This is a genomic window from Enterobacter sp. CGMCC 5087, from assembly GCF_003144775.1.
In the GTDB taxonomy this organism is placed as follows: domain Bacteria; phylum Pseudomonadota; class Gammaproteobacteria; order Enterobacterales; family Enterobacteriaceae; genus Enterobacter; species Enterobacter cloacae_M.
The window spans coordinates 1-57,671 of record NZ_QFXN01000282.1; the positions used below are offsets into that span (position 1 = coordinate 1).

Here is a 57,671-nt window from a genome sequence, read left to right on the forward strand (position 1 = left end):
CTCTTCAACCCAATCACCCACGTTATCTTCCCATGCAGGTAAATCAGGCGACTGAATCTGTTGACCCAGCTGCTGCAGATGGCGTAAGCCGACCGAGCCGGCCGCACCTTTAATCTTATGTCCTTCTTCGACGATGCCCTTCTGGTCCCGGGCGGTCAGGTTTGATTCCAGCACGCTCAGATAGCCCGGCATCATTTTTTCGAACACCGCCAGACCATCGGTAATCAGTTTAGGGCCGACCAGATCGATGTACTGCTCCAGCATCGCGGTATCGAGTATCGTTTGGGCTTTTGCGCTATCAACAGACGTCATGGTGCTCTCCTCTTCATCACGGGTATCCCAGAACTTCTTAATCATGGCGGTCAGAGCAGGCACCGCCAGCGGCTTGCTGAGTACATCGTCCATACCGGCATCGAGATACTCTTTTTTATCTTTCAGCACGTTCGCCGTCAGCGCCACCAGCGGCGGCAGTTCGTCGGCCGCGTACTGACGCGTCAGCTCTCGCGAAATATCCAGCCCGGTCATATCCGGCAGCTGAATATCCAGCAGAACAAGATCGTATTCGCCCGGTTTAAACATCTCCAGCGCGGCCTTACCGGTCATCGCGACATCCACGCTGTTGCCCAGTTTTTCCAGCACCGAGCGCGCCACAATCACGTTCAGCTCAATATCTTCCACCAGCAGGACGTGCAGCGCGGGCAGCGGCATGTCGTCGTTTTCAAAGGTGTCTTCAACCTCTTCCGCCACCGCTGGCGCATGGACCGTCAGCGTGAAGGTTGACCCTTTACCCGGCTGGCTGGCAACGGTGATATCGCCACCCATACTCTTCGCCAGCCGTTTAGAGACCGCCAGGCCAATGCCCGTTCCGGTAGCCGGTTTCCCGCCGTTGCTGTCCTTCACCTGGTAGTACATCGCGAAAATTTTGTCCTGCTCCTCCTGCGGAATACCTATCCCAGAGTCCTCCACCTCGAAGTGCAGCATGTCGCCTTCGTCATAGCGGATGCGCACCGCCACCTGCCCCTTCTGGGTAAATTTCACCGCGTTGCTGATAAGGTTCCACAGGATCTGGCGCAGACGCGTGCCGTCAGTCACCACTTTATGCGGCAGCGGCAGGGTTGGCTCCATGACAAAGCTCAGCCCCTTCTGCTGCGCCTGCAGGCCGGACAGGTTTTCGAGGTCGGCAAGGAAGCTGGTGAAATCAACAGGCTGATTATCAAGCTGAACTTTACGGCGCTCCATCTTATCCATATCAATAATATCGTTGAAGATATTACCCAGCGTGACCGCTGAGACATGGATAGTCTTGAGGTATTTCTCCTGCTCTGCGGTCAGGTCGGTATCCAGCAGAATACGGCTCAGCCCGACAATGCCATTAAGCGGAGTACGCAGCTCGTGGCTGATAGTGGAGATAAAGGTCGTCTTATCACGGCTGGCGCGCTCCAGAGCGTCCTGGTAGCGCTTACGCTCGGTGATATCGCGGCCAAAGCCCATCAGGCCGTGGCGTTTCCCCACGCGGTCATAGTAGGGCACCTTACGGATCTCAAAACAGGCTTTGCGTCCGTCCGGGTAATCCAGCCACTGTTCATAGGTCAGCGAGACGTTATGGCGGAATACTTTTTCGTCCGTCTCCATGACCTTGGCCGCCGCTTCTTCAGAGTAAACGTCCTGCGGCTTCAGGTTAATCAGCTGTTTCTCGCTTTTCCCGGTGAGCAGCTCCATCGCCCGGTTACAGCCGGAAAACTCTTTATCTTCATTACGGTAAAACACCAGATCCGGCGAAGCATCGAGGAACGACCGCAGGAAAGAGGATTGCTGCTCAAGCTGGATCTGCGTGACCTCGCGCTCTTTCATTTCGATTTTCAGCTGCTCCAGCGTGGTCTGACGCTCGGCTTCCGCCTTCTCACGATCGGCGATCTCCTGATTCAGCTGCGCAATGTTGTCTTTAAGCTGGACGTTGAGCTTCAGGTCGCGTTCGCGCATCTCTTCCAGTTTATCCACCAGTTTTGACAGACGCTGACGGGACTCTTCCAGCTGTTCAACCACCACGGAAAGGAAATAGACCGCCCAGGGAGTAATGAGCAAGCCAAAGAAGATGGAGCGGATAACGTCGATACTCTCGACCTGACCATGCAGAACCATGGTGACGGCCATTTGCACGACAATGGCCAGAACGACCAGCGCCAGCGCAAGCAGCATGGAGAAACGCACCAGCCCAAGCTTCATCATCAGGTCGACGTAATACTGGGCAAGCATTCGAATTTGCTTCATAGAGGATCCCTTCACGACTTTATCGCTCAATAATACTCAAATTCAGGGCGAGGCGTTGAAGGTTGTGAGAAAAAGTGCGGGGTGAAACAGGAGATTAGCCTCGCCCCCGGTTAACCGGAAGCGAGGAGAGGTCGATCAGGAGCGTTTCAACAGCAGCCAGAGGCTGATCAGGAGGAAACTGGCGCTTGGCAGCAGCGCACCAATTATTGGCGGAATGCCATAAACCAGCGTCAGCGGACCGAAGATCTGATCGAGCACGTAGAACACAAAGCCGAAGCTGATACCGGTCACTACTCGCACGCCCATCGGCACGCTGCGTAACGGGCCGAAGATAAACGACAGCGCCATCAGCATCATCACCGCCACGGACATCGGCTGGAAGATCTTGCTCCACATGTTGAGCTGATAACGTCCCGCATCCTGCCCGCTCGACTTCAGGTATTTCACATAGTTGTGCAAACCGCTGATGGAGAGCGCGTCAGGGTCCAGCGCAACAACACCGAGCTTATCGGGCGTCAGGTTGGTCTTCCACGTACCGGTTACCGTCTGAGAACCGGCGATCTGTTTCGGATCGGTCAGGTCAGACTCATCGACCTGCGACAAACGCCACAGTTTATGTTCGGCGTCAAATTTCGCCGAAGAGGCGTGGCGGACTGACTCCAGACGGCGCTGGTCATCGAAAGCATAGATGCTCACCCCACCCAGTTCATCATTCCCCTTCACCCGTTCGATGTAGACGAAATTTTTTCCGTCTTTCGCCCATAAACCTTGTTGAGTCGAGAGCAGCGAGCCGCCGTACATTGCCTGCGCACGGTAGTTACGCGCCATCTGTTCGCCCTGCGGCGCGACCCACTCGCCAATCGCCATGGTCAACAGCACCAGTGGGATCGCGGTTTTCATGACCGACAGCGCAACCTGCATGCGGGTAAAGCCCGAGGCCTGCATAACGACCAGCTCGCTGCGCTGCGCCAGCATTCCCAGCCCCAGCAGCGCGCCCAGCAGGGCCGCCATCGGGAAGAAGATCTGCACATCTTTCGGGACGCTGAGCAGGGTATACATCCCCGCGCCCATCGCGTCATAGCTCCCCTGCCCGGCTTTTTTCAGCTGATCGACAAATTTGATAATGCCGGAGAGCGACACCAGCATGAACAACGTCATCATGATGGTAGTAAAAATGGTTTTACCGATATAGCGATCAAGAACGCCAAACGCCTGCATTAGATGGCTCCTTTACGCGAGAATCGGGCACGTATGCGGCGCACAGGCACCGTATCCCACAGGTTTAATCCCAGCGCCAGTAAGATGTACAGGCTGTTGACGAACCATGTCCAGACCATAGGGTCCAGCTTACCCTTCGCGCCGTTAGAACGAATCGAGGTTTGCAGCAGGAAATAGATCAGGTAAAGCAGCATCGCCGGCAGCATAGAAAGCACGCGTCCCTGGCGCGGGTTCACCACGCTCAGCGGAACGACAATCAGCGCCATCATAAACACGGTGAATACAAGCGTAATACGCCAGTGGAACTCAGCACGCGCTCTGTCGGTATCGGTATTCCACAGGGTACGCATGTCCATTTGCTCGGTATCCGTTGGATCGAGCGCCACCGCCTGATGGCCGATAATGGCCTGATAGTTCTGGAAATCCGTAATACGGAAGTCGCGCAGCATCGCGGTGCCTTCGAAACGGGTGCCTTTGTTCAGCGTCACGATCTGAGAACCATCTTTGCGCTGAGCAAGCTGACCGGAGTCTGCAACCACCACGGAAGGACGCGCGTTACCTTTAGGACGTAACTGCGCCAGGAATACGTCGTTGAATTTACTGCCGTCAACGCTCTCAATAAACAGCACGGAGTTGCCGTCGGTCGCCTGCTGGAACTGACCCTGAGCTAAGGCTGCCATGCCGGGGTTGGCTTTCGCTTCGGCCAGCACTTCGTCCTGATGACGGGAAGACATGGGACCCGCCCACATCACATTCACCGCCGCGACAATACCCGTGAACAGCGCCAGTATCATGGCCGCTTTCACCAGTACCGCTTTGCTCAGGCCACAGGCATGCATCACCGTGATTTCACTCTCGGTGTAGAGTTTCCCAAGCGTCATGAGCAGGCCAAGGAAAAGACTTAGCGGCAGGATGAGCTGCGCCATTTCCGGGATCCCTAAACCAAGCAGGGAAAGCACCAGATTAGTTGGAATTTCGCCGTCAACGGCCGCACCGAGGATCTTAACCAGCTTCTGACAGAAAAAAATCAGCAGCAGGATGAAGAGGATCGCCAGTTGGCTTTTGAGCGTCTCCCGCACCAGATATCTTATGATTATCACTTTAAATACGCCCGTAAAAACCCGTCTCTTTGCTGGAAAATCGCTTGTTTCATGGCTTAAACGTCATTTATTCTCTTGAGTCGTCGAAATCATCGCTAAGATTAAAACATCCGGCGGATTCACGCTTCAGGACTTTTTCTGACGTGTCGAAACCGTAGTAACGTAAGATTAACACGAAGTCACCACAACAGCGGACATGAGTTACGAAAGGTTTCAATTCTATCCGTAGCTGCCGCCGTTGTCTTTAAGATTCAGGAGCGTAGTGCATGGAGTTCAGTGTAAAAAGCGGTAGCCCGGAGAAACAGCGGAGTGCCTGCATCGTTGTGGGCGTCTTTGAACCACGCCGACTCTCCCCGATCGCCGAGCAACTCGATAAAATCAGTGACGGCTATATTAGCGCCCTGCTGCGCCGTGGCGAACTGGAAGGCAAACCTGGGCAGACGCTGTTACTGCACCATGTTCCGAACGTACTGTCAGAACGTATTCTGCTGATTGGCTGCGGCAAAGAACGCGAGCTGGATGAACGTCAGTATAAGCAGGTGATTCAGAAAACAATCAATACGCTGAATGATACCGGCTCAATGGAAGCCGTCTGCTTCCTGACAGAACTGCACGTTAAAGGACGTAACACCTACTGGAAAGTGCGTCAGGCGGTTGAAACGGCAAAAGAGAGCCTGTACAGCTTCGATCAGCTGAAGACCAACAAAAGCGAGCCGCGTCGTCCGCTGCGTAAAATGGTCTTTAACGTGCCAACCCGTCGCGAGCTGACCAGCGGAGAACGCGCGATCCAGCACGGTCTGGCGATCGCAGCCGGCATTAAAGCGGCCAAAGATCTCGGTAACATGCCGCCTAACATCTGTAACGCGGCGTACCTGGCCTCTCAGGCGCGTCAGCTGGCCGACGCCTACAGCAAAAACGTCATTACCCGCGTCATCGGCGAACAGCAGATGAAAGAGCTGGGGATGCACTCTTACCTGGCGGTCGGTAACGGCTCGCAGAACGAATCCCTGATGTCCGTCATCGAGTACAAAGGCAATCCATCCGAAGACGCGCGCCCGATTGTGCTCGTCGGTAAAGGCCTGACCTTCGACTCCGGCGGTATCTCCATCAAGCCTGCCGAAGGCATGGATGAGATGAAGTACGACATGTGCGGTGCGGCAGCGGTTTACGGCGTGATGCGCATGGTTGCGGAACTACAGTTGCCTATCAACGTGATCGGCGTACTGGCGGGCTGCGAAAACATGCCTGGCGGGCGCGCCTATCGTCCGGGTGACGTTCTGACCACCATGTCCGGCCAGACCGTTGAAGTGTTGAACACCGACGCCGAAGGCCGTCTGGTGCTGTGTGACGTGCTGACCTACGTTGAGCGCTTCGAGCCGGAAGCGGTGATTGACGTAGCCACCCTCACCGGTGCCTGCGTGATTGCACTGGGCCACCATATCACCGGCCTGATGTCGAACCACAATCCGCTGGCGCATGAGCTTATTGGTGCCTCAGAGCAGGCGGGAGACCGCGCATGGCGTCTGCCGCTGGGTGACGAGTATCAGGATCAGCTGGAGTCTAACTTTGCGGATATGGCGAACATTGGCGGACGTCCTGGCGGGGCGATCACCGCGGGCTGCTTCCTGGCACGCTTCACCCGCAAGTATAACTGGGCGCACCTGGATATTGCGGGCACCGCATGGCGCTCCGGTAAAGCCAAAGGCGCAACCGGTCGTCCAGTGGCGCTGCTGTCGCAGTTCCTGCTCAATCGTGCGGGTTTTAACGGCGACGAGTAAGTCAAAACGGCAGTAAACCGTAGGCCGGGTAAGGCGAAGCCGCCGCCCGGCTTAAGCATTTAAAGTGAGCACAAGAAGCCCCATATATGAAGAATGCAACGTTCTACCTTCTGGACAACGACACCCATCAGGATGGCCTCAGCGCCGTCGAACAGCTGGTGTGTGAAATTGCCGCAGAACGTTGGCGCGCAGGTAAACGCGTTCTGATTGCCTGTGAAGATGAACAGCAGGCGATTCGCCTGGATGAAGCGCTGTGGGCGCGCCCGCCGGAGAGTTTTGTGCCGCATAACCTGTCGGGCGAAGGCCCGCGCGGCGGTGCACCGGTTGAAATTGCCTGGCCGCAAAAGCGCAACAGCAGCGCGCGCGATATTCTGATTAGCCTGCGGATAGATTTTGCAGATTTTGCCACCGCTTTCACAGAAGTGGTAGACTTTGTCCCTTACGAAGAATCTTTGAAACAACTGGCGCGCGAACGCTATAAAGCGTACCGCCTGGCTGGTTTTAACCTGAATACGGCAACCTGGAAATAATGGAAAAGACATACAACCCACGCGATATCGAACAGCCGCTTTACGAGCACTGGGAACAGCAGGGCTATTTCAAGCCTAACGGCGACGAAAGCAAAGAGTCCTTCTGCATCATGATCCCGCCGCCGAACGTCACCGGCAGTTTGCATATGGGTCATGCTTTCCAGCAGACCATCATGGACACCATGATCCGCTACCAGCGCATGCAGGGTAAAAACACCCTGTGGCAGGCGGGGACTGACCACGCGGGTATCGCGACCCAGATGGTGGTTGAGCGTAAAATTGCCGCTGAAGAAGGTAAAACCCGCCACGACTACGGTCGCGACGCGTTCATCGACAAAATCTGGCAGTGGAAGGCGGAATCCGGCGGCACCATTACCCGTCAGATGCGCCGTCTCGGCAACTCCGTGGACTGGGAGCGCGAGCGCTTCACCATGGACGAAGGCCTGTCCAACGCCGTTAAAGAAGTCTTCGTCCGCCTGTACAAAGAAGACCTGATTTACCGCGGCAAACGCCTGGTAAACTGGGATCCAAAACTGCGCACCGCCATCTCTGACCTGGAAGTGGAAAACCGCGAGTCTAAAGGCTCCATGTGGCACATCCGCTATCCGCTGGCCGATGGCGCAAAAACCGCCGACGGTAAAGATTACCTGGTAGTCGCGACCACCCGTCCGGAAACCCTGCTGGGCGATACCGGCGTGGCCGTTAACCCGGAAGATCCGCGTTATAAAGATCTGATCGGCAAATTCGTGGTGCTGCCGCTGGTAAACCGCCGTATTCCGATTGTGGGCGACGAACACGCCGACATGGAAAAAGGCACCGGCTGCGTAAAAATCACCCCTGCACACGACTTCAACGACTATGAAGTCGGCCGTCGTCACGCCCTGCCGATGATCAACATTCTGACCTTCGACGGTGATATCCGCGAAAGCGCAGAAGTGTACGACACCAAAGGCAACGAATCCGACGTTTATTCCAGTGACATCCCGGCTGAGTTCCAGAAGCTGGAGCGTTTTGCCGCGCGTAAAGCCATCGTGGCAGCCGTTGACGCGCTCGGCCTGCTGGAAGAGATCAAACCTCACGATCTGACCGTGCCGTACGGCGACCGTGGCGGCGTGGTTATCGAGCCAATGCTGACCGACCAGTGGTACGTGCGTGCCGACGTGCTGGCGAAACCGGCTGTGGAAGCGGTTGAGAACGGCAGCATTCAGTTCGTGCCGAAGCAGTACGAAAACATGTACTTCTCCTGGATGCGCGACATTCAGGACTGGTGTATCTCCCGTCAGCTGTGGTGGGGTCACCGTATTCCGGCGTGGTACGACAACGAAGGCAACGTTTACGTTGGCCGTAGCGAAGACGAAGTGCGTCAGGAAAACAACCTGAGCGCGGACGTTGCGCTGCGTCAGGACGAAGACGTTCTGGACACCTGGTTCTCCTCCGCGCTGTGGACCTTCTCCACCCTCGGCTGGCCAGAAAACACCGACGCGCTGCGTCAGTTCCACCCAACCAGCGTGATGGTGTCCGGCTTCGACATTATCTTCTTCTGGATTGCCCGCATGATCATGATGACCATGCACTTCATCAAAGACGAAGACGGCAAGCCGCAGGTTCCGTTCCATACCGTCTACATGACCGGTCTGATCCGCGACGATGAAGGCCAGAAGATGTCCAAGTCCAAGGGGAACGTTATCGACCCGCTGGACATGGTTGACGGTATCTCTCTGGAAGATCTGCTGGAAAAACGTACCGGCAACATGATGCAGCCGCAGCTGGCTGAGAAAATCCGCAAGCGTACCGAGAAGCAGTTCCCGAACGGGATCGAGTCTCACGGTACCGATGCCCTGCGCTTCACCCTGGCGGCACTGGCTTCTACCGGCCGTGACATCAACTGGGACATGAAGCGTCTGGAAGGTTACCGTAACTTCTGTAACAAGCTGTGGAACGCCAGCCGCTTCGTGCTGATGAACACCGAAGATCAGGATTGCGGCTTCAACGGCGGCGAGATGATGCTGTCTCTGGCAGACCGCTGGATCCTGGCGGAATTCAACCAGACGGTGAAAGCGTTCCGCGAGGCGCTGGACAGCTACCGCTTCGATATCGCGGCGGGCATCCTGTATGAATTCACCTGGAACCAGTTCTGCGACTGGTATCTGGAGCTGGCGAAGCCGGTGATGAACGGCGGCACTGAGGCGGAACTGCGCGGCACGCGCAACACGCTGATTACCGTTCTGGAAGGCCTGCTGCGCCTGGCGCATCCGGTCATTCCATTCATCACCGAAACCATCTGGCAGCGCGTGAAGGTGATTGCGGGCATCAACGCCGATACCATCATGCTGCAGCCGTTCCCGGAATTCGATGCGGCCAAGGTTGATGAAGCGGCGTCCGCGGATACCGAGTGGCTGAAACAGGCGATCGTTGCGGTACGTAACATCCGCGCTGAAATGAACATCGCCCCTGGCAAACCGCTGGAGCTGCTGCTTCGTGGCTGCAGCGAGGCTGCCGTTCGTCGCGTCACCGAGAACAACACTTTCCTGAAGACCATGGCGCGTCTGGAAAGCATCACCGTGCTGCCTGCGGATGACAAAGGTCCGGTTTCCGTGACCAAAATCATCGACGGTGCCGAGCTGCTGATCCCGATGGCGGGCCTGATCGACAAAGACGCCGAGCTGGCTCGTCTGGCGAAAGAAGTGGCAAAAGTCGACGTGGAAATTGGCAAAATCGAAAGCAAGCTGGCGAACGAAGGCTTTGTGGCCCGCGCGCCGGAAGCGGTCATCGCGAAAGAGCGTGAGCGTCTGGTTGCCTTCGCCGATGCGAAGACCAAGCTGATCGAGCAGCAGGCGGTTATCGCAGCCCTGTAATGCTTTTACCCCTTACGCTTCAGGGCGTAAGGGGTATCCTTCCTGAAAACTCCTCGCTTGCACTCCCCTTTCTGTGGTGCTATTAACAGCAGTTATGTGTCAATTTTTGTTATGAGTAATGCTATGAGCGTGATTACCCCCGTCGCGACGACGATGCGCCGGATCGCTGAGCAGGATAATTCGGCTATCGCCGCCGTTATCCGCACCGTTTCTGCCGAATATGGCCTGACGGCTGACAAAGGCTACACGGTTGCTGACCCAAACCTGGACGAGCTTTACCAGCTCTACAGCCAGCCAGGGCATGCCTACTGGGTAATCGAGCAGAACGGCCTGGTGGTGGGCGGCGGCGGCGTGGCCCCCCTCAGCTGCAGCGAGCCGGATATCTGTGAACTACAGAAAATGTATTTCCTGCCAACGGCGCGCGGGCAAGGACTGGCAAAAAAGCTGGCGCTGATTGCGCTGGACCACGCGCGCAAGCAGGGTTTTACACGCTGCTACCTTGAAACAACCGCTTTCCTCAAAGAGGCCATCGGCCTGTATGAACATCTGGGCTTTGAGCATATCGATGCACCGCTGGGCTGTACCGGCCACGTTGATTGCGAAGTCAGGATGCTGAAAAGTCTGTAAGTTTCGTTCCTGCCCTCTTCTGTTAAGCGGCTGTAAACTGAATGCTCTACACTCTCAGTTCACACCACAACGGGGGAAACACGATGTCGAAGATAAAAAGCTACGCCGCACCGCAGGCGGGTGCAGAACTTGAGCTGTACGAGTACGATGCGGGCGAACTAAAAGCTGAAGACGTCGAAGTACAGGTTGATTACTGCGGGATCTGCCACTCGGATCTCTCGATGATCGATAACGAATGGGGCTTCTCGAGCTATCCGCTGGTTGCCGGGCACGAAGTCATTGGTAGGGTCGTGGCGCTCGGTAGCGCCGCACAGGACAAAGGGCTGAAGGTAGGCCAACGCGTGGGCATTGGCTGGACGGCACGCAGCTGTGGTCACTGTGACGCCTGTATCAGCGGCAATCAGATCAACTGCCTCGAAGGCGCCGTTCCCACCATTCTGAACAAGGGCGGTTTTGCCGACAAGCTGCGCGCCGACTGGCAATGGGTGATCCCGCTGCCGGACAGCATTGATATCGAATCCGCCGGGCCGCTGCTGTGCGGCGGTATCACCGTCTTCAAACCCCTGCTGATGCACCATATCACCGCCACCAGCCGCGTGGGCGTCATTGGTATTGGCGGTCTGGGCCATATCGCCATCAAGCTGCTGCATGCGATGGGCTGTGAAGTCACGGCGTTCAGCTCGAACCCGGCGAAAGAGAAAGAAGTGCTGGCGATGGGTGCGGATAAAGTCGTGAACAGCCGCGATCCTGACGCGCTGAACGCGCTGGCTGGGCAGTTTGACCTGATCATCAACACCGTTAACGTGGATCTCAACTGGCAGCCGTACTTTGAGGCACTGGCCTACGGCGGTAACTTCCATACCGTAGGTGCTGTGATGAAGCCGCTGCCGGTTCCGGCGTTTACCCTGATCGGCGGGGATCGCAGCGTGTCAGGCTCCGCGACCGGTACGCCGTTTGAGTTGCGCAAGCTGATGAAGTTTGCCGGACGCACCAAAGTGGCCCCGACCACCGAACTGTATCCGATGTCGAAAATCAACGAAGCGATCCAGCACGTGCGTGACGGCAAAGCCCGCTACCGCGTGGTGTTGAAAGCGGATTTTTGATGTGATATTGCTAGGGAATGTGCGGCCTGATGCCCTCACCCCAACCCTCTCCCACAGGGAGAGGGCGCACACACTAAAAACGGTAACGGTCGTTACCGTTTTGCATCTACCATGGCCTTAAACACCTCAGCCACCGCGACCGCACCGGGATCCATTACCCCATCCAGATTCTCTTTATTCACATACGATGAACGTCCCGCGCCGGCTTTCGCCATTTTCGCCGTTGCTTCGGCACCGTGCTGTGCGGCCTGCGCCGCTGCCTGAAGATCGCCATTCTTCAATGCTTCAAGCGCCGGTTGCAGCGCGTCGATCAGGGTACGATCGCCGAGATCTGCCCCACCATACTGCTTCATCTGCGCCAGCCCGCTGAGCAATGCCTCGGGCAGCGGCTGACCATCGTGAAGCTTTTGCCCGGCCGCGGTAAAGAAGATCGACATCAGTACCCCGCTCGATCCGCCCATCACCGTCGCCAGCCGCTCGCCCACCAGCAACAGCAGCGTCGATACGTTATCAAGCGGGAGCTTGCGATCCTCCAGACGCTGCGCAATATCCCGCGCGCCTTGCGCAAAAGTGGAGCCGGTATCGCCGTCGCCCACTTTGGCATCCAGCGCGTTCAGTCGGTTTTCCAGCTGGAGCAGCGTTTTCGTCACCGAGGAAACATATTCAGCCACCCGCAGATTGTCCGAAGGAGTGTATTCCACACGATCGTGAATGGCGGTATGCGCCACGGTGCGCAGTGGCGCAAACGCCACGGGCTTCTGCCAGCCCAGCGTTTCGACCTCGGCATGAATCGCCTTTTCGAAGAAGTCATTGAGCTTCAGCAGCGTGAGCGAAAAGCCCTTCATGTCCAGCGCGCTCACCAGCGGCGCGGGGCCTATCAGGTACGCGATATCCTCTTTCAGCGCCGAATGCGCCAGCTCTTTGGTCAGCAGCGCCATCTCCAGCGCCGATACGCCGCCGAGATTGTTAATCAATACCGCAAACCGCCCTTCTCCCGCCTGCGAGCGTAACGGCGTCACCAGCGTGTCGATAATGGCTTTGCTGTTCTGCGTATCCACGACGGAAGCACCGGGCTCGCCGTGAATGCCCAGCCCCAGCTCGACATGGCCCTGCTTGATGCGCCCCTCCTCCTCGTCGCTGCCCGGCAGGTTGCACGTTTGCATCGCAACGCCCAGGCTCCAGAGGTTATCGCAGGCCTGTTGCGCAATATCCCGCACCTCGCTCAGCGATTTCCCCTGCTCCGCCGCATAGCCCGCAATCTTGTGCACCAGTGCCGTACCGGCAATACCGCGCGGCTGCTTGTTATCCGGCAGCGCGACATCGTCTGCCACAATCACCATCTCCACCTTCAGGCCGTAACGCTTGGCCTTTTCGGCCGCCAGGCCAAAGTTCAGGCGGTCGCCGGTGTAGTTTTTGACGATCAGCAGACAGCCGCGATCGCCCGTGACCGCCACAATGGCATTCAGCACTGCATCCACGCTCGGCGAGGCAAACAGATCGCCACACACTGCCGCCGTCAGCATCCCTTTGCCGACAAACCCGGCGTGCGCGGGTTCGTGGCCTGAGCCGCCGCCGGAGATCACCGCCACGCGGCTTTTGTCCCAGTCTCCACGTGCGACGATCCTGATGGCCGGATCGATATCAAGTTTGACGAGATTTGCGTGTGGCGCAGAAAGCAGTATGCCTTCAATGGCATCGTTGACCAGCTGTTTGCGATCGTTAAAGAAGAATCTGGACATCGTTTCCCACTATTTTTGTGAACCGTATGCAAAAGCATAGTCCGCGCTGGATAATGCGCCGCAAAGTCAGGAATTTACTCAACCAAATTGCGGTCAGGTTGCCTATAATCCACCCAGGACTAAGAGAGGAAGCGCATCATGAGTACACCATTGTTAATTGCCCGGACGCTGGAAAAAGAGCTGTATTTACTGCCCGCGATGGCGAACCGCCACGGTCTGATCACCGGAGCGACCGGGACAGGCAAAACCGTCACCCTGCAAAAGCTGGCTGAGTCGCTTTCGGAGATTGGCGTACCGGTCTTTATGGCTGACGTGAAAGGCGATTTAACCGGTGTGGCTCAGGAAGGTACGGCCTCTGAGAAACTGCTTGAACGGCTGAAGAATATTGGCATCACGGACTGGACGCCGCATAACAATCCGGTGGTAGTGTGGGATATCTTTGGTGAGAAAGGCCACCCGGTGCGCGCTACCGTCTCCGATCTCGGCCCGCTGCTGCTGGCACGTCTGCTTAACCTCAACGACGTGCAGTCCGGCGTGCTGAATATTATCTTCCGTATTGCCGACGATCAGGGGCTGCTGCTGCTTGATTTCAAAGATCTGCGCGCCATTACGCAGTACATAGGCGATAACGCCAAATCCTTCCAGAACCAGTACGGCAATATCAGCAGCGCCTCGGTGGGAGCCATTCAGCGCGGGTTACTGGCGCTGGAGCAACAGGGCGCCGAGCATTTCTTCGGAGAGCCGATGCTGGATATCAAAGACTGGATGCGCACGGACAGCAGCGGCAAAGGCATCATCAACATTCTGAGCTCCGAGAAGCTCTACCAGATGCCAAAGCTCTACGCCGCCAGCCTGCTGTGGATGCTCTCTGAGCTATACGAACAGTTACCCGAAGCGGGCGATCTGGAAAAACCGAAGCTGGTCTTCTTCTTCGACGAAGCGCACTTGCTGTTTAACGACGCGCCGCAGGTATTGCTGGATAAGATTGAACAGGTCATTCGCCTGATCCGCTCCAAAGGCGTTGGCGTCTGGTTTGTTTCACAAAACCCGTCGGATATCCCGGATAACGTGCTCGGTCAGCTCGGTAACCGCGTGCAGCACGCCCTGCGCGCCTTTACGCCGAAGGATCAGAAAGCGGTGAAAGCCGCCGCGCAGACCATGCGCGCTAATCCTGCCTTTGATACCGAAGCGGCGATTCAGGCGTTAGGCACCGGTGAAGCGCTGATCTCATTCCTGGATGCGAAGGGCAGCCCGTCCGTGGTAGAACGCGCCATGGTGATCGCGCCCTGCTCGCGCATGGGGCCCGTTACCGACGATGAACGTAACGGCCTGATTAACCACTCTCCGGTTTACGGGAAGTACGAAGACGAGGTTGATCGCGAGTCTGCGTTCGAGATGCTGCAAAAAGGGGTGCAGGCGACCACCGAATCCCAGGATGCACCTGCCGCTAAAGGGCAGTCTGTCGCCGTGGATGACGGTATTCTCGGGGGTCTCAAAGACATCCTGTTCGGCAGCACCGGGCCGCGCGGCGGCAAGCGCGACGGCGTGGTACAAACCATGGCGAAAAGCGCGGCGCGACAGGTCACCAATCAGATAGTGCGCGGCATGCTGGGAAGTCTGTTAGGCGGCCGTCGCCGGTAGACGGGGAACCCACAGGCGGCCAAGCGCCGAGCCCTGAACACCGTTCTCCTGCAGGTAGCGGTCGATTTCCAACATCCCCGTCCAGCGGTTCTCACACCATAGCGGTGCCAGAAGCGTTGGACGGCGGGCGCTGGCCGAGATGCGGTGGTAGACAATTTCCGGCGGGGTGTGGCGAATCATCTCCCCCGCCGTCACCGTATAGTCCTCAAGCTCAATACCGCTTAACCGCCCGGCTTCCCAGGCTTTCGCCATAATGCTTCCCGTAACGATATGCAGCGGGTGCAGCTTAATGCCGTCCACGCCGGTCTCAACCACCTTTTCCAGCGTCTCCAGGCCGTGCTGCTGCCCTTCACCCGGCAAGCCGACAATCAGATGCGAGCAGACCTTCAGCCCGCGCTCGCGGGCCAGGCGCGTGGTGCGCTGGTAGCAGGCGAAATCATGACCACGGTTAATACGGTGCAGGGTTTTGTCGTGCGCGGTTTGCAGGCCCAGCTCCAGCCAGATCTCGTAGCCTTGTTCTTTGTACTCGCTGAGCAGGTCCAGCACCGCGTCCGGTACGCAGTCCGGGCGCGTGCCCACGCATAGCCCAACGATGTTAGCCTGGCTGACGGCCTGCTGATACATAGAGCGCAGCACCTGTACTTCCGCCCACGTGCTGGTGTAGGCCTGAAAATAGGCCAGATACTGCTTCGCGCGGTTCACCAGGCTCGCCTGATGGGCAAGCTGTTCAGCGATAGATTTATGCTGCTGGGCTTCGTCAGCAAAGGACGCAACGTTACAGAAGGTGCAGCCGCCGCGCCCGATTGTGCCATCGCGATTCGGGCAGCTAAACCCGCCGTGCAGCGTCAGCTTATGAACCTTTTGCCCGTACCGCTGCAAAAGATCCCCACCAAACATATTGACTAATTTCTGTAACTGCATAATCTGATAGACCGTCCCGGAGAAAGGGGACAAGCCTGCCACTTTTAGCCTCTGTCGGCGATGACCTGGATCAATCGCCCTGGACGGCTTTTATCTATATGAATAAATACTCAGGATTACTGCAATTTCATTCACGCTACCCGTGATTACTTTTCCTTATGTTCTGATTGTTTTTTTCATTTATAGCGCCACCACTGAAAAACAGTGGGTTTATGCGGGTTTGCAGCCATTGCCAGATTATTATTCTGCTATAAAACGGCTATTCAGCACGCTACATTGATAATACCGCTTTCATATAGTGAGTCAGATCACACTCCGCTGCGTCCTGCCAGGGCATACAATCAATGTAAAAATAGTTAAATTCCATTTAATTTCAATGAGATAAACTCTCTTTAGCACATTTTTGTATAAATAAGATTGCCATTTGACCTGTGTACCAATTCCCGATAAGTTGGAAATCCGCTGGAAGCTTTCTGGATGAGCGGCCTGCTCATCATATTTATGCAGTAATTGAGATTCCCTCTGAAGCAAGTCCTCAAACTTGTTTACCTGCGCGAAAGGATGAAAAAGAGGGCGAATGCGAGGTCCGCGTATGAAACGCAAACCCCGTCGCCATGCTCTTTCTGTGCCTGTGCGCCACGGTAAAGTTCAGTGGGAAGCCCGACGAGCCTGGGGAGGTTCACTGATATGTTGTACGATAAATCCCTTGAGAAGGATAACTGTGGTTTCGGCCTGATCGCCCACATAGAAGGCGAACCTAGCCACAAGGTAGTGCGTACTGCTATTCACGCACTGGCCCGAATGCAGCACCGTGGCGCGATTCTTGCCGATGGTAAAACGGGCGACGGTTGCGGCCTGCTGCTGCAAAAACCGGATCGTTTCTTCCGCATCGTGGCGGAAGAGCGCGGCTGGCGTTTAGCCAAAAACTACGCTGTCGGCATGCTGTTCCTGAACCAGGATCCTGAAAAGGCTGCCGCCTCACGCCGCATCGTCGAAGAAGAACTTCAGCGTGAAACCCTGTCGATTGTCGGCTGGCGCAATGTGCCAACTAACGAAGGGGTGCTCGGTGAAATCGCCCTCTCCTCGCTGCCTCGTATTGAACAGATTTTCGTCAACGCGCCTGCGGGCTGGCGTCCGCGTGATATGGAACGCCGTCTGTTTATTGCCCGCCGCCGCATTGAAAAACGTCTCCAGGACGATAAAGAGTTCTACGTTTGTAGCCTCTCTAACCTGGTGAACATCTATAAGGGTCTGTGTATGCCGGCTGACCTGCCGCGCTTCTACCTGGACCTGGCGGACCTGCGTCTCGAATCGGCCATTTGTCTGTTCCACCAGCGCTTCTCCACCAACACCGTTCCACGCTGGCCGCTGGCTCAGCCGTTCCGCTACCTGGCGCACAACGGCGAGATCAACACCATCACCGGTAACCGCCAGTGGGCCCGCGCCCGTACCTATAAGTTCCAGACGCCGCTGATCCCTGACCTGCACGATGCCGCGCCGTTCGTGAACGAAACCGGCTCTGACTCCAGCTCAATGGATAACATGCTGGAACTGCTGCTGGCGGGCGGGATGGACATCGTGCGCGCCATGCGTCTGCTTGTACCACCGGCCTGGCAGAACAACCCGGATATGGACCCCGAGCTGCGCGCGTTCTTCGACTTTAACTCCATGCACATGGAGCCGTGGGACGGCCCGGCGGGCATCGTCATGTCCGACGGCCGCTTCGCCGCCTGTAACCTGGACCGTAACGGTCTGCGTCCGGCGCGCTACGTCATCACCAAAGACAAGCTCATCACCTGCGCCTCTGAAGTCGGTATCTGGGATTACCAGCCTGATGAAGTGGTCGAAAAAGGCCGCGTCGGTCCGGGCGAGCTGATGGTGATCGACACCCGCGGTGGGCGCATTCTGCACTCTGCCGAAACCGATCACGATCTAAAAAGCCGCCATCCGTACAAAGAGTGGATGGAGAAGAACGTCCGTCGCCTCGTGCCGTTCGAAGATTTATCGGATGAAGAAGTGGGTCGTCGCGAACTGGACGACGACACGCTTGCGAGCTTCCAGAAACAGTTTAACTACAGCGCGGAAGAGCTGGACTCTGTTATTCGCGTACTGGGTGAAAACGGCCAGGAAGCGGTCGGCTCTATGGGGGACGATACCCCGTTTGCCGTGCTCTCCAGCCAGCCGCGCATCATTTACGATTACTTCCGCCAGCAGTTCGCGCAGGTGACTAACCCGCCAATCGATCCGCTGCGTGAAGCACACGTGATGTCCCTGGCGACCAGCATCGGCCGCGAGATGAACGTCTTCTGCGAGGCCGAAGGCCAGGCGCACCGTCTGACCTTTAAATCGCCGATCCTGCTGTACTCCGATTTCAAACAGCTCACCACCATGAAAGAGGAGCACTACCGCGCCGACACGCTCGATATTACCTTCGACATGACCGAAGCGAGCCTCGAAGAGACGGTGAATGCGCTGTGTGACAAAGCCGAACAGATGGTGCGTAACGGTACCGTTCTGCTGGTGCTGTCCGACCGCAATATTGCGAAAAACCGTCTGCCGGTGCCTGCCCCGATGGCGGTCGGCGCTATCCAGACGCGTCTGGTCGACAAGAGCCTGCGCTGCGACGCCAACATCATTGTGGAAACCGCCAGCGCCCGCGATCCGCACCACTTTGCCGTGCTGTTAGGCTTTGGCGCGACGGCGATCTACCCGTACCTGGCCTACGAAACGCTGGCCCGTCTGGTGGATACCCGCGCGATCGACAAAGATTACCGCGCGGTGATGCTGAACTACCGTAACGGCATCAACAAAGGCCTGTACAAGATCATGTCTAAAATGGGCATCTCGACCATTGCCTCCTACCGCTGTTCGAAGCTGTTTGAAGCGGTCGGCCTGCATGACGAGGTCGCCAACCTCTGCTTCCAGGGCGTGGTCAGCCGCATCGGCGGCGCCGGTTTTGCTGACTTCCAGCAGGATCTGGTGAACCTGTCCAAACGCGCCTGGCTGGCACGTAAGCCGCTGGATCAGGGCGGTCTGCTGAAATACGTTCACGGCGGCGAGTATCATGCCTACAACCCGGACGTGGTGCGCACGCTGCAGCAGGCGGTTCAGAGCGGTGAATACAGCGATTACCAGCAGTACGCTGAGCTGGTAAACAACCGCCCGGCGGCAACGCTCCGCGACCTCATTGCCCTGAACCCGGGTGATGAAGCGGTCAGCATTGACGAGGTTGAGCCTGCATCCGAGCTGTTCAAACGCTTCGATACCGCGGCGATGTCCATCGGCGCGCTGAGCCCGGAAGCCCACGAAGCGCTGGCGGAAGCCATGAACAGCATCGGCGGCAACTCCAACTCCGGCGAAGGCGGTGAAGATCCGGCGCGTTACGGCACCAACAAAGTGTCCCGTATCAAGCAGGTGGCATCCGGTCGCTTTGGCGTGACGCCTGCGTACTTGGTGAACGCCGACGTGATTCAGATTAAAGTCGCTCAGGGTGCTAAACCGGGCGAAGGCGGCCAGCTGCCGGGTGATAAAGTTACCCCGTACATCGCCAAACTGCGCTATTCCGTGCCGGGCGTGACGCTGATCTCCCCGCCGCCGCACCACGATATCTACTCTATCGAGGACTTAGCCCAGCTAATTTTCGACCTGAAGCAGGTCAACCCGAAGGCGATGATCTCCGTGAAGCTGGTTTCCGAACCGGGCGTCGGCACCATCGCTACCGGCGTGGCGAAAGCCTATGCGGATCTCATCACCATCGCCGGCTACGACGGCGGTACCGGCGCAAGCCCGCTCTCCTCCGTGAAATACGCGGGCTGCCCGTGGGAGCTTGGCCTGGTAGAAACCCAGCAGGCGCTGGTGGCGAACGGTCTGCGTCACAAGATCCGTCTGCAGGTGGACGGCGGCCTGAAAACGGGCCTCGACATCATTAAAGCGGCGATCCTCGGCGCGGAAAGCTTCGGCTTCGGTACCGGCCCAATGGTTGCGCTCGGCTGTAAATACCTGCGTATTTGCCACCTGAACAACTGCGCAACCGGCGTTGCTACCCAGGACGAGAAGCTGCGTAAGAACCACTATCACGGTCTGCCGTTCAAAGTGACCAACTACTTTGAGTTCATCGCCCGCGAAACCCGCGAGCTGATGGCGCAGCTGGGCGTGAAGCGTCTGGTGGACCTGATTGGCCGTACCGACCTGCTGAAAGAGCTGGAAGGCTTCACGGCGAAGCAGCAGAAGCTGGAGCTGAGCAAGCTGCTGGAAACCGCGCAGCCGCACCCTGGCAAAGCGGTCTACTGCACCGAGAACAACCCGCCGTTCGATAACGGCGTGCTGAACGCGCAGCTGCTGCAGCAGGCGAAACCGTACGTGGACGACAAGCAGAGCAAAACGTTCTGGTTTGATATCCGCAACACCGACCGCTCCGTGGGCGCCTCCCTCTCCGGCTACATCGCGCAAACGCACGGTGACCAGGGGCTGGCAGCGGATCCCATTACCGCGCACTTCAGCGGTACCGCGGGTCAGAGCTTCGGCGTATGGAACGCAGGCGGCGTTGAGCTGTACCTGACCGGCGATGCCAACGACTACGTCGGTAAAGGCATGGCAGGCGGTCTGCTGGCGGTGCGTCCTCCGGTCGGCTCAGCCTTCCGCAGCCATGAAGCCAGCATCATCGGTAACACCTGCCTGTACGGCGCGACCGGCGGTCGTCTCTTTGCAGCAGGCCGTGCGGGCGAGCGTTTTGCGGTGCGTAACTCCGGTGCTATCACCGTGGTGGAAGGCATTGGCGATAACGGTTGTGAATACATGACGGGCGGGATTGTTTGCGTTCTGGGTAAAACCGGCGTGAACTTCGGCGCGGGCATGACGGGCGGTTTTGCGTACGTCCTGGACGAAGACGGCGAGTTCCGCAAACGCGTGAACCCGGAGCTGGTGGAAGTGCTGGACGTTGATACGCTGGCTATCCATGAAGAACACCTGCGCGGCTTGATTACCGAACACGTGCAGCATACCGGTTCTTCGCGCGGCGAAGAGATCCTGGCGAACTGGCCAGCGTTCTCTGCGAAATTCGCGCTGGTTAAGCCGAAGTCCAGCGATGTTAAAGCCCTGTTGGGTCACCGTAGTCGTAGCGCAGCAGAGCTGCGCGTGCAGGCGCAGTAAGGAATTCAGATGAGCCAGAACGTATACCAGTTTATCGACCTGCAGCGTGTTGATCCGCCAAAGAAACCGCTGAAGATCCGCAAAATTGAATTTGTTGAAATCTACGAGCCGTTTTCAGAAGGCCAGGCCAAGGCACAGGCAGACCGCTGCCTGTCCTGCGGTAACCCTTACTGCGAATGGAAATGTCCGGTACACAACTACATCCCGAACTGGCTGAAGCTGGCCAACGAAGGGCGTATTTTTGAAGCCGCCGAGCTGTCTCACCAGACCAACACCCTGCCGGAAGTGTGCGGCCGCGTGTGCCCTCAGGACCGTCTGTGCGAAGGTTCCTGTACGCTGAACGACGAGTTCGGCGCGGTGACCATCGGCAACATCGAGCGCTATATTAACGATAAAGCGTTCGAGATGGGCTGGCGTCCGGATATGACCGGCGTGAAGCAAACCGACAAGCGCGTGGCAATCATCGGCGCAGGCCCGGCGGGCCTGGCCTGTGCGGACGTGCTGACCCGCAACGGCGTGAAGGCGGTGGTCTTTGACCGCCATCCGGAAATCGGCGGCCTGCTGACCTTCGGTATCCCTGCCTTCAAGCTGGAAAAAGAGGTCATGACCCGTCGCCGTGAAATCTTCACCGGCATGGGCATTGAGTTCAAACTGAACGTGGAAGTGGGCCGCGACGTGCAGCTCGACGACCTGCTGAAGGATTACGACGCCGTGTTCCTCGGCGTGGGCACCTATCAGTCCATGCGCGGCGGTCTGGAGAACGAAGATGCGCCGGGCGTGTACGACGCGCTGCCGTTCCTGATTGCCAACACCAAGCAGATCATGGGCTACGGCGAAACCGCCGATGAGCCGTTCGTCAGCATGGAAGGCAAACGCGTGGTGGTGCTGGGCGGCGGTGATACCGCGATGGACTGCGTGCGTACCTCCATTCGTCAGAATGCGGCACACGTGATCTGCGCCTATCGTCGTGACGAAGAGAACATGCCGGGCTCTAAACGCGAAGTGAAAAACGCGCGTGAAGAGGGCGTGGAGTTCCAGTTCAACATCCAGCCTCTGGGTATTGAAGTGAATGCCAACGGTAAAGTGAGCGGAGTGAAGATGGCGCGCACTGAGATGGGCGCACCGGATGCGAAAGGCCGTCGTCGCGCCGAGATCGTAGCCGGTTCGGAGCACGTGATCCCGGCCGATGCCGTAGTGATGGCGTTCGGTTTCCGTCCTCACAGCATGGAATGGCTGGCGAAGCACAGCGTCGAGCTGGATTCGCAGGGCCGCGTGATTGCGCCAGAAGGCAGCGACAACGCATTCCAGACCAGCAACCCGAAAATCTTCGCCGGTGGTGATATCGTTCGCGGTTCTGACCTGGTGGTAACGGCGATTGCCGAAGGCCGTAAAGCGGCTGACGGGATCCTGAACTACCTGGAAGTGTAAAAAAAAACAGGCCCGATTGGGCCTGTTTTTATTTCACGACGCGAAGAGCCGGACGACCACCGCGCGGAGGCGGATCGTCATCAGGGTCATTGTCGTCGTGATGATCGGGTTTATCACCATCGATAAGTGACATCACCGTGTCGCTTTCGCGCTCATCGGATGCGTTGTCATCATTCAGGCTGGCAACATCTTCATCATACGCCGCTTCCGGCTCGAACATGGTACCCGCACCGTTTTCACGCGCGTAGATAGCCAGCACAGCTGCCAGAGGTACGGAAACCTGACGCGGCACGCCGCCGAAACGCGCGTTGAAGCGCACTTCATCGTTTGCCAGCTCCAGGTTACCCACCGCACGCGGCGCAATGTTCAGTACGATCTGCCCGTCACGCGCGTATTCCATTGGAACCAGCACGCCCGGCAACGTCACATCCACAACCAGGTGCGGCGTGAGCTGGTTATCCAGCAGCCATTCATAGAAGGCGCGCAGCAGATAAGGACGGCGTGGGGTAAGTTGTGACATTTCCACAGTCATTAGCCTCGGCCGAGACGCATTTCACGTTCCGGTTCAGTTAAAGATGCCAGGAAAGAGTCGCGTTCAAATACGCGAGTCATATAGCCCTTCAGCTCTTTCGCGCCAGGGCCGCTGAACTCTACGCCCAGGGTCGGCAGACGCCACAGCAGCGGTGCCAGGTAGCAATCCACCAGGCTGAACTCATCGCTCAGGAAGAATGGTTTCTGACCAAACACAGGGGCGATTGCCAGCAGCTCTTCACGCAGTTGCTTACGTGCAGCGTCAGCTTCAGAAGCGGAACCGCTGGTAATCACGTTCATCAGCGAGTACCAGTCTTTTTCGATACGCTGCATGTACAGGCGGCTTTCACCACGCGCGACAGGGTAAACAGGCATCAGTGGCGGATGCGGGAAACGTTCATCCAGATATTCCATAATGATACGGGATTCCCACAGGGTCAGCTCGCGATCCACCAGCGTCGGTACGCTTTGGCTCGGGTTGAGATCGATCAGATCCTGAGGCGGGTTATCCTTTTCCACATGCTCGATCTCAAAACTGACACCCTTCTCGGCCAGCACGATACGAACCTGATGGCTATAAATGTCAGTAGGACCAGAAAACAGCGTCATTACCGAACGTTTGTTGGCAGCGACAGCCATGAAAACCTCCAGGTATATTCAGAATTTTTACTGCTACCAGCCCAACAGGGGCTAGCCAGATGTTGTATCGCCCATCCCAGAGAAAACACATTGTTCAAGAAACGAACAAAAATCGAGTATTCACCGATATTTGGGCAGAAAATTGGATGATAGTTTACCAGATTTTGATGGCTTTGTGGTGAGGGGATTCTGGAAATGTGGAAAAAGAGAAGATATATGCATGGATATTGTGGATAACCTGCGCATTATCCATAAAAAAACCCGCCGAAGCGGGTTTTTCGCCAATCGTTCTGCGTAAGCAGAATGGATTAACGTTTGGAGAACTGTGGACGACGACGTGCTTTACGCAGACCCACTTTCTTACGTTCAACCTGACGAGCGTCACGAGTAACGAAGCCAGCTTTACGCAGTTCAGAACGCAGGGATTCGTCGTACTCCATCAGAGCGCGGGTGATACCGTGACGGATCGCACCAGCCTGACCGGAGATACCACCACCTTTAACGGTGATGTACAGATCCAGTTTTTCTACCATGTCAACCAGTTCCAGCGGCTGGCGAACTACCATGCGGGCAGTTTCGCGACCGAAGTATTGTTCCAGAGAACGCTGGTTGATTACGATTTTACCACTGCCCGGTTTGATGAAAACGCGAGCTGCGGAACTTTTGCGGCGACCAGTGCCGTAGTATTGATTTTCAGCCATTGCCTATAATCCCGATTAGATGTCAAGAACTTGCGGTTGCTGTGCCGCGTGGTTGTGCTCGTTGCCTGCGTAAACTTTCAGTTTACGGAACATAGCACGACCCAGCGGGCCTTTTGGCAGCATGCCTTTAACCGCGATTTCAATCACACGCTCAGGACGGCGGGCAATCATCTCTTCAAAGGTCGCTTCTTTGATACCACCGATGTGGCCAGTGTGGTGATAGTACACTTTGTCAGTACGCTTGTTGCCGGTTACAGCAACTTTATCAGCGTTCAGAACGATGATGTAATCACCGGTATCAACGTGCGGAGTGTATTCCGCTTTATGCTTACCGCGCAGGCGACGAGCCAGTTCAGTAGCCAGACGGCCCAGAGTTTTACCGGTCGCGTCAACAACATACCAGTCGCGCTGTACGGTTTCTGGTTTAGCTGTAAAAGTTTTCATTAAAAGCTTACCCAAATAATAAGTTACACGTTGGTGAACACCCAAACGTTTAGTCAGTTGAGGTTCACACGACAAAGTCCGGCAAACCTACCCCTTCGAATAGCACATGCCGACACATAGAAAGTTTCGGGAAAAAAACCTTCTCGTAACGTGGGGTCGCAAGATTATAGAGAAGTTGAGGTCAAAGATCGACCCTTAAATGTGATTTGGAATGGGTTTTTCGGGGGTGAGTGATGTGCGGTCTGGAGCCCTCACCCCCAGCCCCTCTCCCAGGGAGAGGGTGGCATTTATGGCATATGCTCCAGCTTCAGGTATTCCTCACTCTGCATCTCCTGCAGACGCGACAGGCAGCGCTGGAACTCAAATTTCAGCCGCTCTCCCTGGTAAATCTCATATAAAGGTACCTCGGCGCTGACCACCAGCTTGACGTGGCGCTCATAAAACTCGTCCACCAGCGCAATGAAGCGCCGTGCTTCGCTCTCCATCAGCCGCGTCATCACCGGCACGTCCAGCACCATCACGGTGTGGAAAAGACGCGAAAGCGCAATGTAGTCATGCTGGCTGCGGGCATCCACGCAGAGCGTCGTAAAGGAGACCGCCAGCGTTTGGTTTTCGACGCCGAGCGTGGGCAGCGGTCGATGGTTAATCTCGAGTTCCGGGGCGTGCTCGCGTTTTTCTCCCGCCAGCGCCAGCCAGAGTGTATCCATCTCGCGGGTGGTCTCTGCATTTAACGGCGAGAGCCACAGGTGCGCCTGGGTCAGCGTGCGCAGACGATAATCGACACCGGCATCGACGTTCATGATATCGCAGTGCTGCTTGATGGCATCGATGGCGGGCAGGAAGCGTGCCCGCTGCAGGCCGTTACGATAAAGCTCATCCGGCGGGATATTCGACGTGGCCACCAGCGTGATCCCGCGGGCAAATAGCGCTTTCATCAGGCCGCCTAGCAGCATTGCATCGGTGATGTCAGACACAAAAAACTCGTCGAAGCAGAGCACGTCCGTTTCAGCTTTGAACCTGTCGGCCACAATCTCCAGCGGATCGCTCTTGCCCTGCAGTGCGGTCAGTTCTTCATGCACCCGCAGCATAAAACGATGGAAGTGCAGACGCTGCTTACGTGCGCCAGGCAGGCTCATATAAAACAGGTCCATCAGCCAGGTTTTTCCGCGACCGACCCCGCCCCACATATATAAACCGCGCACCGGCGCGTGAGCCTGTTGCGTTTTTTTACCGAGCAACCGCCCAAACGCCGCCTTTAGCCCACCGTTCTGTTCAACGTCAGCGGGTTTTTCCGTGAGCTCCTGATAAATCATCTCCAGACGGTTTACCGCCTCACGTTGAACGTCATCAGGCTGATGAGTGCCCTCGTTAAGGGCCAGTTGATATCGCGATGCAGGGGACAGGTTTTGCATAATCTTATTGTTATTCCTTCAATTAACGCTCACCAGCAGACGTGACTGATGAAAAAAAGGCCGTTCTACACTACGCGATGATACGTCAGGATTCCACTTCTGCAGAAATAGCGGTTATAGTGGCATTATCAGGCACAGGCAGGAGCCGAGCCAACACCCTACGGAACAACAAGACAACGGGAGAAGTTCATGACCTGGGAATATGCGCTAATCGGTTTAGTCGTCGGCATCGTCATCGGTGCTGTGGCCATGCGTTTCGGTAATCGCAAATTGCGTCAGCAGCAGTCACTGCAGTACGAACTGGAAAAGAACAAAGCCGAGCTGGAAGAGTATCGTGAAGAGCTGGTCAGCCATTTTGCCCGTAGCGCCGAGCTGCTGGACAACATGGCAACCGACTATCGTCAGCTGTATCAACATATGGCAAAAAGCTCCAGCAGCCTGCTGCCGGAAATGACCGCGGAAACCAACCCGTTTCGCAACCGTCTGGCTGACTCTGAAGCCGGTAACGATCAGGCGCCCGTTCAGATGCCTCGCGACTATTCCGATGTCGCGTCCGGCCTGCTGCGCGGCGGTGTAAAACGCGATTAATCGCACAACCTGAATTTATTTTACGGGCGCAGCGATTGCGCCCGTCCTTTCCTGATGACCCCAGCTATCATTTAGTTAAACACCTCATTGTTCAGCGGTTTAAAATTCAATAACATCAACGTGTTTTTAGGGCCGTTTTTCCTTTATTCCAGGTTACGAGAGTCAACATCGATGAAGAAAAAAAACCAGCTGTTGAGCGCTATCGCGTTAAGTGTCGGGTTATCTCTCTCGGCGTCCGTCCCTGTATTTGCCGCTATTCCTTCCCAGGTGCCTGGCCAGGCGGCCATTCCAAGCCTCGCGCCAATGCTGGAAAAAGTGTTGCCTGCGGTCGTCAGCGTTCAGGTTGAGGGCACCGCAGTACAAAGCCAACGCGTCCCTGAAGAACTGAAAAAATATTTTGGCGATGAGTCTCCCGACCAGCAGGCTCAGCCTTTTGAAGGCCTGGGCTCTGGCGTCATTATTGATGCGGCAAAAGGCTATATCCTGACCAACAATCACGTCATCAGCCAGGCCGATAAGATCAGCGTCCAGCTGAACGATGGCCGTGAATTTGATGCCAAACTGATCGGCGGCGATGACCAGAGCGACATCGCGCTGCTGCAGGTACAAAACCCAAGCAACCTGACCCAGATTGCCATAGCGGATTCCGACAAACTGCGCGTCGGCGATTTTGCCGTCGCTGTAGGCAACCCCTTTGGTTTAGGGCAGACCGCTACTTCCGGGATCGTCTCGGCGCTGGGACGCAGCGGCCTCAACCTGGAAGGGCTGGAAAACTTCATCCAGACCGATGCATCAATCAACCGTGGTAACTCCGGCGGAGCATTGCTTAACCTTAACGGCGAGCTGATTGGGATTAACACGGCTATTCTGGCCCCGGGCGGTGGCAGCATCGGGATCGGTTTTGCTATCCCCAGCAATATGGCCAAAACCCTGGCGCAGCAGCTGATCCAGTTCGGTGAAATCAAACGCGGGCTGCTGGGTATTAAAGGTATGGAGATGAGCGCGGATATCGCAAAAGCGTTCAATATCAACGTACAGCGCGGGGCGTTTGTCAGTGAAGTGCTGCCAAACTCCGGCTCGGCAAAAGCGGGCGTGAAATCAGGGGATGTGATCGTCAGCCTGAACGACAAACCGTTGAACAGCTTTGCAGAACTGCGTTCACGGATTGCCACGACGGAACCTGGCGCCAAAGTGAAGCTGGGCCTGATACGTGACGGTAAGCCGCTTGACGTTGAGGTGACGCTGGATAAGAGCACCTCATCCTCGGCCAGTGCGGAGCTTATCGCCCCGGCGCTACAGGGGGCTACGTTAAGCGACGGGCAGCTGAAGGACGGCACGAAAGGCATTAGCATCGATACCGTTGAGAAGAGCAGCCCTGCCGCACAGGCCGGATTGCATCAGGATGACGTGATTATCGGTGTCAACCGCAACCGCGTGCAGTCTATTGCCGAACTGCGCAAGGTGCTGGAAAGCAAACCGGCGGTTATTGCCCTGCAGGTCATGCGTGGCAATGAGTCCATCTATATTCTGTTGCGCTAAGCATTTGCGACCCGGACATCACCGCTGCGTGTGATGTCCGGATAACTCATGTTATGCTGCAAATCGTTCCTTTTTTAACGACACGCGCATCATGCTTTTAAAGCTCTTACGTTCTACTGTCATCGGTTTGATTGTCGCTGGCCTGCTGCTGCTGGCGCTGCCGTCTTTACGTCAGTTCAATAAACTGTCGGCTCCCCAGTTCGATAGCACGGATGAAACGCCGGCCACCTATAACCAGGCCGTCCGCCGTGCCGCACCTGCCGTGGTTAACGTCTATAACCGAGGCCTGAATACCTCAGCCCATAACCAGCTGGAGATCCGCACCCTCGGCTCCGGCGTGATCATGGACGAGCGCGGCTACATTATTACCAACAAGCACGTGATTAACGATGCCGACCAGATCATCGTCGCTCTGCAGGATGGCCGCGTGTTTGAGGCGTTACTCGTTGGTTCTGACAGCCTGACCGACCTGGCCGTGCTGAAAATTAATGCCACGGGCGGTTTGCCGGTCATCCCGATCAACCGTAAACGTACCCCGCATATTGGTGACGTCGTACTGGCTATCGGTAACCCTTACAACCTGGGCCAGACCATCACCCAGGGGATAATTAGCGCGACCGGTCGTATCGGTCTGAACCCCTCCGGGCGGCAGAACTTCCTGCAAACCGATGCCTCCATCAACCACGGTAACTCCGGCGGGGCGCTGGTGAACTCGCTGGGCGAGCTGATGGGTATCAATACCCTCTCGTTCGATAAAAGTAACGACGGTGAGACGCCGGAAGGGATCGGCTTTGCCATTCCGTTCCAGCTGGCGACCAAAATTATGGATAAACTGATCCGCGACGGACGCGTGATCCGCGGCTATATCGGTATCGGCGGGCGCGAAATTGCACCGATGCATACCCAGGGCGGCGGTATCGATCAGATTCAGGGCATCGTGGTTAACGAGGTGGCACCGGGTGGTCCGGCGGCTAACGCGGGGATTCAGGTAAACGATGTGATTGTTTCGGTCAACGGCACGCCAGCGGTCTCTGCGCTGGAGACGATGGATCAGGTGGCAGAAATTCGCCCGGGTTCTATCATCCCTGTTGAGGTCATGCGCAACGATAAGAAACTGACGCTGCACGTGACGATTCAGGAATACCCGGCCACTAACTGACAGGCATAAAAAAACGGAGCGATAAGCTCCGTTTTTTTTACCGGGAGACGGTTCGTTTTACTTGTTAACGAACTCTTCGCCCAGGGTGATATCTTTCTTCAGCGTATCCAGCATGCCTTCCATCGCGTGTTGTTCAAACGCGCTCAGCGTACCAATGGATTTACGCTCTTCGATACCGTTTTTACCCAGCAGCAGCGGTTGGGAGAAGAAGCGAGCGTGTTCGCCATCGCCTTCAACGTAAGCGCATTCAACAACGCCTTTCTCGCCCTGCAGAGCGCGAACCAGTGACAGACCAAAACGCGCAGCCGCCTGGCCCATAGACAGGGTTGCAGAACCGCCACCCGCCTTCGCTTCCACCACTTCGGTGCCCGCGTTCTGGATACGTTTAGTCAGGTCAGCCACTTCCTGCTCGGTGAAGCTCACGCCTGGGATCTGCGACAGCAGAGGCAGGATGGTGACGCCAGAGTGACCGCCAATTACCGGTACTTCCACTTCTGTTGGCTGCTTGCCTTTCAGCTCAGCAACAAAGGTGTTGGAACGGATGATATCCAGCGTGGTTACGCCGAACAGTTTGTTTTTGTCGTAAACACCCGCTTTCTTCAGCACTTCTGCCGCGATAGCCACGGTGGTGTTCACCGGGTTAGTGATGATGCCGATGCATGCTTTCGGGCAGATTTCTGCAATCTGCTGCACCAGGTTTTTCACGATGCCCGCGTTGACGTTGAACAGGTCTGAACGATCCATGCCTGGCTTACGCGCCACGCCTGCAGAAATCAGCACCACGTCGGCACCCTGCAGCGCAGGACGTGCATCTTCACCGGAGAAGCCTTTGATTTTTACAGCAGTCGGGATGTGGCTCAGGTCAACCGCCACACCTGGGGTTACCGGAGCAATATCGTACAGGGAGAGTTCTGAGCCTGAAGGCAGTTGGGTTTTCAGTAGTAGGGCAAGCGCCTGGCCGATACCACCAGCAGCGCCGAGGACTGCGACTTTCATCCTAAACTCCTTATTATGGTTAACTTAAGTATCTGTAAATCCGTTGCGGCGACCATAATTCAGCAAGTAAATAATTACAATTTTCGTAGCTAAAGAATTTGAGGTCACGCGACTTTATCTCTCACCAGAAGACTATCTGACGACAGAGGGCAACGCATTAAGAGGTGGTTACAATACACCCTGCCCCGCCACCAAAACAACATCATTTTGATAACATTTAATTTACTTTTAAGCTTATTTGCGCGGCGTGACCCAGGCATGTTTTCTGATAACGAAATCTGATAAAATCACTCCCTTTCATAACATTATTTCAGCCTGGCGCTGAGTAGATAATTTGCATAAAAATTCATCCACATGCATAATAATGTTGTTTCTATCGTCATATTCCGGGTGACTTATGCGAAGCTCGTCTAAGCAAGAAGAATTAGTAAAGGCCTTTAAGGCGCTACTCAAAGAAGAGAAATTCAGTTCTCAGGGAGAAATTGTTCAGGCGCTGCAGGAACAAGGCTTCGATAACATCAACCAGTCGAAAGTCTCCCGCATGTTAACGAAATTTGGCGCGGTGCGTACGCGTAACGCCAAGATGGAGATGGTCTATTGCCTGCCGGCAGAACTTGGCGTGCCGACCACCTCCAGCCCGCTCAAAAACCTGGTTCTGGATATCGATCATAACGACGCCGTCGTGGTGATCCACACAAGCCCTGGTGCAGCACAGCTGATTGCCCGCATGCTGGACTCGTTGGGTAAAACGGAAGGTATCCTCGGGACTATCGCCGGTGATGACACCATCTTTACCACACCGGCTAGCGGTTTCTCCGTGAAAGATCTCCACGAAGCCATTCTGGTACTGTTCGAACAGGAACTCTAATCCCCTCTCCCCGTAGCGCCGCTGCGGGGATCGTTCTGCTTCCGCTGCGTTTCTCCCTCGTTTCCACTGCCCTTTACTTTGACAAATAGTGCTTTTTACCACCTATTAAGATTCATCTGGTGAATGCTAAATCAAAAAATCGCACAAAAAATCAAAAGCTGATATCCATATGATTTTATTAGATATAACCAACAAAAACGAACAAAAAACGCCCAATATTATGCAATTTGGTTATAAAAAAAAGACTGGTTAACACATAATAACAAGAGAAATCATTAGCCTGGTATTAATTTTTGCCGTTATTAGTGTATACTTGATTTTGTGATGAGGGTCACGAAACAAGACCCCACTAAAAAATTCGACGAGGTAAAAATCATGAAAATCAAATCAACTGTAGCGGCGCTCAGCGTCCTGTCCGTCCTGTCATTCGGTGCTTTCGCAGCAGACTCTATCAATGCTGACCAGGCGCAATCCCGTCAGGCCATCGGTACGGTTTCTGTCGGCGCGGTCGGCACATCGCCAATGGACATGCATGAGATGCTGAACAAAAAAGCGGAAGAACAGGGTGCGTCATCCTATCGCATCATCGAAGCGCGTTCTGGTGACCAATGGCACGCCACCGCTGAGCTGTACAAATAAGTTTTAGTAATAACTGAAGACGAAAATCTCCACTCAACGGCACCAGGCATAAAAATAGCTGTTCAACCCTTCTCGCCGTTGAGTAAAAAACCCTATTCAGGAGTAAAGACTATGAAAACCAAATTGATCATCGCAACCCTCGGTCTGGCATCCGTTCTCTCTTTCGGCGCAAGCGCAGCCGTACAGCAGGTAAATGCCGACCAGGCACAAAATCTACAGCGTATGGGCAGCATCTCCGTAACGTCTGTCACCGGTTCACCTATGGATATTCGTCACGAACTTGCCGCCAAAGCTGAAAAAGCAGGCGCCAGCAGCTATCGCGTCACCGAACTGAATCAGGGTGACCACTGGCATGCAACGGCAGAGCTGTATAAATAAACCCTCGTCGTATCTCATCATACGACTTGCCCCTGGCCTCATGGTCAGGGGCTTTTTTCATTCAATGCCGCGCGTTAAAGCGCAGCTGCCCTTCAAGCTCTTCTTCCGCTTCATCGAACAGCAATATCAGCGCGCCAAAACGTCTTCGCAGCTTATCAGGCAAATGGATGAACTCAATTTCCAGCGGTAGCGGCAACTGACTGCCGGTGACCACGTCCCACAGCGTATCCAGATTCGTCACGCTTTCTCGTTCAAGATCAAACGCCCGGATAAATTCACGGTAGAAGTCTTCCTGACTGTCGATCTCGTCAAAATCAAACGTATAGGTTTTCATTGCCAGCCACCCAGTCCAGGCGAGCGGCAGATGCCGCCCTGTCTATTATAATCCCCCAATATGCAGGGTTTTAACTTCCAGATACTCTTCCAGCCCCAGCACGGAGCCCTCTCGTCCAAGGCCTGACTCTTTTACGCCGCCAAAGGGCCCAAGCTCCGTGGAGACAGCGCACTCGTTGATGCCGATCATCCCGCTCTCGATGGCCTGTGAAACGCGGAAGACCCGAGAAAGATTCTGGGTGTAGAAGTAAGCCGCCAGTCCATAGGGGGTGTTGTTGGCGCGCTGGATAACTTCATCTTCCGAGGTGAAACGGAAGCACGCCGCCACCGGGCCAAACGTCTCTTCTTCTGCGAGCTTCATGCCTTCATGGCAGTCGCCCAATACGGTTGGCATCCAGAAATTCCCGCCAAGTGGATGAGGCTTACCTCCTGCCAGTACGGTTGCGCCCCGGGCAACGGCGTCGTCGACATGCTCACGCACCTTGTTGACCGCAGAAGGTTCAATCAGCGGCCCGACCATGACCCCCTCCTCAAGACCATTACCCACCTTCAGCGCATTCACCGCATCGGCGAGTTTATTCACAAATTTGTCGTAGACGGTTTCCTGAATATAAAAACGGTTCACGCTGACGCAGACCTGCCCGGCATTGCGGAACTTGTTGGCGATCGCACCCTTAACCGCGGCGTCGATATCCGCATCCTCAAAAACGATATACGGGGCATTTCCCCCCAGCTCCATCGAGACTTTTTTCATGGTTTCTGCGGCGTTACGCACCAGCGTTTTGCCGACGGAGGTTGAGCCGGTAAAGGAGATTTTACGTACGTCGCGGCTTGCCATAATCGCATCGCTGATTTCATGCGTATTCCCGGCTACGGCGTTGAGAACACCGTCGGGCACTCCGGCCTGTTTCGCCAGCGTAAGCAGCGCAAAGGCGCTGAGCGGCGTGTTATTGGCCGGTTTAATGACCCCGGTGCATCCTGCTGCCAGCGCCGGGCCTAACTTGCGGGTGAGCATGGCCATCGGGAAGTTCCACGGCGTAATCGCCGCGACCACACCAATGGGTTCACGGGTCGCCAGAATGCGTGAGCCGGGTTTTATCGGCGGAATAATTTCACCGTTCGCGCGTTTGGCCTCTTCGGCAAACCACTGGATAAAGCTGGCGGCGTACTCGACTTCTCCCTCCGCTTCTTTCAGGGGTTTGCCCTGTTCGGTGGTCATCAACCGCCCGAGCCAGCTTTTATTCTCAATAATCAGTTCGTACCAGCGGTAGAGAATCGCCGAGCGTTCTTTCGCGGTTTTGGCACGCCATGCCGGGAAGGCCTGGGTAGCCGCTGCAATAGCGTCTTCGGTCTGTGCTTTACCCGCTTTTGCGACTTTAGCAATGACCTCGCCGGTCGCGGGATTCAGCACATCAAAGGTTGTATCCAGCGTTTTCCAGATTCCGTTGACCAGATAACCGGTCTGAAAAAGGATGTGGTCCTGAAGCGCCTGGGTCGTCATGTGTTCTCCCTTTCTGAAATGTAAGAACGTGCTGGAATAAGTATAGCCACAAAAAAACCGACACTTTTGGCGTCGGTTTTTTACTTCAGTCAGTTATCCGTGAGGGCATTCTGGTAGCGATGCAGCATAAACACCAGCCGTCCTACCGGCTCGGTCACCTGAGGCGGCGCCTCCCAGTGCTTGAGTTTTTCCTGATAGGTATCGAGCTCTTCAAGCAGCTGCGTAAAGTAGCGGCGCCGTTTGTCATCGCTGCTGGCAGAAAGCACGTGATCGGCGGTACGACGCAGCTGTCGGTGGTATGCCGACAGATCGTCGTTGATCGGCACGGGCGCGTTACGCAAACGCTGGTGCGCAATGATCATGGTTAACGCCAGGCGGAACTTCGCGATATCGCCCGGGAACTTGTTCAGCAGCAAAAACAGCTGCTGGTACAGCGCGGGGAGGTGGTTCTCTTTACGGCGCGCGGTATTGGTTGTCAAAGATGACACGGCAGCCGACACGAACTGGTTCAGCAGCACGCGGCCCGTTCTTGCCTGCGAGTTATCCCGCACCAGCAGTATCACCATCATGGCCAGGAAGCAGCCCACCAGCTGGCCTAACGCGCTGTCGAGGAACTGGCTGAAATGGAAGGTCATCGGGTTATCGAGCACGATGATGTTAATCGTACTCGCCAGCGCCCCCAGCGATCCCAGACGCCGCTTTTGCACTTCAATGCCTATAAAGAACGCCATTACCGCCAGGCTAATACAGAGCAGCAGCATGCTCTGTTGCGTCGAGGGGATGATGACCAGGAAATAGAGCGCGCCTATCGGCAACGCGGCAATCGTGCCGTAAAGGAAATCAATGGCGACCATACGCGGATTAGGCAGACGCATCGCCAGTGCGGTCACAACGGCAATCATCACCATCGCGCCGCTGCCGGACGTCCAGCCCGTCCACAGCCAGAACAGCGTGCCGAGCATGCAGGCAAGCGTCGTACGCCAGAAATTGACCATGGCGTGATGGCGCTCGGCGGATTCCGCCTTGATCACCACTTCCCCCTGCAGCACCTCTTCTTCCGCCGCGCTGATTTTGGTGTTACCAATCACGCCGCGCTTCAGCAGCAGATAGCGCGTCGCGGCGCCGACCCAGGTGTAGATGGTCACCGGCGTGTCCCGCTCCCCGGTCCAGGCAATCACCCGGCGCATGCGCTTAAGCTGCTTATGCACGTCCTGTACGGTTTCCACCGGCTCGGCAAACAGTTCGCGGAACGTATCGGTGACCGCTTCCGGCCGGGTGTTCTGAATCAGATAGGTTTCACAGGCCTGGGTAATCAGCGTCAGAGAGACGGTGTTGAGGGCTTTAAGACGTCGATTCGCGCGGGCCCAGCGCGAGGACTCCATGTTAAGGTTGCTGCGCATACCTTCCAGCGCCTGCGTACGGCGTACCAGCCCGCTCCAGGCTTTATCCACCTCTTCGCTGTCGCCGTGCTTAATGCACAGCTGCATCAGCTGATACTGGGCAACAATCAGCGCGTCGAGCTCACGGTCGACCTCCTGCTTGATGGAGCGCGGGGAGAAAAGCAGATCAGCGACGATCGCGCTGACAATACCAATCACAATTTCGCTGCAGCGCTCCACCGCAAACTGCGGGGCCAGCAGCGGTTCGCTTTGGATAGTGATGATAATAATCAGCGCGGTATAGCCCGCCAGCCCCCAGGCGTAGGAGTTCTCCACTTTCACCAGAGACGAGATCCAGGTGCAGAAACCCGCCCAGATGCAGCAGACCATCAGCATCAGCAGCGGGGTGCGGATCATGAGAATAATAATGGTCAGCGCCGCGAAACAGCCGATAAACGTCCCGATAATACGCAGCATCCCGCGATAGCGGATCGCGCCTGAATAGGGTTCCCCACCCGCGGCAAAGGCCGGGCCCGCCGCGACAATCGCGGCCGTCAGCACTGCCCAGCGAGGGGTTTCAAGCTGGAAGTGAAAGCCAACAAACAGCGCCAGCACGATGGCGCACGCCAGCTTCACGGCGAAGCGAATGTGCTGGCTGGCGATGGAAAAGATACCCATGGCGATTAACCAAACTCGCGCAGGCGGTGGGCAATTTTACGGAAGAACGAGTCCTGGCTGGCATCCCGGTCCTTTTCACCGGTGATCACCACCGTCGCCGTGGTACCCGCAGGCCACAGATTTCCCTGCTGTTCATCCAGATGAATACGTACCGGCACGCGCTGGGCCAGACGCACCCACTCCAGGTTGGAATCGACCGTCGCCATCCCTTTGGCATCGTTAGAGCTGCTGGAGTTAGTCACCCCTGCGGCAACGCTGTCGACGGTGCCTTTAAAGACGCGGTTGCTGCCGAGCGGCGTGATTTCAGCCCGGTAACCTGGGCGCACGCCTTCCAGCTTGGTTTCTTCCATGTAGGCGAGAACGTAGAAGGAGTTCTGTTTAACCAGCGCCACGGCGGTAGAGCCACGGGTAATGAATTCCCCGGCATAGACGTTGAGGTTGGTCACCCAGCCATCGGACGGCGCGCGGATCACGGTGCGCTCGAGATCGAGTTTCGCCAGATCGCGCGTTGCCTGCGCTTTCGCCAGCTGGTGCAGCACGGTTTGCAGCACGTTATTGGACTGGTCAATCTCTTCACGGGACATTGCCTGAACGCCCAGCTGATTACGGCGGCCTGCCTCGCGGCGTTTCTCCGCAGCGAGCGCCTGATAATAGGCCACGTCCGCTTCCGCCTCTTCCAGCGCTTTCTGGTAACGAGGCTGGTCGATGGTGAACAGGACCTGATCTTTTTTCACCAGCTGGTTATCGTGGACGTTGACCGCCGTGATAAGACCGGCCACGTCAGGGGCTATTGCCACCACATCGGCGCTGAAGCGTGCATCACGCGTCCACGGTGATTCGGTGTAATAAACCCAGGCGCGGAAAATAGCGATGAAGGCGAGGATAACCAGCGCCATTGTGATGGCAGTGCGGGAGATTTTTCTTGTTAGCGTTTTCACATCAACCTCAGACAAACATGCGCGATATCAGATAAAACAGGCAGCAATACAGCGCGGTATTGAACAATGCAGGGTGCCAGACGAAATCGTAGATCCCGGTAGGGACCAGCACCTTGCGCACCAGCCAGAAGATCGCCAGTGATAAAAGAAGCTCGAAAAATATCGGTGGGAACGACAGACCGAACACCACGATAACGGGAAACAGACTCATGTTGACCTTGATAAGAGAGAGTGCAGGCTTCAGAATTTTTTAGCGCACGCCACCGCAGGAGAGCAAGAAACGCCGGGCGAGAATGGCGCAGCCGTTATGTAATTAATAATATATTAACGTAACTGTTATGCTGTTATCTATAATATGTGATCTAAATCACTTTTAAGCCAGAGTGAACAATGGAACGTTTAAAACGCATGTCGGTCTTCGCCAAAGTGGTTGAGCTGGGCTCTTTTACCGCTGCTGCACGCCAGCTTCAGATGAGCGTCTCATCCATCAGCCAGACGGTGTCCAAACTGGAAGATGAGCTTCAGGTCAAGCTGCTCAACCGCAGCACCCGCAGCATTGGGCTGACGGAAGCGGGTAAAATTTACTATCAGGGCTGCCGCCGTATGCTGCTTGAAGTGCAGGATGTTCACGAACAGCTCTATGCCTTCAACAACACCCCCATCGGCACGCTGCGCATCGGGTGTTCTTCAACTATGGCACAAAATGTTCTCGCTGCCATGACGGCGGATATGCTGAAAGAGTACCCCGGTCTTACGGTCAATCTGGTGACGGGTATCCCGGCGCCGGATCTGATTGCCGACGGGCTGGACGTGGTGATCCGCGTCGGCGCGTTGCAGGATTCCAGCCTGTTCTCGCGTAGGCTGGGCAGCATGCCGATGGTCGTCTGCGCTTCGAAGAGCTATCTGGCGCAGTACGGTGTTCCGGAGAAACCCGCCGATCTCACCAACCACTCGTGGCTGGAGTACAGCGTGCGGCCCGATAATGAATTTGAGCTGATCGCTCCGGAAGGGATCTCCACCAGGCTGCTGCCGGAAGGACGGTTTGTCACTAACGATCCGATGACCATTTCGCGCTGGCTGGTGGCCGGCGCCGGGATCGCCTACGTGCCGTTAATGTGGGTGATCAACGAGATCAACAGCGGCGTGCTGGAGATCCTCTTCCCGCGCTACCAGTCCGATCCGCGACCGGTGTACGCCCTGTATACCGAAAAAGACAAACTCCCGCTCAAGGTACAGGTGTGTATTAACTATCTGACCGAGTATTTTGTGGACGTGGCGGAGCTATTTCAGGGGATGCGGGGGAGAAGGAAAGAGTAAGCCTTTCCCCAGAAGGGCGAGGGAGAAAAGACAGCGTAGAGCAATCCCCTCTCCCCTTTGGGGAGAGGGGTAGGGTGAAGGGAAAAAAATTACGCCGTGCCGCCTACCGTCAGGTTGTCCACTTTCAGCGTCGGCTGGCCCACGCCAACCGGCAGGCTCTGACCCTCTTTACCGCAGACGCCCACGCCGTTATCCAGCTTCAGATCGTTGCCGACCATGGAGATCTGCTGCATGGCTTCAATACCGGAGCCAATCAGCGTCGCACCCTTCACCGCTTTGGTCACTTTGCCTTTCTCGATCAGATACGCTTCTGACGTGGAGAAAACAAACTTACCGGAGGTAATGTCCACCTGGCCGCCGCCAAAGTTTGGCGCAAAGATACCGTAATCAACGGATTCGATAATCTCCTGCGGCGTGGATTTGCCCGGCAGCATGTACGTGTTGGTCATGCGCGGCATCGGCAGGTGCGCGTAAGATTCACGGCGTCCGTTGCCCGTTGGCGCCACGCCCATCAGACGCGCGTTGAGTTTGTCCTGCATGTAGCCTTTCAGCACGCCGTTTTCGATCAGCACATTGTACTGCCCTGGCGTACCTTCATCGTCGATAGCCACCGAGCCGCGACGATCGCGCATGGTGCCGTCATCCACCACGGTGCACAGCTCAGAGGAGACAAGCTGCCCGATTTGACCGCTGAACACGGACGTCCCGCGACGGTTAAAGTCGCCTTCCAGCCCGTGGCCTACGGCCTCGTGCAACAGCACGCCCGGCCAGCCAGCGCCCAGCACCACCGGGAATGAGCCCGCCGGCGCCGCGACGGCATTCAGATTCACCAGCGCCATACGCACGGCTTCTTTCGCCCACACGTCGGCGCGAGCTTCACCGTCAACGTCGCCCAGGAACCAGTCATAGCCGAAACGACCGCCGCCGCCGCTTGAGCCGCGTTCGCGTTTGCCGTCGTCGTCGACCTGCACGCTGATGGAGAGACGTACCAGCGGGCGAACGTCTGCCGCCAGAGTGCCGTCCGTTGCCGCCACCAGAATCAGTTCATAGACACCGCTCAGGCTGGCTGAAACTTCCTGCACGCGTTTATCAGCAGCACGCGCCACTTTGTCCACGCGACGCAGGATATCCAGCTTCTCTTCACGGCTCATGCTCTGCAGAGGATCGATGCTGGTATAGAGCGCAGAGTGCTGCACTTCTCCCAGGGTTTTCACGCGACCATCGCCGGTATCACGCACAATGGTACGTGCGGCCTGCGCGCTCTGCTCAAGTGCAGCCAGGCTAATCTGATCGGCATAGGCAAAACCGGTTTTCTCGCCGCTAACGGCGCGGACGCCGACGCCCTGGTCGATGTTGTAAGAGCCATCTTTAATGATGCTGTCTTCTAAAACCCAGGATTCGTGATAGCTCGACTGGAAATAAAGGTCGCCGTAGTCGAGACGGCGTTCGGTCAGTTGACCAAGAATGGAGAACAGGTCCTGATGATTCAGGCCGTTCGCTGCGAGCAAATGTTCACTTACCAGGTTCAGACTCATCGTATTGCTACTCGTTCGTTGCCGCCCGTGGCGGTATAAAGATCGTATTTATTGAGAGTGAGGCAATTATCTGCCCACGTCAAATCATTGCTGTGCATCTTTGCGCGGCTGGCGCAGCACCTCGTTAATCTGCGGTTTATCTACCGGACCGGTAATGCGGTAGCGCAGAATGGAGACTTTGCTCCACAGCGGACCCAGCACTTTGCTGGCGGCAAACACCGCCGCACCGACAATCGGGTTCACCACAAAGGCCGCCGCCACGCCCACGCTCGCGGAAATTTCCGGTGCCACCACGGCTTCCATATCCAGCTCGCGTCGCACGAGGTTAACGGAGCCTTTCATGGCGATATCCGCTTCCAGGCCATCCACCAGCGTGTCGTCCGTATGCAGAACGCCGTCCTTGATCCACGCCGTGCTGCGGATGGAATCGTAGTAGAAACCTTCGCTGAAGGTATCGCTGAAATCGAAGCGCAGCTTGCGCAGCAGAGCATCAAAACTCAGCAGGCGCAGGATCTGCCCGGCGCGCCCCGTGCTCACGTCGGCAATTTCACCTTTGCCGAAGCGGGTTTTCAGAATGCCGTTCAGCGAGGCCTCATCCGGCTTCCACGGTGCGTCACGCCAGTGAAGATCGTAATCGACGTCAAATGACGAGCCGCGCAGCGGCGTGCTGATACCAAAGAAATTGGCTGCCGCATCCAGCTTGTTGCCTTTAATGTCACCCTTCAGGGACGTTCGCTGCTCGCCCGGGTTATTCACCCATTCCCCTGCGGCCGTCATGCGGCCAAAACCGGTATCAACCAGGCCACCGGAGAGCGTAAGCGTATTTGCCTGGATGGTGAAATCGCCGTCGATACGGCCATATTTCTGCCCCCACAGCCAGCACTCCGCGCAGCGCAGCTGGAGATCGGGCCAGCCGCTAAAATCGACGCGGGAGACATTACTCAGCGGCGACGTCTCTGCCGGTTTATCTTTCCCGCTCGCGGCGCTTGCCGGGTTGTAGTAGAGGTAGCGGATCGCCGCCTGCCAAGGCGCGTGATTGCGCATGGTCAGCGTGCCGTTGATCTCCCTTCCCTGGGCCTCCACCTTCGTGCCGTTAGCGCCAGGCCGCGAGACAATGCTCAGGTTGTTCCACTGCTGCCCGCCCAGCATCAGCGACGGCGTACGTACGGTAATGGCTTGCGGGAACTGGGCGGTTTCATCAACGTTTTGCCCAACGCCTTTCTGGAACAGCGCCAGCCACTCTGCGCCGTCCATCGGCGGGAGATTCAGCTCAATGCCAGCCTGCTCCGGCAGAGGCGGCGTGGAGCGGCTATCCGTTGTCCAGATGGCTTTGTCGAGGGTGAGCTTGCGGTTAAGTAGCCATCGGCTGTTGAAGTGGTTTGTCCCGCCCGCGCTTCCGGTCAGCGCGAAGCTGTTCAGGTTGCCATCGACGTTCAGCTTTACCGGCAGGGGCTGTCCGGCCTGTTTATCCAGCGGCGCAGGCAACTGGCTCTGAAGGTTTTTCAGATCGCCCGTGATGTCGACCTTATACTGGGCGCCCACGTGATAAGGCAGGTCAATTGCCACTTTCCCCTGCCAGGCGACTGCGCCCTGCACTGACGCCTCAATGGGCTTCGGCAGGACGTCCATGCGCGCTGGCTGCCAGTTACCGTCCAGATTGACGGCCACCTGATAAGCCTTTTCACCCTCGGTGGTCGTGAAGTCGATATTAACGGGCTGATTAAACCAGTTGGCCGTCAGCGGCTCGCTCTTAAGGTTTCCGTTGTCAAAGCTGAACTGCCCGCTGAGATTTTTCAGCGTGCTCTCAAGGGGTTTGATGAACAGACTGTTGTTCTTCAGGCGGACGTCACCTTTGGCTGTGGTCATCTCTCCGTCCAGCGGGATATCAAGATGTAAGCGAGCATTCACATCGCCATCAAGCTGAAGCTGCTGGAGCGTCGCCGCCAGCGAATCTTTCAGCGGCGTCTCCTCAAAGTACGGTCCCACCGCTTTGCCCGGACCGTTAATATCGGCATCAATCAGCAGCTTCTCTTTGGAGTAATCCGGGATGTTGGCCGTCAGGTTGCTGGCCGTCACGCCGCCCAGCGCCACGCTGTCGGACTTCATCCATAGCCCGTCATTGAGGAAGTTGAGCTCGATATCCAGGTCTTTCAGCGCAGGCCAGCCGGGCTGGAACGCAAAGGTCGCGTTATGCAGCGGCACCAGCACCTGGAACTGGCCTTCATTATGTTTGTACGGGAAAAGATGCGGATTACCGCCGTACACCAGCGTGGCATTGTCCGCCTGACCGCCCTGAATCGCGCCGCTGAGATAGTCCACCAGGGCTTTTCCCATCAGGTTTTCCGGGAAGTAACGCCAGGCCTGAGAGCCGTCATCGGTGCTGATCCCGGCCAGAATGCCCAGCCACGGCTCATCGCCTTCAGGCTGTATATAGCGGAAATCGCCGCGCGCGTGAACGGCTTTGGCTTTCACATCGATATGGCGGCCATCAAGCTGGAAGCCCTTGTCGTTACGGAGCCAGTTAAGCACCGCGCTGCCCTGTTCGATTTCCAGCGGCGCGCGGAAGACCGTCTCATAAGGCATTTTGGCGTCGTGCATATCTACCGTCAGCCTGCCGTTTTCCACGCTGCCTTCCAGCTTGCCGCTAAAGTGCTCCGCCCCCGGCAGCAGCTTCCACTGCTTCCAGGCGAGATCTTTCCACGTTGCCTGGAAGCGCGTTTTTTCCGTCGCCTGGAGCGGGATATCCAGCCCCAGAGCGTCGATCGTCCCGCTCGGCTGCGTTGCCAGCCAGATCTCGCCCAGGTCCGGAGAGAGCTTTGCCGCCATCGAGCGCAGGCCTTCAATGGCCGCCAAATCCAGGTTGCTGGCGCGGATGCGCAGCTCGTCGCTGCGTTTACTGGCCGTGCCGCCGACGTCCTGCTCCGGCATCCAGGCCAGCGTCAGCGCACCGCGCGGCCACGGCTTGCCGTCCATGGTGATGCGCGTATCCGGAATGGCAAACTGCCAGCCCTCTTTTTCCTGCGTCACGTGCGCGGTGAGGTTATCGACGGAAAGCTGATGCTGCTGCTTTTCGCCTTTCCAGCTGGCGCCCCCCTGCTTGAGCCAGATATCGCCGCTGGCAAATTCGCCTTTGGTCAGGGTCAGCCAGCCTTCAAGGCTGAAACGGGCAGTCTCCAGCTGCATATTTTGCTGGAGCCAGTCGCCCAGCCATGGCTTCACGTCCACATCGTCGGCCTGCAGCCAGACTTTGCCGTTGTTTAACAGGCCGTCATCGTCCCGCAGATCCATGCGCACCTGCATCACGCCGTGCTGGCCGTTCAGGCTTGAGAGATTGACCTGCCCCTCGGCGCGGTGACGTTCTTTACCGTTGAGCCAGGTCAGCTGAGGGATCGCCAGTTCGGCGCGCTGGCCGGAAAGGGTAATGAAGCTCACTTCACTGTCGCGCAGATCGAAGTGATCGAACTGACGGAGGAAAAGATCGCTGAAGCGGTTGGCTTCCAGGCCCTGACCGCTATCGCCGCCAGACAGCGGCGTATTGGTCAGGAACTGGAGTTGATAAAAGGTGAGATCGCGAAACTGCCAGCGCAGATGCAGCAGGCTTTGCCAGACGTCCAGCGCCAGGGTCACGCGTTTGATTTTCAGGTGGCCGCCATCTTTCAGGCTGGCGTTGATATCCCGGACATCAAGCGTCGGGCCAAAATTCTGCCAGTTAGCGCTTAGCTGGCTTACGTTCACCGGCACGCCGGTAGTGGATTCGATTTTAGCCAGCAGCTGCGGACGCCAGCTGTCCAGATGCGGTAATACGAGGCGTAGCCCGCTCACGAGCAACGCGACAATCACGACCAGCGTTGCCCCTGTAAGCAATAAAATCCCCGGCAATCGCCTCACGCATCTCTCCTTGTCAGCATTCGTCACGCAGCGTACTGCGTCTTACATCATCACGACGTCAAACTGCTCCTGGTTATAGAGCGGTTCAATTTGTACTTTTACCTGTTTGCCGACAAAGATTTCCACTTCCGCCAGCGCGTGTGACTCTTCGCCTTTCAGCGCTTCAGCCACCGCAGGGGAAGCATAGACCAGAAAACGATCGGAGTCGTAGGCATGATGAACACGGACGATTTCACGCATAATTTCGTAGCAGACGGTCTCAACCGTCTTTACCGTTCCGCGTCCATGGCAGGTTGGGCATTCATTACATAGCACATGCTCCACGCTCTCACGGGTACGCTTACGCGTCATTTCCACCAGCCCCAGCTGTGAGAAGCCGTTGATGCTGGTTTTCACGCGATCTTTACTCAGAGCCTGCTCAAGCGAGTGCAGCACGCGGCGACGATGGTCTTCATTACTCATATCGATAAAGTCGATGATGATAATGCCGCCCAGATTGCGCAGACGAAGCTGGCGCGCAATCGCCTGCGTGGCTTCGATGTTGGTGTTGAAGATGGTGTCATCAAGGTTGCGATGGCCGACAAACGCGCCGGTGTTGATATCGACGGTGGTCATCGCTTCGGTCTGATCGATGATCAGATAGCCGCCGGACTTCAGCTCGACCTTACGCTCCAGCGCGCGCTGGATCTCGTTTTCGACATCATAGAGATCGAAGATCGGCTGACGCCCTGAATAATGCTCCAGCAGGCCTGGCATCTCCGGGATGTACTCAGCGGTAAATTCCAGCAGCGCTTCATAGGTCAGGCGCGAGTCCACGCGAATGCGGTCGAGCTGCGCGTCAGCAAAGTCACGCAGAACGCGCTGAGCAAGCGCCAGTTCACCGTAGAGCTGGTAGCGGGTCTGGTTGCGTTTTTTACGCTCCATCACTTTTGTCCAGACGCGCTTCAGGTATGCCGCATCCGATGCCAGGTCTTCTTCGCTGATCCCTTCCGCAGCGGTACGGATGATAAACCCGCCCTGTTCATCGCAGTAGGCGCTGACCACTTTCTTCAGACGCTCGCGCTCGGTTTCGCTCTCAATACGTTGCGAAACGCCCACGTGCGACGCGCCGGGCATAAAGACCAGATAGCGGGAAGGTAAGGTGATGTCTGTGGTCAGACGGGCGCCTTTGGTACCGAGGGGATCTTTCACCACCTGCACCATCAGATCCTGCCCCTGACGCACCAGTTCAGAAATATCGCGCACGGCAAACTGCTTTTGCTCTTCGCCCGCGACGCACTCGGTGTGCGGCATGATATCGGAGGCATGTAAAAACGCCGCCTTATCCAGTCCAATATCTACAAAAGCCGCCTGCATACCCGGTAGTACACGACTGACACGACCTTTGTAGATATTGCCTACTATTCCGCGCCGCGCTTCACGCTCAATATGAATTTCCTGAAGAATGCCACCATCAATATAGGCCACACGGGTTTCCGATGGCGTTACGTTTACCAACAATTCAGCCGTCATAATTATCCCTTCCCTCACGCAGTGAGTTAAAATTGCTCAGCAACTCATACGTTTCCACCAGCGGTAAGCCGACTACGGCGTGATAGCTGCCATTAATCTTCCTGACAAAACAGCCACCCAGCCCCTGAATACCGTATGCACCTGCTTTATCCATCGGTTCACCGCTGGCAATATAAGCGGCGATGTCGTCGTCGGTAAGTACTCTGAACGTCACTTCGGTCACCACCAGGCAATCCAGCACGTGCTGGCGGTCAGCCAGCGCGACGGCCGTCATCACCTGATGCGTTTGTCCGGACATTTTGTGCAGCATGCGCGCCGCATGATCGGCGTTGCGCGGTTTCTCAAGCACTTCACCGTTCAGAATAACGATGGTATCTGCTCCCAGCACGGGAAGATCGTGTGGCACACTGGCCACGCCCGCCTGCGCTTTCTCGCGCGCCAGGCGAGACACGTACTGTTGAGCGCTTTCGCCCTCAGCACGTTTTTCTTCAATGCCGGTAACGATGCGTTCAAAAGAGACCCCTAGCTGCGTCAGGAGTTCCTGACGGCGCGGGGAGCCGGAAGCGAGATACAAAGACGTCATAGAAACCTTTTATTGCACAGCAAACTGCTGGCGAACCTTACGCATCAGCAGGAATAACCATGGCCAGAGCACACCGTTTACTACACTACTCCAGAACACTTCCGGTCGGAAAGAGACGTTGATCACTAAAAACTCTGCCCAGAAAACAACGATATCCGCAGCGAGCGACAATAACATCACCACCAGGGCCTGTTGCCAGAGCGCAAGGTTACGAAAGAGCTGGAATTTGAGTGCGACGAGGTACGCAATAATGCTCATGGACAAGGCGCGCACGCCAAGCGTAGAGCCGCTAATGAGATCCAGTATGGCACCCATCACGAAACCTGTGCCGACATTTACGCGATGCGGCAGGGCAAGGATCCAGTAGAGCAAAATGAGCAATACCCAGTTTGGCCGGAAAACGAGAATGTCATCCGGCCAAGGCATCACTTGCAGCAACAGTGCAATGAGAAACGAGAGCCAGATGACCCAGCGTCCCTGGCTACGATAGCTTGCCACTACTGCCCTCCCGAAGAGAGTTTAGGCGGTGGCGGCGCATCCGGCAGCGGCTGCGTTAACCCGGTTGCCGGCGCCGGAACTGGCGCAGGCGGCCCCATGGAATCCGCAGGCGGGAGAACCTGCGGCATCATCTGCATCAGGCGCTCGTTCGCCACGCGATGCACCTCTTCAGGCGTCATCGGATTAGCACCGTTACGATCGGCACCCCACAGCAGCAGCAGATAGCGCAGACGCTGCAAACCGGCGGTTGGGCGGGCCTGAATCACGGTATAGGCACGCTGGGTATCCAGCTTGACCGAAGAGACCACCGCAACCGGATAGCCTTCAGGGAAGCGTCCACCCAGGCCGGACGTGACCAGCACGTCGCCCACGCGAATATCCGTGTTAGCCGGGAGGTGTTCCAGCTGCAGATCGTCCGTACAGCCGTTACCGGCCGCAATCACGCGGATGTCGTTACGCAGGACCTGGATCGGCAGCGCATGCGTGGCATCGCAAATCAGCAGCACGCGGCTGGTCAGTTTGGCCACGGCAACAACCTGGCCCACAACGCCTTTATCGCTGATAACAGGCTGACCTTCATACACCCCATTCACGCTCCCTTTGTCGATCACAACCTGATCGCTGTAGGGGTCGTTCACGGTGGAGATCACCTGCGTGACCATTTTCTGCTCATCCTGACGCAGCGGCGAGCCGAGCAGTTCACGCAGACGCGCGTTCTCCTGCTTGTATTGCCCCAGCATCAGCAGTTCGCTATTTTTCAGCAGCAGTTCCTGACGTAATGCCCGGTTTTCAAGTTCGAGTTGGTCGCGCGAAGACAGCGTTTGAGAAACGGAGTCGAGCAGTTCACGGGGACCATTTGAAACAAAGTAGAAAGGACTGACGGCGGTATCCATGTACGTTCTGATCTGGCTGAACGTACCGAGGCGGCTATCGGCAATAATGACCCCAAGCGCAACCAGAACCGCCAGAATAAGGCGAAACTGTAGCGATGGGCCACGGCTAAAAATTGGCTTCATAGGCTATGCGTATTCTCGCGTCAGAGAGAAAGGGTAGCAAATTGCTACCCTCTCAAACTCGACTACTCTTCGCTGAACAAATCGCCGCCGTGCATGTCGATCATTTCCAGCGCCTTGCCACCACCACGGGCGACGCAAGTCAGTGGATCTTCTGCAACTACGACAGGAATACCTGTCTCTTCCATTAACAGGCGGTCGAGGTTACGCAGCAGCGCACCACCACCGGTCAGAACCATACCGCGCTCGGAGATATCGGACGCCAGCTCTGGTGGGCACTGTTCCAGCGCAACCATTACCGCGCTCACGATGCCCGTCAGTGGTTCCTGCAGAGCTTCCAGAATTTCGTTGGAGTTCAGGGTGAAACCGCGTGGAACACCTTCAGCCAGGTTACGGCCACGCACTTCGATCTCACGCACTTCATCGCCCGGATACGCAGAGCCGATTTCGTGTTTGATACGCTCTGCGGTGGCTTCACCGATCAGAGAGCCGTAGTTACGGCGCACATAATTAATGATGGCTTCATCGAAGCGGTCACCACCGATACGTACGGAAGAGGAGTACACCACGCCGTTCAGAGAGATAACGGCCACTTCAGTGGTACCACCACCGATATCCACCACCATAGAACCGGTAGCTTCGGAAACAGGCAGGCCCGCACCGATGGCCGCAGCCATTGGCTCTTCAATCAGGAACACTTCACGTGCACCTGCACCCTGGGCAGATTCACGGATTGCGCGACGCTCTACCTGGGTTGCGCCAACCGGCACACACACCAGAACACGCGGGCTTGGACGCATGAAGCTGTTGCTGTGAACCTGCTTGATGAAGTGCTGAAGCATTTTTTCAGTCACGAAGAAGTCGGCGATAACGCCGTCTTTCATTGGGCGAATGGCGGCGATGTTGCCAGGGGTACGACCCAGCATCTGCTTCGCGTCATGACCCACTGCAGCCACGCTTTTCGGCGAGCCTGCACGATCCTGACGAATGGCCACAACGGAAGGCTCATTCAATACGATGCCTTGTCCTTTTACATAAATAAGGGTATTCGCGGTACCCAGGTCAATGGACAGGTCATTGGAAAACATGCCACGAAATTTTTTCAACATACTAAGGGATAATCCTGAAAGCTGGGGCGGAAAACAAAATCCGCTTACTTTACCAACCACACGCAGCAGCGACAAGGCGCAAAAATCATCTGCAACGGTGAAAATTTGTGCAGTACGTTTCCTGATGTTACAAAATCATCCCCTGACTCCCTCAGGGCTGAGTAAACAGTAGCGTTCCCCACTGACGTTTGTAACCCGTTACAGGTCGTTCACTGGCTTTTTGCTCGACATACTCAAAGCTACAGGCGCGATATTCTACGTGAAAACAGCGTAAACGGCAGGTCAAACAGAGTATCTTTGCAAATATTTTTTCACGTTGGTGTCAAGCGGTTGAGAGGCAGCAAAAAAATCCCCCTGACCGCCCATCACGCCGCGCGCTGTTAACATCTGCCATTCGCTTCTGGAGCGCACGCCCGTGGCAAATACTTGTGTTCGCGTACCCTTGCACGCTTCTACCAGACTCTGTACCAGCAGCTGGTTTTCCGTACGCTTCTCAATATTCCTTACCAGCCCAGGATGTAGCTTTAATAACTCCACATCCAGTTCCTTGATCCAGTTGGTGCTGACCAGCGTTAAACCTGCCTGCGTCACAGCGATACGTGCACCGAGCGCATTGATCAAACGTACCACCGGACGTAACCGGCTGATGTGTTGACCTACATCGGCCTCAGCAAGTTCAAAAATAATGTGTTTACGCTGCGATTTTTCGCATTGCATTAGCGTATCACGTAGCCAGCGCTGAAAACGTGGGCGTATTAACGACTCCACGGTGACCTGTAACGCCAGGTTTTCTTCAGGCCAGAAGGATAAAAACGGAATCAGTCGGGTAATTTGCTGGCGGTCATACTCTTCAGACAGGCCAAATTGCAGCACCATCGGCAGATATTCAGCAGAGATGACCTCTTCTGTACCGTCAAAAATACGACACATCAGTTCCCGGTGATGAACGTTGCCGTTTTTCATGACCGCGGGTTTTTGATAAATACGTGGACCGCCGCGGCTGAGCATTTGCTCAATCAGCGTGCGCCAGCGCACGTTGCCGCGCCCTTTTTCCGGCAGCGAGTCATCGTAAACCGCCCATCCGTTGGCCCCCTGCAACACGGCGTTGCGGGTAGCGGCTTCCGCATGTTCCATCACCTGCTCTGTGGATTGTCCGCCACGCCAGGCGCAGATCCCCATGTGGACCATATCGTCCCTGTCGAGCATTTTGCTCTGCGGCAGCGCATCTACTGCCTTCAGCAGCTGGCTGGCGATGCTTTCGGATTCCTTCAGCGTACGATGAGGCAACAGCACGGCAAAGTCGCTGCGGTGATAGCGGGCCAGCAGCGCGCCCGGGTAGCGCATAATAAAGGTGGAGAGCAGGTTGATCAGCGTAAAGAGATTTTCTTCCGCAGCCCGCTGTCCCCAGGTATCGCGCAGGAGATCGAAATCGGGCAGGCGAATCATCATCACCACCCCGTGTGTCCCCACTTTTTCTGAATCGTCGAGCAGCGTGGCGAGCTGATTATCAAAGAAAAGACGGTTGTTAAGGCCAGTTTTATTATCCTGCGCCGCATAAGAGCGAATCAGCGTATCCATTCGGCTGCGCTGGTCGCTGGCAAACTGGATTTCCGAGAGCAGCGTATCCAGCGCGCTGCTGGCGCGTGACGGCCACTCGTGAACGGAGCCACGCACCTGCGGGCCGCGTTCACCGTTCAGGATCCGCACGGAGCGCATCTCCAGCAGCTCCTGGCCGGAGAGCTGGCGGCGCAGCCAGCGGACCGCGAGAAAGATCAGCAGGACGATAAACGCAACGGCGACGGTGAGCGGCGCGGTGGTCATCATGGAACGAAAATAGCTGGCCATCGGATCGAGATAGACCATGCGTATGGTCATCCCCGGATTTTTGAGGGAATGCACCGTCACTTCCCGATACTGGCTCACCACGCCCGCAGGCCGATAGCTCCCCGGCCGTTCATGGCTTAAAACACGATGCTTTCCCTGCTGAATGTCGATCTGAACAATGTCAACAGGTACCATCAACTCATCAAGCTCACTGGTGAGCGCCGGTAGCGGCGTCGTTAGCAGACGCGTATCAATTACCGACGCGACAGACTGTACCCGGTTGACCAGTTTGTCCTGAATGGCGTTGTAAAAGCTCAGAGAGCAGCCCAGAAGGGTGACAAAAATGGTAAGCCCCGTCAGCAAGGTGATAAAAGCTGAGAACTTCGTCGTTAATCGCATCCTTGAGATTACTCCGTGGGTTGATGGGGGTAGCGAGTAAGCGCTAACTTGCATTTCAAATGCGGCATACTACCAAATCGGGTGTATCTGGCAATTTATTGCGTTAAATCGGCACCGCGTTTCCCTGAGCGAGTATAGTCTTCAGAAATTATTTTCCAATCATATGAGTCGAGAGGACCCCTTATGCAGGCTTTGATCTTAGAACAGCAGGACGGCAAAACGCTTGCCTCAGTGCAGCCGGTAGAAGAGAGCCGCCTGCCGGAAGGCGAAGTAACCGTCGACATCGACTGGTCCAGTTTAAATTATAAAGATGCGCTGGCTATTACCGGTAAGGGTAAAATCATCCGAAATTTCCCTATGGTGCCTGGTATTGATTTCGCGGGCCGGGTTCATACCAGCGAGGATCCGCGCTTCCATCCGGGCCAGCAGGTGCTGCTCACCGGCTGGGGTGTGGGTGAAAATCACTGGGGCGGGCTGGCCACGCAGGCGCGCGTGAAGGGCGACTGGCTGGTGCAGATGCCGAAAGGCATGGATGGCCGCAAGGCGATGATCGTCGGCACGGCAGGCTTTACCGCCATGCTGTGCGTGATGGCGCTGGAAGATGCGGGTATCCGCCCTGAGTCGGGTGACATTGTCGTCACCGGCGCCAGCGGCGGCGTGGGCAGCACGGCAGTCACGCTGCTCCACAAGCTGGGCTATCAGGTCGCTGCGGTTTCCGGCCGTGAAAGCACCCATGACTATCTGCGCCAGCTCGGTGCCAGCCGCATTCTCAGCCGCGACGAATTTGCCGAAACCCGTCCGCTGGAAAAACAGGTTTGGGCAGGGGCGGTGGATACCGTCGGCGATAAGGTGCTGGCAAAAGTCCTGGCGCAGATGAACTACGGCGGATGCGTGGCAGCCTGCGGTCTGGCCGGCGGATTTGCCCTGCCAACCACCGTGATGCCATTTATTCTGCGTAACGTACGCCTGCAGGGTGTGGATTCCGTGATGACCCCTGTGGCCCGTCGTCATGAAGCCTGGGAACGGCTGGTGCGCGATCTGCCGGAATCTTTCTATACCCAGAGCGCAACGGAGATAACCCTCAGCCAGGCGCCGGAATACGCCAGTAAGATCATGGACAACCAGTTCCACGGCCGCGCTCTGGTGAAAATCGCCTAATCTTCAAATTTTCGTGACATATTCGCGCGAATCCCTCTCCTCCGTCATGCTTAGAAAAACGCATGACGGAGGATGCCATGAAAAACCGAAAACTGACGGAAGCCGACGTAACGTCTGAGTCTGTCTTTATGTTACAGCGCCGCCAGATCCTGAAAATGCTTGGCATCAGCGCCACAGCCCTGACGCTCTCTCCGGCGGCACACGCCGACCTGCTCGACTGGTTTAAAGGCAACGATCGGCCAAAGGCCCCATCCGGCGCCCCGCTCACCTTTACGAAACCAGCCGAATGGCAAAACAAGCTGACGCTCACGCCGGAAGATAAAGTTACCGGCTACAACAACTTCTACGAATTTGGTCTCGATAAGGCCGATCCTGCCGCCAACGCGGGGAGCCTCAAAACCGATCCGTGGACGCTGAAAATTGATGGCGAAGTGGCAAAACCCCTGACGCTGGACCATCACGATCTCACCACCCGTTTCCCGCTCGAAGAGCGTATCTACCGCATGCGCTGCGTGGAAGCCTGGTCGATGGTGGTGCCCTGGATCGGCTTCCCGCTGCATAAGCTGCTGGCGATGGTTGAACCCACCAGCAATGCGAAATATGTCGCTTTCCAGACGCGCTATGCGCCGGACGAGATGCCCGGGCAGAAAGATCGGTTTATCGGCGGCGGGCTTGAGTATCCGTATGTGGAGGGGCTACGTCTTGACGAAGCGATGCACCCCCTCACCCTGCTGACCGTTGGCGTTTATGGCAAAGCGCTTCCGCCGCAGAACGGCGCCCCCATCCGTTTAACCGTACCGTGGAAATATGGCTTCAAAGGGATTAAATCTATCGTCAGCATTAAGCTTACCCGCGAACGTCCGCCAACCACCTGGAATCTGGCGGCCCCGGACGAATACGGTTTCTTCGCCAACGTGAACCCGCACGTGGATCATCCGCGCTGGTCGCAGGCAACCGAGCGGTTTATTGGTTCCGGCGGTGCGCTGGACGTAAAGCGCCAGCCGACGCTGCTGTTTAACGGCTATGCGGATGAAGTGGCTTCGCTTTACCGTGGTCTCAACTTACGGGAGAACTTCTGAGTGCGTTTAACGGCAAAACAGATTACCTGGCTGAAAGTGCTACTGCACCTGGCCGGGCTGCTTCCTTTTATATGGCTGTTCTGGGCCGCCAGCCAGGGGCTCTTTAGCGCAGACCCGGCAAAGGATATCCAGCATTTTACCGGTCGGATGGCTCTGAAATTTTTGCTGGCCACCTTGCTCGTCTCGCCGCTGGCGCGCTACGCTAAACAGCCCTTATTGATACGCACCCGTCGGCTATTAGGGCTATGGTGTTTTGCCTGGGCGACGCTGCACCTCACCAGCTACGCCCTGCTGGAACTGGGAATTAACAATCTGGCGCTGCTTGGCCGCGAACTGGTGACTCGTCCTTATCTGACGCTGGGTATCGTGAGCTGGGTGGTTTTACTGGCGTTAGCGCTGACATCCACGCAATATGCGCAGCGAAAACTGGGCAGGCGCTGGCAGCTGTTGCACAACTTCGTCTATCTTGTCGCGATCCTCGCTCCGATTCATTACCTGTGGTCGGTGAAGATCCTCTCGCCGCAGCCAATCCTGTATGCACTGGCGGCCGTGGCGCTTTTAGCATGGCGTTACAAGAAGTTCCGCCAGTGGTTGCGATAGTTCGCGAAACTGTGCGTTTTCCCGCAGATTACCCGTCAACCGCAAATCTTTTTCGGATAGCGGTTGATAATCTTCCCTGATAAGACCAGTATTTAGCTGCTAAATGCTACGAAATCGTTATAATGTGCGACCTTGGTTCGCCTGACAGCGGTTTTAAGCCTCTGAAAAGGTGACATTTGCGTTTCGAAGGTATATTTTGTTTTTTACCCGAAAATCGCAGGAGATAGCGGCATAATGACTGATAAATTCCATATCTTAGTTTTGAACGGACCGAACCTGAACATGCTCGGCACCCGTGAGCCAGAGAAGTACGGCACGCTAACATTGAGTGAAATTGTTAACCGTCTGGGAACGGAAGCAGCGTCACTGAATGTGGATTTGGATCATTTTCAGTCGAATGCGGAGTACGCACTCATCGACCGTATTCATCAGGCTAAAGACAATGTGGACTATATCCTGATCAATCCGGCCGCGTTTACGCACACCAGTGTTGCTATCCGCGACGCACTGCTTGCGGTGAGTATCCCGTTTATCGAGATCCACCTGAGTAATGTGCACGCCCGAGAGCCGTTCCGTCACCATTCGTATCTGTCGGATATCGCTGCTGGCGTTATCTGTGGACTGGGCGCAGACGGCTATTCATACGCTTTACAGACAGCGGTAAAACGCTTGTCACAATCACACTAAACAAGAGTACGGAACCCACTCATGGATATTCGTAAGATTAAAAAACTGATCGAGCTGGTTGAAGAATCAGGCATCTCCGAACTGGAAATTTCTGAAGGCGAAGAGTCTGTACGCATCAGCCGTGCAGCCCCAGCCGCTAGCTTCCCGGTAATGCAGCAGGCTTATGCTGCGCCAGTGCAGCAGCCTGCGCTCTCCGCAGCCGTTGCGCCAGCAGCTGAAGCCGCACCTGCCGCTGCAGCAGAAATCAGTGGTCACATCGTACGTTCCCCAATGGTTGGTACTTTCTACCGCACCCCGAGCCCGGACGCGAAGGCGTTCATCGAAGTGGGTCAGAAAGTCAACGTAGGCGATACCCTGTGCATCGTTGAAGCGATGAAAATGATGAACCAGATCGAAGCAGACAAATCAGGTACTGTGAAAGCGATTCTGGTCGAAAGTGGTCAGCCGGTTGAATTTGACGAGCCGCTGGTCGTCATCGAGTAACGAGGCGTACATGCTGGATAAAATTGTTATCGCCAACCGTGGCGAGATCGCACTGCGTATTCTTCGTGCCTGTAAAGAACTGGGCATCAAGACCGTCGCTGTGCACTCAAGCGCGGATCGCGATTTAAAACACGTATTGCTGGCGGATGAGACGGTCTGTATTGGCCCGGCTCCGTCCGTAAAAAGCTATCTGAACATCCCGGCTATCATCAGCGCCGCTGAAATCACCGGCGCGGTGGCAATTCATCCGGGTTACGGCTTCCTCTCTGAGAACGCCAACTTTGCTGAGCAGGTTGAACGCTCTGGCTTCATCTTCATCGGCCCGAAAGCCGACACCATCCGCCTGATGGGCGACAAAGTGTCTGCAATCACCGCGATGAAAAAAGCCGGTGTTCCAACCGTACCAGGCTCTGACGGCCCTCTGACCGACGACATGGATGCTAACCGTGCTCATGCTAAACGCATTGGCTACCCGGTTATCATCAAGGCGTCCGGCGGCGGCGGCGGTCGCGGTATGCGCGTTGTGCGTAGCGATGCTGAACTGGCGCAGTCCATCTCCATGACCAAAGCAGAAGCGAAAGCCGCTTTCAGCAATGACATGGTGTACATGGAAAAATACCTGGAAAACCCACGCCACATCGAAATTCAGGTGCTGGCTGACGGTCAGGGTAACGCGATCTATCTGGCAGAACGTGACTGCTCCATGCAGCGTCGTCACCAGAAAGTGGTCGAAGAAGCGCCAGCACCGGGCATTACTCCGGAACTGCGTCGCTACATCGGCGAGCGTTGCGCCAAAGCGTGTGTCGATATCGGCTATCGCGGGGCAGGTACCTTTGAGTTCCTGTTCGAAAACGGCGAGTTCTATTTCATCGAAATGAACACCCGTATTCAGGTTGAACACCCGGTTACCGAGATGATCACCGGCGTTGACCTGATCAAAGAACAGCTGCGTATCGCTGCGGGCCAGCCGCTGTCCATCAAGCAGGAAGAAGTTGTGGTGAAAGGTCATGCGGTAGAGTGCCGTATTAACGCCGAAGACCCGAACACCTTCCTGCCAAGCCCGGGTAAAATCACGCGTTTCCACGCGCCGGGTGGCTTTGGTGTGCGCTGGGAGTCTCATATCTACGCCGGTTACACCGTACCGCCGTACTATGACTCAATGATCGGCAAGCTTATCTGCTACGGCGAAAACCGTGACGTGGCGATTGCCCGCATGAAAAACGCCCTGCAGGAACTGATCATCGACGGTATCAAAACCAACGTTGATCTGCAGATGCGTATTATGAGCGACGAGCACTTCCAGAATGGTGGAACCAACATCCACTATCTGGAGAAAAAACTCGGCCTGAACGAGAAGTAAGAGACCTGTGTTGCTAAAAGGCCGGATTATCCGGCCTTTTTTATTTCTGGGGCCTGGAAAGCCTCATCATGTACAATCCCCGCTTTCTTCATCCACAAGGGACAAAAAATGGACAAACGTTTTGTTCAGGCCCATAAAGAAGCGCGCTGGGCGCTGTGGCTGACCCTTCTCTATCTCGCAGCATGGTTAGTAACTGCTTACTTACCTGACTCCGCTATTGGCATCACCGGCCTGCCGCACTGGTTCGAAATGGCGTGTCTGCTGGTACCGCTGGTCTTCATCCTGCTGTGCTGGGCAATGGTGAAATTCATCTATCGCGATATTCCGCTGGAGGACGATGATGCAGCTTGAAGTCATTCTGCCGCTTATCGCTTACTTGTTAGTGGTGTTTGGTTTATCCGTTTACGCCATGCGTAAAAGAACGACGGGCACCTTCCTGAACGAGTATTTTCTTGGCAGCCGCTCGATGGGCGGCGTCGTGCTGGCCATGACGCTGACCGCGACCTACATCAGCGCCAGTTCGTTTATCGGCGGACCCGGTGCAGCCTATAAATACGGGTTAGGCTGGGTGCTGCTGGCGATGATCCAGCTTCCAGCCGTCTGGCTCTCGCTGGGCATACTGGGTAAAAAATTTGCCATTCTGGCGCGCCGTTATAATGCCGTGACGCTCAACGATATGCTGTTTGCCCGCTATCAGAGCCGTTTACTGGTGTGGCTGGCCAGCTTAAGCCTGCTGGTGGCCTTTATTGGCGCAATGACGGTGCAGTTTATCGGCGGGGCACGCCTGCTGGAAACGGCGGCGGGTATTCCCTACGAGACAGGCTTGATCATCTTCGGAGTCAGCATTGCGCTGTATACCGCGTTTGGCGGATTCCGCGCCAGCGTGCTGAACGATACGATGCAGGGTTTGGTGATGCTTATTGGCACCCTTGTTCTGCTGGTCGGCATTGTGCATGCCGCGGGTGGCCTGAGCCACGCCGTCGAAACGCTGGAAGCCATCGACCCGAAACTGGTCTCACCGCAGGGCGCGGATGACATTCTTTCGCCAACCTTTATGACCTCGTTCTGGGTGTTGGTGTGCTTTGGGGTGATTGGCCTGCCGCATACCGCCGTGCGCTGTATCTCTTACAAAGACAGCAAAGCCGTGCACAGAGGTATCATTATCGGCACTATCGTTGTCGCAATCCTGATGTTTGGTATGCACCTGGCAGGCGCGTTAGGTCGGGCAGTTATTCCTGACCTTACCGTACCCGATCTGGTTATCCCAACCCTGATGGTTAAAGTACTGCCGCCATTTGCCGCCGGGATCTTCCTCGCCGCACCGATGGCCGCCATTATGTCGACCATCAACGCTCAGCTGCTGCAAAGTTCCGCTACGATCATTAAAGATCTCTATCTGAACCTGCGTCCTGAGCAGGCAGAGAATGAACGGCGCCTGAAGCGCATGTCGGCCGTTATTACTCTGGCATTAGGGGCATTGCTGCTGTTAGCCGCGTGGCGCCCGCCGGAGATGATCATCTGGCTGAACCTGCTGGCATTTGGTGGGC

At 56.2% G+C, this 57,671-nt stretch carries 47 protein-coding genes (1 of these 47 running past the window's edge); 23 read left to right on the forward strand and 24 right to left on the reverse strand.

Annotated elements, in window-relative coordinates:
• The 3 genes from arcB to lptF form a co-directional block, all read right to left on the reverse strand.
• A partial coding sequence (gene arcB / locus DEO48_RS24045) for an aerobic respiration two-component sensor histidine kinase ArcB (protein WP_109846505.1) occupies positions 1 to 2,268 on the reverse strand: 2,268 nt, incomplete at its 3' end.
• Between the two features lie 135 nt (positions 2,269 to 2,403).
• Positions 2,404 to 3,486, reverse strand: coding sequence for an LPS export ABC transporter permease LptG (gene lptG / locus DEO48_RS24050; RefSeq protein WP_023309364.1), 1,083 nt, complete (start codon positions 3,484 to 3,486; stop codon positions 2,404 to 2,406).
• A complete protein-coding gene (lptF, locus tag DEO48_RS24055; RefSeq protein WP_024906345.1) occupies positions 3,486 to 4,586 on the reverse strand; it encodes an LPS export ABC transporter permease LptF in 1,101 nt (366 codons plus the stop codon). Before lptF ends, lptG begins: the two co-directional genes overlap by 1 nt.
• 266 nt (positions 4,587 to 4,852) lie before the next feature.
• Here lptF and pepA point away from each other — a divergent pair, with 266 nt between their 5' ends.
• The 5 genes from pepA to DEO48_RS24085 all read left to right on the forward strand — a co-directional run bounded on the left by pepA (position 4,853) and on the right by DEO48_RS24085 (position 11,479).
• Entirely contained in the window at positions 4,853 to 6,364 is a 1,512-nt protein-coding gene (gene pepA / locus DEO48_RS24065) for a leucyl aminopeptidase (protein WP_023309366.1), read from the forward strand.
• Between the two features lie 86 nt (positions 6,365 to 6,450).
• Positions 6,451 to 6,894, forward strand: a complete 444-nt coding sequence (gene holC / locus DEO48_RS24070) for a DNA polymerase III subunit chi (RefSeq protein ID WP_008502815.1) — start codon at positions 6,451 to 6,453, stop codon at positions 6,892 to 6,894.
• Complete coding sequence (locus tag DEO48_RS24075; RefSeq protein ID WP_109846506.1) at positions 6,894 to 9,749, forward strand: valine--tRNA ligase; 2,856 nt, start codon at positions 6,894 to 6,896, stop codon at positions 9,747 to 9,749. Before holC ends, DEO48_RS24075 begins: the two co-directional genes overlap by 1 nt.
• A gap of 123 nt (positions 9,750 to 9,872) precedes the next feature.
• Entirely contained in the window at positions 9,873 to 10,376 is a 504-nt protein-coding gene (locus DEO48_RS24080; RefSeq protein WP_063442161.1) for a GNAT family N-acetyltransferase, read from the forward strand.
• Positions 10,377 to 10,459: 83 nt separating this feature from the next.
• A complete protein-coding gene (locus tag DEO48_RS24085; RefSeq protein WP_033146757.1) occupies positions 10,460 to 11,479 on the forward strand; it encodes an NAD(P)-dependent alcohol dehydrogenase in 1,020 nt (339 codons plus the stop codon).
• Between the two features lie 92 nt (positions 11,480 to 11,571).
• Here DEO48_RS24085 and DEO48_RS24090 read toward each other — a convergent pair whose 3' ends face one another.
• Positions 11,572 to 13,218 (reverse strand): dihydroxyacetone kinase subunit DhaK, encoded by a 1,647-nt coding sequence (locus DEO48_RS24090; RefSeq protein WP_109846507.1) that lies wholly within the window; start codon positions 13,216 to 13,218, stop codon positions 11,572 to 11,574.
• A 138-nt stretch (positions 13,219 to 13,356) separates the two neighbouring features.
• On the opposite strand from DEO48_RS24090, the gene DEO48_RS24095 reads away from it, so the two are divergent.
• On the forward strand, positions 13,357 to 14,859 hold the full coding sequence (locus tag DEO48_RS24095; protein WP_109846508.1) for a helicase HerA-like C-terminal domain-containing protein: 1,503 nt from the start codon (positions 13,357 to 13,359) through the stop codon (positions 14,857 to 14,859).
• Here DEO48_RS24095 and DEO48_RS24100 read toward each other — a convergent pair.
• Entirely contained in the window at positions 14,839 to 15,780 is a 942-nt protein-coding gene (locus DEO48_RS24100; RefSeq protein WP_109846509.1) for a TIGR01212 family radical SAM protein, read from the reverse strand. The genes DEO48_RS24095 and DEO48_RS24100 overlap by 21 nt on opposite strands.
• A gap of 687 nt (positions 15,781 to 16,467) precedes the next feature.
• Between DEO48_RS24100 and gltB the strand changes: the two genes are divergently transcribed.
• A complete protein-coding gene (gene gltB, locus DEO48_RS24110; protein ID WP_109846510.1) occupies positions 16,468 to 20,928 on the forward strand; it encodes a glutamate synthase large subunit in 4,461 nt (1,486 codons plus the stop codon).
• Between the two features lie 9 nt (positions 20,929 to 20,937).
• Entirely contained in the window at positions 20,938 to 22,356 is a 1,419-nt protein-coding gene (gltD, locus tag DEO48_RS24115; protein ID WP_023309377.1) for a glutamate synthase subunit GltD, read from the forward strand.
• A gap of 28 nt (positions 22,357 to 22,384) precedes the next feature.
• Here the strand turns inward: gltD and sspB are convergent, their stop codons facing one another.
• The 5 genes from sspB to zapE form a co-directional block, all read right to left on the reverse strand.
• Positions 22,385 to 22,882, reverse strand: a complete 498-nt coding sequence (gene sspB, locus DEO48_RS24120) for a ClpXP protease specificity-enhancing factor (protein ID WP_024906337.1) — start codon at positions 22,880 to 22,882, stop codon at positions 22,385 to 22,387.
• Between the two features lie 5 nt (positions 22,883 to 22,887).
• A complete protein-coding gene (gene sspA, locus DEO48_RS24125; RefSeq protein WP_014885418.1) occupies positions 22,888 to 23,526 on the reverse strand; it encodes a stringent starvation protein SspA in 639 nt (212 codons plus the stop codon).
• A 308-nt stretch (positions 23,527 to 23,834) separates the two neighbouring features.
• Positions 23,835 to 24,227: a 30S ribosomal protein S9 gene (gene rpsI, locus DEO48_RS24135; protein WP_003860436.1), complete on the reverse strand. Its 393-nt coding sequence runs from the start codon at positions 24,225 to 24,227 to the stop codon at positions 23,835 to 23,837.
• A 15-nt stretch (positions 24,228 to 24,242) separates the two neighbouring features.
• Positions 24,243 to 24,671 carry a 50S ribosomal protein L13 gene (rplM, locus tag DEO48_RS24140; protein ID WP_006178824.1) on the reverse strand — a complete coding sequence of 143 codons (429 nt, stop codon included), beginning with the start codon at positions 24,669 to 24,671 and terminating at the stop codon, positions 24,243 to 24,245.
• Positions 24,672 to 24,958: 287 nt separating this feature from the next.
• Positions 24,959 to 26,083, reverse strand: coding sequence for a cell division protein ZapE (zapE, locus tag DEO48_RS24150; protein WP_109846511.1), 1,125 nt, complete (start codon positions 26,081 to 26,083; stop codon positions 24,959 to 24,961).
• A 189-nt stretch (positions 26,084 to 26,272) separates the two neighbouring features.
• Between zapE and zapG the strand changes: the two genes are divergently transcribed.
• From zapG to degS, 3 genes are all read left to right on the forward strand, one after another.
• A complete protein-coding gene (zapG, locus tag DEO48_RS24155) occupies positions 26,273 to 26,671 on the forward strand; it encodes a Z-ring associated protein ZapG (protein ID WP_109846512.1) in 399 nt (132 codons plus the stop codon).
• A 171-nt stretch (positions 26,672 to 26,842) separates the two neighbouring features.
• A complete protein-coding gene (gene degQ, locus DEO48_RS24160; RefSeq protein ID WP_023309385.1) occupies positions 26,843 to 28,210 on the forward strand; it encodes a serine endoprotease DegQ in 1,368 nt (455 codons plus the stop codon).
• A gap of 91 nt (positions 28,211 to 28,301) precedes the next feature.
• On the forward strand, positions 28,302 to 29,369 hold the full coding sequence (gene degS / locus DEO48_RS24165) for an outer membrane-stress sensor serine endopeptidase DegS (protein ID WP_023309386.1): 1,068 nt from the start codon (positions 28,302 to 28,304) through the stop codon (positions 29,367 to 29,369).
• A 57-nt stretch (positions 29,370 to 29,426) separates the two neighbouring features.
• Here degS and mdh read toward each other — a convergent pair whose 3' ends face one another.
• Positions 29,427 to 30,365, reverse strand: a complete 939-nt coding sequence (gene mdh, locus DEO48_RS24170) for a malate dehydrogenase (protein WP_023309387.1) — start codon at positions 30,363 to 30,365, stop codon at positions 29,427 to 29,429.
• Between the two features lie 397 nt (positions 30,366 to 30,762).
• On the opposite strand from mdh, the gene argR reads away from it, so the two are divergent.
• From argR to yhcN (DEO48_RS24185), 3 genes are all read left to right on the forward strand, one after another.
• On the forward strand, positions 30,763 to 31,233 hold the full coding sequence (gene argR, locus DEO48_RS24175) for a transcriptional regulator ArgR (protein ID WP_023309388.1): 471 nt from the start codon (positions 30,763 to 30,765) through the stop codon (positions 31,231 to 31,233).
• A gap of 375 nt (positions 31,234 to 31,608) precedes the next feature.
• Entirely contained in the window at positions 31,609 to 31,872 is a 264-nt protein-coding gene (gene yhcN, locus DEO48_RS24180; RefSeq protein ID WP_109846526.1) for a peroxide/acid stress response protein YhcN, read from the forward strand.
• Between the two features lie 111 nt (positions 31,873 to 31,983).
• Positions 31,984 to 32,250: a peroxide/acid stress response protein YhcN gene (yhcN, locus tag DEO48_RS24185; protein WP_023333630.1), complete on the forward strand. Its 267-nt coding sequence runs from the start codon at positions 31,984 to 31,986 to the stop codon at positions 32,248 to 32,250.
• 61 nt (positions 32,251 to 32,311) lie between these two features.
• On the opposite strand, the gene DEO48_RS24190 is transcribed toward yhcN (DEO48_RS24185), so the two are convergent.
• The 5 genes from DEO48_RS24190 to aaeX form a co-directional block, all read right to left on the reverse strand.
• Positions 32,312 to 32,584, reverse strand: a complete 273-nt coding sequence (locus DEO48_RS24190) for a barstar family protein (RefSeq protein ID WP_023309391.1) — start codon at positions 32,582 to 32,584, stop codon at positions 32,312 to 32,314.
• Between the two features lie 45 nt (positions 32,585 to 32,629).
• Complete coding sequence (locus DEO48_RS24195; RefSeq protein ID WP_109846513.1) at positions 32,630 to 34,084, reverse strand: NAD-dependent succinate-semialdehyde dehydrogenase; 1,455 nt, start codon at positions 34,082 to 34,084, stop codon at positions 32,630 to 32,632.
• An 89-nt stretch (positions 34,085 to 34,173) separates the two neighbouring features.
• Entirely contained in the window at positions 34,174 to 36,141 is a 1,968-nt protein-coding gene (aaeB, locus tag DEO48_RS24200) for a p-hydroxybenzoic acid efflux pump subunit AaeB (RefSeq protein ID WP_023309393.1), read from the reverse strand.
• 5 nt (positions 36,142 to 36,146) lie between these two features.
• Entirely contained in the window at positions 36,147 to 37,079 is a 933-nt protein-coding gene (aaeA, locus tag DEO48_RS24205; RefSeq protein WP_023309394.1) for a p-hydroxybenzoic acid efflux pump subunit AaeA, read from the reverse strand.
• A gap of 7 nt (positions 37,080 to 37,086) precedes the next feature.
• A complete protein-coding gene (gene aaeX / locus DEO48_RS24210; RefSeq protein WP_003860416.1) occupies positions 37,087 to 37,290 on the reverse strand; it encodes a p-hydroxybenzoic acid efflux pump operon protein AaeX in 204 nt (67 codons plus the stop codon).
• Between the two features lie 179 nt (positions 37,291 to 37,469).
• On the opposite strand from aaeX, the gene aaeR reads away from it, so the two are divergent.
• Positions 37,470 to 38,396, forward strand: coding sequence for an HTH-type transcriptional activator AaeR (gene aaeR / locus DEO48_RS24215; protein ID WP_023309395.1), 927 nt, complete (start codon positions 37,470 to 37,472; stop codon positions 38,394 to 38,396).
• A gap of 89 nt (positions 38,397 to 38,485) precedes the next feature.
• Here aaeR and tldD read toward each other — a convergent pair whose 3' ends face one another.
• The 8 genes from tldD to csrD all read right to left on the reverse strand — a co-directional run bounded on the left by tldD (position 38,486) and on the right by csrD (position 50,757).
• On the reverse strand, positions 38,486 to 39,931 hold the full coding sequence (gene tldD, locus DEO48_RS24220; protein WP_109846514.1) for a metalloprotease TldD: 1,446 nt from the start codon (positions 39,929 to 39,931) through the stop codon (positions 38,486 to 38,488).
• An 84-nt stretch (positions 39,932 to 40,015) separates the two neighbouring features.
• Complete coding sequence (gene yhdP, locus DEO48_RS24225) at positions 40,016 to 43,819, reverse strand: AsmA2 domain-containing protein YhdP (protein ID WP_109846515.1); 3,804 nt, start codon at positions 43,817 to 43,819, stop codon at positions 40,016 to 40,018.
• 42 nt (positions 43,820 to 43,861) lie between these two features.
• A complete protein-coding gene (gene rng / locus DEO48_RS24230) occupies positions 43,862 to 45,331 on the reverse strand; it encodes a ribonuclease G (RefSeq protein WP_010436156.1) in 1,470 nt (489 codons plus the stop codon).
• Positions 45,321 to 45,914: a nucleoside triphosphate pyrophosphatase gene (locus DEO48_RS24235; protein WP_109846516.1), complete on the reverse strand. Its 594-nt coding sequence runs from the start codon at positions 45,912 to 45,914 to the stop codon at positions 45,321 to 45,323. The genes rng and DEO48_RS24235 overlap by 11 nt, the downstream gene beginning before the upstream one ends.
• 9 nt (positions 45,915 to 45,923) lie before the next feature.
• Positions 45,924 to 46,412 carry a rod shape-determining protein MreD gene (gene mreD, locus DEO48_RS24240; protein ID WP_023309399.1) on the reverse strand — a complete coding sequence of 163 codons (489 nt, stop codon included), beginning with the start codon at positions 46,410 to 46,412 and terminating at the stop codon, positions 45,924 to 45,926.
• Positions 46,412 to 47,428 carry a rod shape-determining protein MreC gene (gene mreC, locus DEO48_RS24245; protein ID WP_023309400.1) on the reverse strand — a complete coding sequence of 339 codons (1,017 nt, stop codon included), beginning with the start codon at positions 47,426 to 47,428 and terminating at the stop codon, positions 46,412 to 46,414. Before mreC ends, mreD begins: the two co-directional genes overlap by 1 nt.
• Positions 47,429 to 47,490: 62 nt before the next feature.
• Entirely contained in the window at positions 47,491 to 48,534 is a 1,044-nt protein-coding gene (gene mreB / locus DEO48_RS24250; protein ID WP_000913396.1) for a rod shape-determining protein MreB, read from the reverse strand.
• 282 nt (positions 48,535 to 48,816) lie between these two features.
• Complete coding sequence (gene csrD, locus DEO48_RS24260; protein WP_109846517.1) at positions 48,817 to 50,757, reverse strand: RNase E specificity factor CsrD; 1,941 nt, start codon at positions 50,755 to 50,757, stop codon at positions 48,817 to 48,819.
• Between the two features lie 183 nt (positions 50,758 to 50,940).
• Here csrD and DEO48_RS24265 point away from each other — a divergent pair, with 183 nt between their 5' ends.
• The 8 genes from DEO48_RS24265 to panF all read left to right on the forward strand — a co-directional run.
• A complete protein-coding gene (locus DEO48_RS24265) occupies positions 50,941 to 51,915 on the forward strand; it encodes an MDR family oxidoreductase (RefSeq protein WP_109846518.1) in 975 nt (324 codons plus the stop codon).
• A gap of 77 nt (positions 51,916 to 51,992) precedes the next feature.
• Positions 51,993 to 52,994 (forward strand): protein-methionine-sulfoxide reductase catalytic subunit MsrP, encoded by a 1,002-nt coding sequence (msrP, locus tag DEO48_RS24270; protein WP_029741739.1) that lies wholly within the window; start codon positions 51,993 to 51,995, stop codon positions 52,992 to 52,994.
• Complete coding sequence (msrQ, locus tag DEO48_RS24275) at positions 52,995 to 53,594, forward strand: protein-methionine-sulfoxide reductase heme-binding subunit MsrQ (RefSeq protein ID WP_032659655.1); 600 nt, start codon at positions 52,995 to 52,997, stop codon at positions 53,592 to 53,594.
• A 234-nt stretch (positions 53,595 to 53,828) separates the two neighbouring features.
• Positions 53,829 to 54,281, forward strand: coding sequence for a type II 3-dehydroquinate dehydratase (gene aroQ, locus DEO48_RS24280; RefSeq protein WP_023309405.1), 453 nt, complete (start codon positions 53,829 to 53,831; stop codon positions 54,279 to 54,281).
• A gap of 21 nt (positions 54,282 to 54,302) precedes the next feature.
• Positions 54,303 to 54,764 (forward strand): acetyl-CoA carboxylase biotin carboxyl carrier protein, encoded by a 462-nt coding sequence (gene accB, locus DEO48_RS24285; RefSeq protein ID WP_010436174.1) that lies wholly within the window; start codon positions 54,303 to 54,305, stop codon positions 54,762 to 54,764.
• Between the two features lie 10 nt (positions 54,765 to 54,774).
• Positions 54,775 to 56,124 (forward strand): acetyl-CoA carboxylase biotin carboxylase subunit, encoded by a 1,350-nt coding sequence (gene accC, locus DEO48_RS24290; protein ID WP_003860388.1) that lies wholly within the window; start codon positions 54,775 to 54,777, stop codon positions 56,122 to 56,124.
• 108 nt (positions 56,125 to 56,232) lie between these two features.
• The gene (locus tag DEO48_RS24295; RefSeq protein ID WP_006178860.1) at positions 56,233 to 56,475 is read left to right on the forward strand and encodes a YhdT family protein; all 243 of its coding nucleotides are present in this window, start codon (positions 56,233 to 56,235) and stop codon (positions 56,473 to 56,475) included.
• On the forward strand, positions 56,465 to 57,671 hold the 5' portion of the coding sequence (gene panF / locus DEO48_RS24300) for a sodium/pantothenate symporter (protein WP_109846519.1). It continues 245 nt past the right edge of the window; 1,207 of the gene's 1,452 nt are visible here — the first part of the coding sequence; its start codon is at positions 56,465 to 56,467; its stop codon lies beyond the right edge, outside the window. The genes DEO48_RS24295 and panF overlap by 11 nt, the downstream gene beginning before the upstream one ends.

Bases quoted from the DNA above. Each gene is read 5' to 3' on its own strand.
- lptG (WP_023309364.1), bottom strand. From the start codon at position 3,486: ATGCAGGCGTTTGGCGTTCTTGATCGCTATATCGGTAAAACCATTTTT.
- pepA (WP_023309366.1), top strand. From the start codon at position 4,853: ATGGAGTTCAGTGTAAAAAGCGGTAGCCCGGAGAAACAGCGGAGTGCC.
- holC (WP_008502815.1), top strand. From the start codon at position 6,451: ATGAAGAATGCAACGTTCTACCTTCTGGACAACGACACCCATCAGGAT.
- DEO48_RS24075 (WP_109846506.1), top strand. From the start codon at position 6,894: ATGGAAAAGACATACAACCCACGCGATATCGAACAGCCGCTTTACGAG.
- DEO48_RS24080 (WP_063442161.1), top strand. From the start codon at position 9,873: ATGAGCGTGATTACCCCCGTCGCGACGACGATGCGCCGGATCGCTGAG.
- DEO48_RS24085 (WP_033146757.1), top strand. From the start codon at position 10,460: ATGTCGAAGATAAAAAGCTACGCCGCACCGCAGGCGGGTGCAGAACTT.
- DEO48_RS24090 (WP_109846507.1), bottom strand. From the start codon at position 13,218: ATGTCCAGATTCTTCTTTAACGATCGCAAACAGCTGGTCAACGATGCC.
- DEO48_RS24095 (WP_109846508.1), top strand. From the start codon at position 13,357: ATGAGTACACCATTGTTAATTGCCCGGACGCTGGAAAAAGAGCTGTAT.
- DEO48_RS24100 (WP_109846509.1), bottom strand. From the start codon at position 15,780: ATGCAGTTACAGAAATTAGTCAATATGTTTGGTGGGGATCTTTTGCAG.
- gltB (WP_109846510.1), top strand. From the start codon at position 16,468: ATGTTGTACGATAAATCCCTTGAGAAGGATAACTGTGGTTTCGGCCTG.
- gltD (WP_023309377.1), top strand. From the start codon at position 20,938: ATGAGCCAGAACGTATACCAGTTTATCGACCTGCAGCGTGTTGATCCG.
- sspA (WP_014885418.1), bottom strand. From the start codon at position 23,526: ATGGCTGTCGCTGCCAACAAACGTTCGGTAATGACGCTGTTTTCTGGT.
- rpsI (WP_003860436.1), bottom strand. From the start codon at position 24,227: ATGGCTGAAAATCAATACTACGGCACTGGTCGCCGCAAAAGTTCCGCA.
- rplM (WP_006178824.1), bottom strand. From the start codon at position 24,671: ATGAAAACTTTTACAGCTAAACCAGAAACCGTACAGCGCGACTGGTAT.
- zapE (WP_109846511.1), bottom strand. From the start codon at position 26,083: ATGCAAAACCTGTCCCCTGCATCGCGATATCAACTGGCCCTTAACGAG.
- zapG (WP_109846512.1), top strand. From the start codon at position 26,273: ATGACCTGGGAATATGCGCTAATCGGTTTAGTCGTCGGCATCGTCATC.
- degQ (WP_023309385.1), top strand. From the start codon at position 26,843: ATGAAGAAAAAAAACCAGCTGTTGAGCGCTATCGCGTTAAGTGTCGGG.
- degS (WP_023309386.1), top strand. From the start codon at position 28,302: ATGCTTTTAAAGCTCTTACGTTCTACTGTCATCGGTTTGATTGTCGCT.
- mdh (WP_023309387.1), bottom strand. From the start codon at position 30,365: ATGAAAGTCGCAGTCCTCGGCGCTGCTGGTGGTATCGGCCAGGCGCTT.
- argR (WP_023309388.1), top strand. From the start codon at position 30,763: ATGCGAAGCTCGTCTAAGCAAGAAGAATTAGTAAAGGCCTTTAAGGCG.
- yhcN (WP_109846526.1), top strand. From the start codon at position 31,609: ATGAAAATCAAATCAACTGTAGCGGCGCTCAGCGTCCTGTCCGTCCTG.
- yhcN (WP_023333630.1), top strand. From the start codon at position 31,984: ATGAAAACCAAATTGATCATCGCAACCCTCGGTCTGGCATCCGTTCTC.
- DEO48_RS24190 (WP_023309391.1), bottom strand. From the start codon at position 32,584: ATGAAAACCTATACGTTTGATTTTGACGAGATCGACAGTCAGGAAGAC.
- DEO48_RS24195 (WP_109846513.1), bottom strand. From the start codon at position 34,084: ATGACGACCCAGGCGCTTCAGGACCACATCCTTTTTCAGACCGGTTAT.
- aaeB (WP_023309393.1), bottom strand. From the start codon at position 36,141: ATGGGTATCTTTTCCATCGCCAGCCAGCACATTCGCTTCGCCGTGAAG.
- aaeX (WP_003860416.1), bottom strand. From the start codon at position 37,290: ATGAGTCTGTTTCCCGTTATCGTGGTGTTCGGTCTGTCGTTCCCACCG.
- aaeR (WP_023309395.1), top strand. From the start codon at position 37,470: ATGGAACGTTTAAAACGCATGTCGGTCTTCGCCAAAGTGGTTGAGCTG.
- tldD (WP_109846514.1), bottom strand. From the start codon at position 39,931: ATGAGTCTGAACCTGGTAAGTGAACATTTGCTCGCAGCGAACGGCCTG.
- rng (WP_010436156.1), bottom strand. From the start codon at position 45,331: ATGACGGCTGAATTGTTGGTAAACGTAACGCCATCGGAAACCCGTGTG.
- DEO48_RS24235 (WP_109846516.1), bottom strand. From the start codon at position 45,914: ATGACGTCTTTGTATCTCGCTTCCGGCTCCCCGCGCCGTCAGGAACTC.
- mreC (WP_023309400.1), bottom strand. From the start codon at position 47,428: ATGAAGCCAATTTTTAGCCGTGGCCCATCGCTACAGTTTCGCCTTATT.
- mreB (WP_000913396.1), bottom strand. From the start codon at position 48,534: ATGTTGAAAAAATTTCGTGGCATGTTTTCCAATGACCTGTCCATTGAC.
- csrD (WP_109846517.1), bottom strand. From the start codon at position 50,757: ATGCGATTAACGACGAAGTTCTCAGCTTTTATCACCTTGCTGACGGGG.
- DEO48_RS24265 (WP_109846518.1), top strand. From the start codon at position 50,941: ATGCAGGCTTTGATCTTAGAACAGCAGGACGGCAAAACGCTTGCCTCA.
- msrP (WP_029741739.1), top strand. From the start codon at position 51,993: ATGAAAAACCGAAAACTGACGGAAGCCGACGTAACGTCTGAGTCTGTC.
- aroQ (WP_023309405.1), top strand. From the start codon at position 53,829: ATGACTGATAAATTCCATATCTTAGTTTTGAACGGACCGAACCTGAAC.
- accB (WP_010436174.1), top strand. From the start codon at position 54,303: ATGGATATTCGTAAGATTAAAAAACTGATCGAGCTGGTTGAAGAATCA.
- accC (WP_003860388.1), top strand. From the start codon at position 54,775: ATGCTGGATAAAATTGTTATCGCCAACCGTGGCGAGATCGCACTGCGT.
- DEO48_RS24295 (WP_006178860.1), top strand. From the start codon at position 56,233: ATGGACAAACGTTTTGTTCAGGCCCATAAAGAAGCGCGCTGGGCGCTG.